This window comes from Phormidesmis sp. 146-20 (assembly GCF_052939475.1).
The window spans coordinates 1-57,671 of sequence record NZ_JBJPHT010000023.1; the positions used below are offsets into that span (position 1 = coordinate 1).

Sequence of the window (57,671 nt, forward strand, 5' to 3'; positions counted from 1 at the left end):
CTAATCACCCGAATCAGGGAGGTTATCTAGACGAGATCAGTCTAAACATAAGTTAGACTGCTTGACTATAGAGGAGGCGGACCCACAAATTATGTGAAGGTAGTTTCTAGAGGCTAATTGATGTTCAGCTATGAGACATTTAGAGGCAAACAGCATGAAGGTACTAATAGCAACATTGTTTGGTTTGACTTTGACAACTCCTGTGCTAGCTACAAACTAGCAGTTCGTCTGTGAATCAAGAACTGCAACGAACTGGAGATTTGATTCGGGAAGGAGGTCAGTGGGTTGACTATAATCGTAAAGCAGGAGCACAGTACGAATACTATGTTTATACACACCTACAAAAAGCCTGTAACGCAGGAGATAGGTCAGCTTGTCAAGAACAGCAATGTCGTGTTCGTGAGCTACGAGTTCGAGCTAGCATAATGGCTGCATCCTCCAGATCTAGATACCCTAGAATTCCACAAACAGGTATTAATTGTGGTTCGGCTCGTTATCGTTGGTAAACAACAAGATCCAGAATGGCGAGCAACATTCGTCCTTTTTCAACAGGATTGTCATTACTGACTAGCTTGCTCGCCATTCTGTTAATTAAAAAGGCGATCAAGGATGCGCCGGATTTCAGTCTGCATTCCATTGATTTCAGTTTGCAAACCATTGAAACGAGCATCACTATCAATCTTCATCTGCCTGAGTTCAGCTAACATCACTTCAAATCGCTGGTCACTCTCAAGTTGGCGCTGGCGAAGGATTTGAAATTCAGCCGTCACTGTCTCAAAATTCTGCTGGTGAATTTGTGTGACTTGCGAAAGTGCTTCTGCTGCTGCTCGTATGTCAACCATATTGCGCTCCAGATCGGTTAAATGGACTCTTACAAAAATAACTTGAGTAACTTCAAATCTAGATCCACCTTCCCGCACGGATCGCAATGATATTGATTATGCAAATTAATTTTGTAAGGCTCCATTACTCTGCTTTCTAAAGGGTCAGGTTGTTGCGGGGTTTGAGTCATTGAATTTCTTTTTGCTACCTGTCTATGCTCTATTTTAAGCGGTAGCAGTAGCGGAGGTGCGGTCTAACAACGCCCATGCACCCAACCGTTTAGAGTCTCTTCGTTGAGCTCAATAGGATATCTGCGGCGGGTGATGGGCAACGTTAGCTGGCTTCGTTTCTGGGTGATGGCAGTCCTTTGAAGCTATCGGTTAATCGCTTAGAATTGGCTTGCAGGGTTTTTAGTAATTGACATGGAAGAATACTTGAGAGCGAGTGAAGTTATTAATTGGCAACATCCCGAAATCGTCGAGCTTGCCAATCAAATTGCATCAGGTCATAAAACATCAACGGCGATCGCAAAAGCGTGCTTTGAATGGGTGCGAGATGAGATTTTCCATAGTTATGACTATCAGATGAATCCTGTGACTTGCCGAGCATCAGATGTGCTTCAACACAAAACAGGTTACTGCTTTGCTAAGAGCCATTTGCTGGCTGCACTATTACGGGCAAATCAGATTCCAGCCGGGTTTTGTTATCAGCGATTAAGTGTTGATGATAAAGGCGCGCCTTACAGTTTGCACGGGTTTAATGCTATCTATTTGCCCGAAATGGGTTGGTACCGGGTTGATGCAAGAGGTAATAAAGAAGGAGTCGATGCCCAGTTCATGCCACCTCAAGAGCAGTTGGCATTTAAGATTCAGCTTCCTGCGGAGGCAGATTTTCCAGTGATCCTTACTGAACCACTTCAGATGATCGTGGAGGCATTGCAATCACAGAGTACGTGGGATGAGATGCTTTGTCATCTTCCAGACATTTCGCTAGAGTCGGCGAAGAGTTATAGTTTGGTATAGCCAATATTGAGTCCGTGCCAGCCAGCTAACAATCCCGTTGCACGCCGACCGTATCAAGTTGGTCGATGAGTCCGAGAGGTTACTAGCGGCGGGTGAACGGGGTCGTTAGACCGCATTTAGGTTGTTTATCAGAGCGCATTTAACAAGTTATCGGCTAGGGTAGAAACACCAAGTGATCATATTCTTGGCAAAGGGGCGATCTAAGAATCTTGAGATGCATCTAACTTTTTCCTGACTTTTTTCCGACTACTTGCAAGTGACATTGCAACTATGTGCCAGTTAGACTTAGTTCAAATCTGTGAGTACTTAGGGTTACTTTATTTTCAGTTCAGGTATTTTGTAGATAGCTAAGGTTCGAGAACTATGGCTGAAGAAGTAGAAATTGTTAGACCAGAATCAGAAGCTTGTAAGCGCCTCAAATGGTTGCTAAGTGTCCTATTTTTGCTAGGCTTAATTTCTTTGCCTGCCTATTACTTGGGCAGGTTCCACAGCACAACCCAGGGTAATCCCAAAAAAAATCCTGCCGATGGAACAATAAGTTATGAAGGAACGTATGTCGGTACCTACTCTTCAAAACAAGGTCAAACTACAGGTCTTAAAATCAGAATCGAACGTGACGGTTCTGTTGCAGGACGCGACCAAGGTCCAGCTCTAGGTACTACCGCTTATGGAGGATGTACTGGTCACGTCATCCCATCTGCTAATCAAATCGCATGTGTAGGTTCTGCAAGTCATACCCGAGGTTCCCAACCTGCTAAACAAACATTCATTGGAGAATTGCGCAGGCAGGACAATACGTTCGTTGGAACAGGAAACTTTCAAGTGTCAAATGGTGATTACGGAACTTGGACTGTCACAAAGGTTCCAGAGTAACTGCTTTGGCACGGTCTAACGAGGCGCTGCACCGGAATTCCTCATTTGATTAGCTGAGTTGCAAACATTATCCGCATCCGGTGAGCTTGGTCATTAGACCGCAATCAAGGAGACGGTATGAAGCAAAAATTTGCCCGTTCAGTTCCTATAAGTGCGATGGTTGTAGCCTTAGCTGGCGTAACGCAGTGTTTGAATGTGAATAATGGTCAAGTTGCTAATGCTCAATCTACTCGCCTTCGTCCTGACCTTAATGGTCTACAACTTCGGAATCCGGGCAATGGCATGATCTTTTGGGTTGATGAGGGTTGCATCAGACACATTCTTAATCCAAGCGTTTACCAGAATCTGTTTGTTCCTAAATCCCTCAATGCTATAGATACTGTGTCAATTACTGCTGGGACTCCTGTCACTAACGACAATCGGCTTGTACGCTGCGGAGAGAGCAATCATCCTTTAAGGAATCGAATCTATTTGCTGGATCAAGGACAGAAGAGACACATCCTTTCTCCATCGGTAATGAACAAGAATAACCTCAATTGGGATAAAGTTCGTACGATTGATTGTCCAGCATTAGCAGGTATTCCAGACGGCCTACAATTAGATAGTGGTTAGGTGGGCAATGCCCACCTTTATTTTTATGCACTGACAGAGTAGTTTGCCCTCTAACTTCTATAGCTAAAAAGCTAAAAGGGTAATCACCCAACTTAAAATAGAATGAAGAGGTGAAGTTAGCATGAGATAAGACCCATGACAGTTCGACAACCCCGCTACAGCAAAGAAGAATTCGCTCGACGTGGCGATGAGGTTTATGAATCTCAAGTGCGATCGCAAGTCGAGGAAGGCAACTACGGCAAAATTGTGGCGATCGACATCGAAACCAGAGCTTTTGAGGTCGCTGATGATCTGCTGGCAGCCTCGAAACAACTCTCAGCACGAGTACCAGATCCTCAGACCTGGTTCGTCCGCATTGGGTATCCAGCAGTGGATCACTTTGGAGCACGGAGCTTGAGAACAAAGCAATGATGCGAGGGCGTGTGAATGAGAGTTGTGAGGCAACGTTGCCGCTTGTGATCAAAAATAATGCGATAACGCAGCTAGTAGATGCCGTAATTGATACAGAATTTTCTGGTTTTTTAACCTTGCCAACCGATATTATCTCGACCTTGGGATTCAGTTGGGAGGGGCGGGATGTCGCAACCTTGGGCGATGGAACTTCTTGCACTTTTGAGGTCTACATTGGGCTTGTGATTTGGGATGGGCAATATCGCGAGATTTATATTAATGAGTCGGAAACAGTTCCTCTGATTGGAATGCGACTGTTGCGCGGCTACGAGCGAATTCAGACTATTGACGGCGGCTCTGTTGAGATCGAACCCTTGTCGATCGTAAATTAGAGGTTACTCGTGAGGCACGGTCTAACAACACAATGGAGCGGACGGTAGAGAGTCTTCGCGCTACGTTCTAGGTCACTCGCCGCCGCTCACTTTAACCGTTAGACCTCTGATTTTGTAATCGTACGGTTGTCAAGAATTGATCTTGATACATTGCTTTTGCTGAGTTATTACTATGCGTAAATCTCGGTATTTCTGTTGGCTTGCTAAAGGTTAAAGTCTGGCAGCAATTGATGCAAGAGCCTCCGACATGAAGTCTATGAATACTTGAAGTTTTCCAGAGTGTTGGCGATGTTTTGGGTAAATCGCATACAGGGTCAAAGGTTCCGTAGACCATTCTTTCAAGACAGTTTTCAGCATCCCACGTTCCAATCCATCTAAGACTGTGAACATAGGCAAAAAAATCAAACCGAGTCCCGCAACAGCCGCTTGACTTGCAGCAAGGCTATTGTTCACTTTTAAAGATCCATCAACATGCACTGACACTGTTTCATGACCTCGCCAAAAACTCCACTCATGGGGCGATCGCGCCAGCGTGTAAATCACACAATGGTGCTTCTTCAGATCCTCCGGCGATTTGGGTTCGCCATACTGCTTCAGATATGTCGGTGATGCGCAAACGACTCGTTGAATATCGCCGATTCGATGCGTGACCAGACTATTATCGTTGACCAATCCGCCCCCTCTGATCCCCACATCAAATCCCTCCTCAATGAGATCCACATAGCGATCATTGAGGATGAGTTCGATCCGTATATCTGGATAAATTGATTGAAATTGATAAATCGCTGTTGCTACATGGGTTAAACCCAGAGACATTGGTGCTGTCACGCGAAGCAGTCCGTGAGGTTTGACCGAGAGATCGGAAACAAATTCTTCAACACTTTCCAGTTCATCCAGAATAGAGGAAACTCGCTGAAAATAGAGTCGTCCTGCTTCAGTCAAGTTCAAACGTCTGGTTGTCCGATGGATCAACTGGGTTCCTAGTTCTTTTTCCAGTTCCTGGACATTTTTACTGACAGATGCATTTGATAAGTTCAGAGCGTCTGCTGCACGGCTAAAACTCTCAAACTCAACGACTCGTCTAAAGACGTTCAGAGCAATTAATTTGTCCATAGAAAATCACTTACAAAATGACCCATCTCGCCACCTCTATTATTCACTATAGGTGGAAAGTTATTCAACTAAATCGATCTTTATCTTTTTTGAGTGAAGAGTTATGGTCAAAGTATGAGCTTCAAGCTGTGATAACCCGAAGCGTGGAGGAACTATGAATCAAGCACAGGTCTATGCGGTGGATAAACAGGTTTACGGCATTGAATATTTCGCGATCGTTGATCTGCTCAAGCGATATTATGACGCTTTATATCGTTGTGATACAGCTCTTTTGGCAACCGTGTTTCATGCCAGTGCTCAATACTTCACTGCATCTAGCGGAGAACTATTGCATCTTGATATGCATTCCTATTTCCCAATCGTTGAGCAACGAATTCCCCCAGAATCTTCCGGTGAACCCTATACATTTTCGATCGATTCGATCGAGTTCGCAGGGGCTGTAACCGCGATCGCCCGAATGCGTTGTTCCATGCTAGCCAAAGATTTTATTGATCTACTCACCCTCATTCAGCTTGAGGGCGAATGGAAAATTATTGCCAAAGTCTTTCACTACACGATCCATGCAGACACGGCAATATTGCCAACAAGCCGGAATTAGCGGGAGGTCAAACCATGCCCTATATAAACATCAAAATCACTCGTGAAGGTGCAACATCACAGCAAAAAGCTGAACTCATCAAAGGTGTAACAGAACTTTTGGTGCGTGTTCTAAATAAAACACCAGCAACGACATTCGTTGTCATTGATGAAGTTGCGACTGAAGACTGGGGTGTTGCTGGAGTGCCTGTGAAAGAATTTCGGCAAGGCATTCAGCGGAGAAAAGTCATGAGACAAGCAACCCTCGAAACCCAAACTACAAACAGCAGACAAGAGCATCAGCTTGGAATTAAAAGGCAACAAGTAAGGCTCACCTCTCGCTGGTTATCTGACGAGCACGGCAAACTTTATTGTAAATGGGATATTGTCCAGGATTAACTTCCTAATGAAAAAAGTCATCTAGACAGTCAAATCTTGGAACTAAATTGGAGGTAGATAGTATGACAACTCAGACTGTAATTATCACGGGCGCTGCAACTGGTTTGGGCTATGCCATTGCTGAAGCATTTTTGCACAATCAGGCGAATGTGGTACTGAATGGGAGAACATTCTCAAAACTTGAAATGGCGGCTCAAAAACTCGATCGCCCCGATCGCATCCATCTTGTAGCAGGTGACATTACCGATCCGACATTTGCGCCAAAACTAGTTGACGAAGCTGTTTCCAAGTTTGGCCGCGTGAATGTGCTGATTAATAATGCTGGTATCTTTGCGGTCAAACCGTTTACTGAATATAGCATTGGTGAATTAGATCAATATCTAAACTATGTTCGCGGAACCTTTGCGCTCACCCAGGAAGCCGTCAAGCAAATGCGCGTGCAAGGAGATGGCGGCGCAATTATCAACATTGGGACGATTCTCACATTCCACGCTAGTCAGTCAATTCCTTCTTCAGCGCCGATTATGGCGAAAGCCGCAATTACAGCTATGGCGAAAAACCTATCCTTTGAGTTAGCCGAGGATAGGATTCGGATCAACACGATTGCGCCTGGGATTGTACCAACATCACTTCATGGTGAACTGACCCAAGAAACATTAGATTATTTAGGTCGGCAGCATCCTCTGGGTCGGGTTGGCACGCCCAAAGATATCGCCGATGCCGTTCTATATTTGGCAAATGCAAGCTGGGTAACGGGGGTGATCCTCTCGGTTGATGGTGGTATTGCGGCTGGAGGAGATGGCTTTAACAATCGCCAGCAAGCAGCTTAAGTCGCTGTCCAGAAGCCGTCTCATGCATTTTCTACACTAACCCCTTCGGTGCAGAAAATGCATGAGATCAGACAGTCCAACAGCTAAAGGCGTAAATCTGTCTAACAACGCCCATGCACACCGACCGCCACAATGTAATCGGTTATGATGCAGAGGTAGTCTGCGGCGGGTGATGGGCAACGTTAGGTTGCTTAAGCTATCGGTTGAAGCATAGCGGAAAATTTATCGATAAGAGATTCTAAGGATGGCAATCTCTGAATTATGCGAAGGGAGACAATATGCGAGAACTCACGTATTATGTGGCTTGCAGTGTTGATGGGTTTATTGCTCATGCTGATGGCTCACACGATGGTTTTTCCCAAGATGGCGAATATTTTGCCGATTTATTTTCCTCTTTTCCTGAGACTGTTTCATCCCACCTTCGTGATGTAATGGGAGTTCACTCAGAGAACAAGTTGTTTGATATTGTTCTCATGGGAAGGAAAACATATGAGATAGGTTTGAAAGAGGGTGTGACAAGCCCTTATTCACATATGAAACAGTATCTCTTTTCACGCACTATACGAGACAGTTCAGACGAGAGAGTTCAACTTGTTTCAGAAAACGCTGTTGAATTGGTTGAAACTCTCAAGAAGCAGACTGGCAGAGGTATCTGGCTCTGTGGCGGGGCGAATTTAGCTGCAACACTTTTCGAGAATAGCCTAGTTGATCAGCTAATCATAAAGATCAATCCATTTTTAATGGGTTCGGGTATTCCACTATTTTCTGGAGTGATTCAGCAAGCTGCCTTAGAACTGACCAATAGCAAGATTTATGAAAACGGAGTTGTGATGCTCTACTACAAAGTAAAATAAAAAAATCACGCACAACCTAACAATCCGGCTGGAGCGGACTGTTGGGAGATCTGGGTGGTGTTGCAAAGTTACTTGCAGCCGCTCAGCCGGAACGTTATGCCGCTTGAGATACTTGTGAGGACATTACTTCAAATTTAGCTCTCTATTGTTTATCACTGATCACTTTTTGAGATGGATGATTCATTGGAGCCACCGCTGCGATTGCCGCCTAAACTGCCTGCTGGACAACTAGTTTGGGTCGCAGGTGGCTCAGTCGATGCTTGTTCTGTGACGTTACGATTTTTTGGCAAAGATTTAGATCCGGATGAAATCACTCAGCTACTAGGAGTCGTTCCGACTGCGGCGTATCGGAAAGGGGACATATTTCGGGGTAAGAAGTACGATCGTATTCAGAAAACTGGTTTATGGCGGCTTTCTGTTGAAAAATGCGCTGATGTCGAGCTTGAAGATCAGATCAATGCATTGCTCGATCGCTTGCCGTCTGATTTGCACATTTGGCAAAGATTGACGGATAGATTCGAGGCTGATCTATTTTGTGGATTATGGTTGGAATGATGTAATCGCTGTCTTGGTTTCTTCCCTGAAACTCTACGGCGAATCGGAGAAAGAAAACTAGTATTACAGTTCGATATCTACGCGGACGGTCTTGACATGGAAGAAATCTCAACGTGACAGTGAAGCATCCTGTAGGACAATTTTTAACTAAGCTGTGTGGCAGCCTGAAAGATTGTCAAATCTCTTCTGACTCGCTATCCTGCAAACATCAGAAACAGATTTGGAGAGACTTCAAATGTCAACCAACACCTCTTTGGAAGAACGACTTGCGGCAGTAGAAGCTGCGATCGCTGAGTTGCAGAAACAAGTTCCGACTTCCTCATCTCCCAATTGGCTGCAACAAATTACAGGCTCTTTCAAGGATGAGCCTGCTTTTGAGGAAGTGCTTGCCTACGGTCGAGCCATTCGCCAAGGCGACGAATCACTCCTTGAAGCGCAAGACGAGCCATGAAATATCTGCTAGATACAGATCATCTGAGCATTCTTCAGCGACAGGCAGGGCAGGACTACACCAACTTTTCGACTCGTATGGCTCACTACCCACTCTCAGATTTTGCGATTTCAACCGTAACCTTTCACGAACAAATGCTGGGTAGCCACACCTACATCAATCGCGCCCGTAATTTGGACGATATGGTGAGAGGGTATGCCATGATGAAAAGACTCATTCTCGACTTCAAGGTATTACCCCTCGTCAATCTGCTGCCGCTGATTTGAGTCGTTAGTCAGCAGGGTGTCTCTAAGTTTAAACTTGTATCAATTGCTAATTTGTATCTTGAAAGAGATCATTTGAGAGATGAGTATTGATTATTTCCTTTTTCGGGCTTCTCCTAATAAAGACAAGCAAACAGCGATTCAAGAGCTACCATCCTTCGGTAATCAAGAAGAAGTGGTTCAACGCCTCTGTTCTTCTCCAGGATTTAAACTCTCGACCCAGAAACGAATCAATAACGATAAATCCTGGGCTTTTGTGAATTATTTCTATTCTCATGTAGATGGACAAGGCAGGGGGATTGAGTTTGCTTTGCAAGGAGATCCTGTAGATTGTATTTCAGTGAAACAAGCTTACAAAGAAGATTTCTTGCCAGTTACTCATGTTTTAACTGATCTTGCTCCATTTGAGATTATGGATATTGAGGGTGTGCTTGTTAGTCCTGATGAACTTTCTTGCTCTTTTAATGATTGGATTCAGGAAAATTACAAAACCAATAATCTTTGAAGTGATGAGAGCAATAGCTGCATAAACAACCGAATAGAGTAACCAGGTTAACAAGCGCCATGCAACGGACGAGCAATAGTTGCTGGTGTAGATGCAAAGATTATGGGTCGCCGCGGCGGTCTTTAGGCGGCTGGAACTGTAGTGATGCAGTCGTTGAAGTTGTTTACAGGCAGCGTATTGCAAGCGATGAAATGAGCAGAAAACGCCACCAATCCCTCAACCAGATTCAAAGCCAAGATGAAGTAACAATCAAACCACCACAGTGCTGATTCGGGACTTGCCGGTCTTTGGCAAGCCGGTCTATCTTCAAGTTCCCCGACGGCAGTTTCAGTGTGAACACTGTCAACAATTTCATAGCGAAGTCTTGGAGTTTATGAGTGGGCGACATGCCTATACGCCTCGTTATGCCCAAGCGATTTACGAACAAGTGAAGCAATCCAGTTTGGAGGAGGTGAGCCGCCGAGAAGGGCTGGGCATTGCCACCGTGCGCCAGATTTTTGATGCCCAGGCGGTTCATACCATAAAAAAGTTGAGCCATTGCCGGAACGTTTAAGCTTGGATGAATTTAGTCAGCACAAGGGGCATCAAGATTTTGTCACAACCGTCGTGGACATCGACCAACATACCCTACTGGATGTACTGGACAGCCACAAACAAGAGGAGGTGAAAGCCATGCTGGAAGCCTATCCTCTCGAAGTCAGAGCAGGGGTGAAAGAAGTGAGTGTGGATAGGTGGGGCGGCTACACCGCAGTCATTGAGGCGGTGTTTCCCAACGCCAAGATTGTCTATGACCGCTTTCATGTGATGCAACATATCAATCGGGAGTTAAATCATTTAAGACGACAGATGAAGGTGAAATTCAAAGGATTACCGCATTTACTGTGGAAGAATCGACAAGAGTTGAGCGATGAGCAAAGACAACGCTTAGATGAAGGGTTGAAAGCATTTCCTTGTTTAACGATTGCGTATGAGTTGAAAGAAGACCTCAGCCAGATTTATGAAAAGTCAAGAACGATCCACGCAGCCAAAATAAAATTTCAGCGATGGCGCCGACTGGTTCAGCTTTTTTATCAAGATTCCGCGGACATGATTCGTGAGCACCTGAATGGTATTTGCAATTACTTTGAGCATCGAACCACCAGTGGAGTGACCGAGGGGATCAACACGAAAATTAAGCTCATTAAACGGAAGGGTTACGGTTTTCATAATTTCAAACATTTCCGTTTGAGGCTATTATCTTGCTTTGGTGCTTCACAAAACTCTACACACGAGGTCTAGGAGAGCCCAAGTTCGTCAGTCACGGGTATCTCGGAGGTGTTTTGCTACTGTGGAGTAGCTTTGTGGCAAAAATTACTGAGACGAAGCCGAAAAGCTTTGAGTTTACTGGTTTTTTGTTGTCAAGAACCTGTAAATTTTTGCTATAACTGCTAAGAGTTTGAGTGATTTTACCCATCCTCCCTGGGAGAGATCCATGCTGAAGAAACGGAAAACTTGGATTTGGTTGGCAGCAGGTACAGGCGGACTGGCATTGTTGGCTGGGACGTTTTTGCCGATCGAGAAGCTCAAAGATGTGTCACAACAGGCATTGAGCGGATTTGGCACGTTCAATTCTAACCAGAAGCCAGGAAGTATTGGGTCGCCGGGTACGATCGTCAGTCCGCTGATTGCTCAATCTCCCAAACAGCGCGCCGCCACGCTCAAGACAACGGCCCAAAAATCTGCCCCTTCTTTAGAACGCAATCGCGCCCGCTATTTGTTGGCGACCGATCTGGTGGCTCAAGGTCAGGGTGAGAAGGCGTTAGAGCCGTTGAAAGGTTTGGAGAAAGACTACCCGGTGATGGCAGCTCAGGTCTTGCTCAAACGGGCGCAGGCTTACGAAGCAGCAGGCAAGCAATCTGAGACGACTAAAACTTGGCAAGAATTAGTCAAACAGCATCCCGACGATCCGGCTTCCGTAGAAGGTTTGTTCTTTTTGGGACGATCGAATCCAAAATATTGGAATCAGGCGATCGCAAAGTTTCCGTCGCATCCGCACTCGATCGAGATTGCCAAACTTCAGCTTAAAAAAAATCCCAGTCTGCCGCTGTTGATGGTGATTGCTAAATACGATTTGACTGCTGAAGGCTACACGGGCGTTTTGGATCGGATTGTTGAGAAATTTGCGCCTCAGCTACAGCCCAAAGACTGGGAAGCGATCGCCTTTGGCTACTGGGAAAATCAAATGTATGGCAAGGGCGCGATCGCTTATTCTCGATCTCCCCAAACTCCGCTCACAGCTTACCGTTCAGCAAGAGGGCTACATCTGGGCGGCAAACCTGGCGGTGTAGAACGCTATCGGCAGGTCGTCCAAACCTATCCCACTTCCCCCGAAGCTGGACTTGCCCTGACGCGACTCGCAGCCCTGGCGGAACAGCCTCAAACCGCGATCGCTTACCTCGATCAGGTGATTGCAAACTTTCCCGATCGTGCGCCTCAAGCATTGCTCGAAAAGTCCAAATTAATGGACAAAATGCAGAGTGCCAAAACTGCGACTCAACTTCGTCAAACCGTTCTCACGCAATACGCTAATTCTGACGCGGCGGCCGAGATGCGCTGGCTCTACGCTCAAGAACGCGCCAAAGCGGGAGACTTTCAACTCGCCAAACAGTGGGCAGAACCCATTCTCACCAACAATCCCACCAGCGAAATTGCTGCACAAGCCGGATTTTGGGTCGGCAAATGGAACGAGCGTCTGGGCAAAAACAACGACGCAGAAGCCATCTACAAGCGAGTCCTGACCGAACATCCCGAAACCTACTATGCATGGCGATCGGCGAGTATGCTCGGCTGGAATGTGGGCGACTTTAACACGGTGCGATCGCTCAATCCCCAGGTCAACAAGCCTGCTCAACGTCCCGAATTGACGGCTGGATCGCCCGTTCTCAAAGAGCTTTACCAACTGGGACAAGACCGAGATGCCTGGACACACTGGCAAGTTGAGTTTCAAAATCGCGTGACTCCGACCGTTGCAGAACAGTTTACCGATGGTGTGATGCGGTTAGGCGTGGGCGACAATCTGGACGGGATTTTTATGGTGTCGAATTTGCGCGATCGCGACAAGCCCGAAGACAAAGCCCAATATCAGCAACTCAAACAACAGTCTGCCTACTGGCAAGCGCTCTATCCGTTCCCCTACGTTCAAGAGATTGAAACCTGGTCACAGCAGCGTCAGTTAAACCCAATGTTAGTGACGGCTTTGATTCGTCAAGAGTCGCGCTTTGAGTCAAAAATCAAATCTTCGGTGGGCGCATCTGGTCTGATGCAAGTCATGCCCGAAACAGCCGTCTTCATTGCCAAAAACATCAAACTCAAGGAATACAAACTCGACAATCCCCAGGACAACATCAACTTGGGAACGTGGTATCTCGACCACACGCACGAGGAATACAACAACAACTCAATGTTGGCGGTGGCCAGTTATAACGCGGGCCCTAGTGCAGTCGGCGGCTGGCTGGCAAAGGCGAAAACTCAAGATCAAGACGAGTTTGTAGAAATGATTCCTTACGACGAAACGCGAGGCTATGTCAAATCAGTATTTGGCAACTACTGGAATTATCTGCGCCTCTACAATCCTGAGATCTCCCAAAAAATCGCCCAAGTTGCACCTGGTGCGATCGCTAATTAGATGCTTGAATTACACATTGAGGCAGTGCTTATAGGTTGCTAGTTAGCATCTTGAGTTCAACAAGCTCATTCAGGAGCAGATGTTTCTGAACATTTCACAGCTCATTTTCAAGTAAAGCAACAAATTGATATTGTTCTCCCGTTGGAATTACTGCAAAGTATCGATGCAGCGTGCCAACTGCAAAAGATTAGTCGTCAGGACTGGATCAAGAGGGTGTGTGCCGAGAAAATTCGTGAGGCTCAATCTAGCAAAATGTCAGCATAGTGTGAGACTTTATGGTGTAAGACTTTCTCGTACAGTAGGTTGCCTTACAGTGGAGACTGACCCTTGAAATTGCAAAGCGGTTCCTTCTTGATTCAGATTCGATCTGACTTACATGGGAATAAAGCAGCCTTTGCACTTAATATGTATTACCTTATATGTATTACCTTTATCCCACACTAGCAATAATCTGCTCAATGTCTTGAGGGGTTGCACCTGTGGCTAACATTGCCCGGATCAACAACTCAATTGAGACCGAAGCATCGCCATTTTCAGCTTTAGCAATTCGAGGTTGGCTAGAGCCAATTTTAGAAGCCAGTTCGTTTTGGGTCATTAGGTCTTGCCGACGAGTTTTTAAGCTGCGACTAAGAGCCAGCTTGACCTCAACAAAGACCGTTTCTTCGGGGGCTAGCTCTAAAAAATCTGAGGCTGTTCCAACTTTCCAGCCCTTAGATTCCAAACGGTCTCTCTTGGATTGATCCATTACATTACTTCTGCTGATCAGTATCGTATTTGCTCAAGCGCTTTTTGCAGACTGCAATCACATTTTTTGGGTGTTACTCTCGATGTTTTATTGAAAACCTCAACAATTCAGATCGCATTATCATCAATTCGATAAATAATTCTCCAGTTTCTATCAATGTCTCAATCCGTAGCTCATGACAGCGAGTTCTGATACTTGGCATAGGGCGCGAATGAGGTAATCCAACTTCACCTTCCTGGAGTTGTCTAAGCAGAACGCCTGCTTCTATTCACGCTTCTTGACTGAAAAGTGGAGTCTTCACCTCACCATGCAGCCAAATCAAAGGGTTACTCTGATCGCTCATGCCGTGTTTATATCTTCACTGTCTGATAATTAGATGCACGCGATCGCCCAGTACAGGTCTATGATGCACTTAAGATTATTTGCGAGCAGGGGGTTGAAAGCATTTGATCACCTAGCGCAAAGTTGTTTTGTTATCGATCGCCCACCAATGGACAACTACCTAACCATCTTAAAGAAAGAGTTTGAGGCTGAAGAAGGCTCCTTTTTGATTCAACTTCGGCCTGACTTAACTTGGAATAAAGCAGCCTTTGCACGACTGACCCTGGTTATGCAAGCTTGCTGCGAAGAGTATAGTCAAACAGCAACCCTCGATCGCTGGATTGCTCAAGGTTTCTGGTATATTCCATCGTTTGTTCGGGATTGGACGACTCACCCAAACTTTCCACAGGTTCATACACCAGAGTATTATGAGCAGTCTTATCAGGAGTTGGATGATTTAGCGTATTGGTTTTTTATGGGAGAAAGTTTATATAACAATGACATTTGAAGTTGTCCTGAAGTCTCCCAGTGGGGGATTTACTACGGTGTATACACAAGTCTATACTCACTTCGTTCTAGTCGGCTTCAGCCCCCTAAATCCCCCATTCTGGGGGACTTTAAGCAAAAAAGGCTTCCAGAATTTAGAACCCTGATCAGCGTTCAAAGTCCCCCAAATTTGGGGGATTTAGGGGGCGAAGGATTACGGCAAGTACAGATCAATCGACTTATGTATACACGGTAGGTGGGGGATTTAGGGGGCTGCCCGGATGAATCACCGTAGCGAAAGTTCCATCGAATTCACGTTAGAATCGGTAGTCTGGGGGCAAAAAGACAGTCCAACGAAACGAAAAAACTTCATAGAATTCAAGTTCAATCAAGTTCATTAAGCAAGATTTCTAATGCCGCTTTCATTTCAGTCGGGTTAGTGGTGGTAGTGCCAAACTGACGAACGACAATACTGGCCGCAAGATTGCCTAATACACAGGCTTCCCATAAAGTGGCTCCGGCAGTGAGTCCGAGGGTTAAGGCAGCGACGACGGTATCTCCTGCGCCCGTTACGTCAAAGACTTTGGTGCGATTAAAGGCAGGAATGTGCTGTTCGCAGGCTTGATCGAATAGCGTCATTCCCTGTTCTCCTCGCGTGATCAGAATCTGGTCGGCTTGTGTTAGCGCTAGTAAATCCCTTCCCGCTCGTGACAGTGTTTCAGAATCGGTAATCGAGTATCCAACTGCGAGTTCTGCTTCGGGTAAATTGGGGGTATGAAGGGTGGCTTTTTGGTAGCGATCGAGTCCCTTCTGAGCATCCACAATCACCCGCGAATGGTTTAACACTGCCTCGATCACCGGAGCCGTCAACGTGCCATCGCCGTAATCTGAACAGACGATCGCATCCACCGTTCTCATTTGCTGTTGAATGTAATCTGCAAGTTGGTGCTGTAAATCCAGGTGAGGAAGACTGTCGGATTTGCGATCGATTCTCACAATCTGCTGAGTGACCGACTGGCGGGCGTGACCTGAGATGCGGGTTTTGGTGATGGTGGGGCGATCGGGGTCGAGAAAAATTCCCTGGTCGTCGATGCCTGCTTGAGCAAAAATGCGCTGAATTGCCCGTCCTTGCTCATCTTTACCCAACAGCCCGACCGCTTTGACCGTAGCTCCCAATTGAGCAAAGTTATACACCGCATTCGCCCCACCTCCCGGCACCTGCTGCGTCTCTTCATGGCGCAAAATCAACACCGGAGCCTCGCGAGATACCCGTTCGACCGCGCCTGTGAGAAACTCATCCAAAGTCAAATCTCCCACAATCAAAATAGTGGACTGCGAAAAGCGATCGATTAATTCAAACAAGCGATCGGCAGATTGGCGCAGTCGAGCCGTAAAAGCAGTGTCTAAAGGCATACTGATGAAGGGAAAAGGAAAAGGGATTGCAAATGAAGAAAGGAATTATAAGGGGTTTTGTTTCACGTCTCATCCTTCTGACTCTGTGTTTTTCCTGTTTTCTGTTTCCGACTGCTGCGCTCTCTGCGAGTTACCCGCAAGGGGTCGCCCAACCCAGTTTGACTCCCCTCACCCTAGAACTGCTACAAGAACGATTGCGATCGCCCCTTCCCAGTGAAGGCACTCGGATTTTGGATTTGAGACGAATGGCGATCGACCTGCGTCCCGAAAATGCCGCCTTTCGCGATCAGTTTTATAGTCTGGTGCAGTCTCAGTTACAAAAGCCAGGATTGCCTCTGGGACTCGATTTGAGCTATTCGCAGATCGAGGGAGACTTTGTGGTTAGCAAATTGGGGCTACGGGCACCGCTGTATGGAGATGCGCTATCGCCGATCTTTACGTCCGCCGAAAAAACTCAGTTGCAGCGCGATCGTCGTCGGCTGTCTCGGCTCAGTACGCTGTCTCAGTCGCTGTTGTTGACTCCTAGAGGAAATTTGCAGGTGCCTCCCGCTCAGATTTCGGTGTTTCGCGGGCCGATCAAGTTGGTGCAGTCTCGACTAAATGGATTCGCAGATTTCACCAACACCTTCTTTCTCAATCGGCTAGAGGCGCAAGGGATTCAGCTTCCGGCGGGGGCAGATTGGTCACAGGGGCGGTTTAGTTTGCCCGTGAGTTTTGCGAGTGGCAATTTTGGGCGAGAAACCCAGTTTCGCAACAGCATCTTTTTTGGCAAAGCAGAATTTAGTCAAGTGCAGTTTCGCGGCGATGTGAACTTTCAAAGCAGCGAATTTTTGACGACCGCCAACTTCAATCGATCGACCTTCTATCAACCTGCAAACTTCACTCGTGTCCAGTGGCAAGGCAACGTCGATTTTGCTCAGACACGCTGGCGAGAACAGACTTTGTTTAGTAAAGATAAGTTTAATCAATCGCTATTTTTGACCGATGCTACTTTTGAGAAAGCCGCTTTTTTTCGAGAAGTTCAGTTCAATCGACCCGTCAATTTGCGGGGAGCTTCGATTCTCGATCGTGCCGATTTTAGCTATTCTAGTTTCTCCAAAAGCGCCTATTTAAATGTTCCGGGACTGCGGTTTGATTCAGATAAAGCTAAAATTCTCGGCGATCCAGGGCAAATTGGGCGAGTGCTATCTGTTCCGACGCTGCAAAGTAACGAGAATCTACTGCGAGAACTGGTGAGAAACTTTCGGCGATTAGAACAAATTTCTGACGCAAATCAGATCGACTACACGACGCAAGTCTTACGATCGCGCCAGCTTCGACAGCGACTTTTGGGCACCAATCTCAACACCGCTACGCTCACCGATTTAACTAACATTGGCTTTCGTAAAAATCAGGCCACTGCTATTCTCGATCGCCGCGCCACCCAGCTTTTTCGCAATCCCTCCGAGCTTCTCAGCGTCAACGAAGTCGATTTAGCCACTTACATTAATGTGCGCGATCGTGTCATCGCCGCCGAACCGCTTCCTCCCTTATTAGCGTTCGCAAATCGATTTGTGATTGCATTCAACTGGCTATCTCTCACACTGTTACTATTACTGTGTCGAGACGGGACGAGTTTTTGGTTAATCTTTGGCGTTGGATTGGTTACGGTTGCCTACTTTAGTTTGTTGTTTTGGTTTCTCGATCGCTGGCGTAGACGTTACCCAAAACCAATTTTGCCCACCTGGGGAGAATTTTTGTGTGTGATCGCGCTGGCAACTTTGCTCAATCTAGGGGGCCTGACGGCCATCTTTCGGACTGCCGATCGCCCCTGGATGACGTTGGGCTGTTGGGCGATCGTCACCTTACCGATACCGCTGTTTTTGCTAATTTTGCTGCTGCGTCAGGGTCGCTATCACGCGCTCATGGAAACCAGCTACTTTGTTGAAGAAGGCACCTTGCGACAACTGCGCGTCTTGATTGGCAGACTCCCCATCATTCCTCGTGAACAACTGTTTCGCGATCGCTACCTGCCCATCTTGTGGCAGAGCCGCTGGAACTGGCTCAATTATTTTGATTTTAGCTTCAACAATTTTTTGCGATTTGGGTTCAATGACATCCGATTACGCGATGAATCTTTGCCCAGTTTGGTCACTGCGATCGTCTGGTATCAATGGAGTTTAGGAACGCTCTACATCGCCCTACTGCTATGGACGCTCTCTCGCACCATTCCAGGTCTAAACTTATTAATCTACTTCAAATAAATCCCTGACTCCTGATAGATGACAAATGACTGTAATTTTTTGCTAATAAAATAATCAGTTGTCCGCTGCCAACGTTTTCTCAAAGTTGAACTGCAATGACTCAAAAGCTTCAAATTTCTCAAGATCATCCAGTTTTCTCGGACAACTTAGGGAAAGATTGTTAACATCTGCGTTGATCAGCCAGGTTTAACCTGATCAAAAGAGTGCAGAATTTGTTTTATTGCCTACAATTAAATTCCGAATTATTACAGAGTTATTTTCCGTCGATCGTCTCCATTGGTGTGTGTTGAGGAAGCCCGTGAAAAGCCCGAATAAACGTCCTGTTTCGTCTAAAAAAGCCCCGTCAAAGCCCCAAAAATCTGCCAAACCTGGAAGCGTCAAGCTGATTTGGCTTCTGCTTTGTCTGACGGGTGTAGCCATGCTTTCTGCGACCGCAGGCGCTTTACTCGCCGTCTCGCTTGCCAGTACACCCTTGATGCAGCGACAACTGAGTCCTTCTGAAGCGTCCATTTTTGGCAAGGGCGATCGCTTTTCTAGCCGCTCCAATCTCAAACTCCCAGAACTGACTCGCCCGGTCAATATTCTCATTCTCGGCGCAAAAGTCCTGACCACAGATGTCAACAATCCGCCACCAGAAACTCAAAAGCTCCGCTATCAAGCCCTGGTCAACTCCTTTGATGGCTTGACGGATGTGATGCTGTTGTTGAGGTTTGACCCAGAAACCAAAAAATTTGTTGTATTGTCCATTCCTAGAGACACGCGCACCTACATTCCTGATCACGGAGTTCGCAAAATCAACGAAGCCAACGCCGATGGTGGCCCCGCCCTAGCAGCCCGATCGGTCAGCGAATTGATGGGAGGCGTGGGCATCGATCGCTATGTGACGATCAACGTGCAGGGGGTGCAAGCCCTGATTGATGCCTTGGGTGGGGTGACGGTCTACGTGCCCAAAGACATGAAATATAAGGACGATAGTCAGCATCTTTATGTCAACCTCAAAGCCGGAAGACAACACCTCAATGGCGATCAGACCCTACAACTGCTGCGATTCCGCTATGACGAAAATGGCGATATTGGTCGCATCCAACGTCAGCAAATGGTGATGCGGGCCCTGATGGAGCAAGCCCTTAACCCGACCACTGTCGCCCGTGTTCCCAAGCTGCTTTCGGTGATTCAAACTCACATCGACACCAACCTGACCGTCGAAGAACTCGTTGCCCTGAGTGGCTTTGCATCCCAGGTAAACCGCTCCAACACCAAAATGCTAATGGTGCCCGGAGAGTTTAGTGCACCTGGAGAATATGATGCCAGCTATTGGCTGCCGCACCCCGCTAAGATTCAATCCCTCGTTTCACAGCATTTTGACTTTGGCGCACCCAGCCTCACCGAAGACACGCCTGCGTCGCTCAGAGTCGCCATTCAAGACAGTACCAAGCAAGAAAAAGGGGTGCAGAAGGTGCGAACTGCGCTCCGGGCAGACGGGTTTGACAACGTGTATCTAGGCAACCCCTGGACAGAGCCGCTCAGTGTGACGCGCATTGTGGCGCAGCAGGGAGATGTGATCGGGGCGGAGGCGGTACGACGTTCTCTCGGCTTTGGTGAAGTTCGGATTGAGAATACGGGCGACATCGAATCAGATGTAACGATTCAATTAGGGAAAGATGCCCTCCAACCCCTTAAAAAGGTGCCACCCAAAGCCACCTCCGTTAAGGAGTAATTGTCTACCCTTTCCCTGGGTGCTTTCTACCACACGCTCGAATTTACTTAAGAGGGCGATCGCAATCTCAAGTCATCAATCCCCTCTCTAACGTAAGCTCGATAGCGTTTCGCTGTTCTGTCTCGACCCCAATTTTAGAAGACTGTTAAACGAGATTTTCGGTTCAAAATCCTCCACGTCATGTCAGTTTGACAAAATTTTTTCGCTTTGGTGCTGAAATCTTTTGCCCCCCCATTTTGCTGCCGTGTACACACACGTCGATCGATCTGTCATTGCTGAGATCCTTCGCCCCCTAAATCCCCCAAAAATGGGGGACTTTGAGCCGTCGTCATGGCTTTGAACTTTGGAAATCTTTCCTTGGTCAAAGTCCCCCAGACTGGGGGATTTAGGGGGCTGAAGCCGCCTGAAACGAAGCGACAACGACTTGTGTGTACACGGTAGCCAATTTTGGGGGACTTTCGGAGAAAAGCTTTAGTGCAAAGTCCCTTACGGGTGAAGGATTTAAGAAGCAACCCGATCTACCACCAAAGCGAACACTTTCATCGAATTCACGATCGCTCAGGAGAATTTAGGGCGCATTTCCGGATTGGCAGTCTCTTGTCGGTATCTCGAAGCGCACGAAGTGAAAAGTTTTATCGAATTTGCAGTCCCATAGACCTTGAACAATTACACCTGCTAAGGAGTCCCTTTTATGGTTTGGCACACGTTTAACAAGGCTTCCTCAGCCGTCTCTCGATCGCCGCTCACAAAAATTCGTTCTCACCAGCTTCACGGCGTGTGGGTAGGTTTGGCGGCTTCGATGCTTTGTATGATTGGAGGCTGTACCGCTTCTAAACCACAGGCATCCGCTCCAGTTCCCTCTGCGACGGCATCTCCTACAACACCCGCAGTTGAGCCATCTGTGTCGCCGTCTGAGCCTCCAGCAGTTCCGTCTGCGTCACCTTTGACAACTCCCCTGCCTGAAGGCGAGGGGATTCTTGGTTCGTCGGGATAGCTCATGCTACTTGCCCTCCCCAAAATTCACTGCGATGTGCCCCACCGCTGTATATCCACGTTGCAGCACTACTTGTGCGGCTGCGACATCTCGATTTGTTTCATACCCGCACTCAGGGCATTTATGAACACGCTCAGATAGCTCCTTCTTGCCTGTATGCGTCTGGCATCTAGGGCAAGTTTGGCTCGTTCCATTTGGATCTACTTTGGCGAAGTATGCTCCTCTCTTGAAGCAAACATGATTCAAGATGTTGAGAAACTGCCCAAAACCAGCATCCAATGTGTGTTTGCACAGCATTCCTGCTGACATTGCCTTGAGGTTTAAGTCCTCAGCAAATACGGTTTGCCCCTGGTCGCATAAATGATGAGCGGTTTTGAAATGAAAGTCTTTGCGACTATTCGAGACGTATTCGTGGTGTTTAGCAATTTGATGTTGCAGTTGACGAGACTTTCTAGAACCCTTTTTCTTGCGCTTCAGTTGACGTTGCAGCGATTTCAGCTTGCTTTGTCCATCCACAAAGAATCGAGGTCTATCGATCAACTCGCCGTCAGACGTTGCTAGAAAATGTTCCAGACCTAAATCAATTCCCAATCCATGACCTGATGGCGAGGCTTGAGGGACTTCGACATCGCACTGCAAAGTAAGCATGGCATAGTAGCCAGATGCTCGTTTCACAACGCGAATTTGCTTGACCTCAAAACCATCAGGAATAGGGCGCGACAGGTGCATTTTGACGGGGCCAATCTTTGGTAGATTGACCCAATCAACACCATCAAACCGTTTTACAGACTCTAGATTCAATTGCGGAAACACAAAGGAGCGCATCCGTTTTTTGAATCTAGGGAAACCGTGACCCCGATCCCACATCGCCACAAATGCAGCCTCTAATTGCCGCAACACTTGTTGCAAAACATGAGTATGAGGTAGTTTCAATCCAGGAATTGATTTCTTTGCGTCTGCCAGTGTTTTGCACTGACGGGCAAAGGTCGGACGTGGCGCATCGGCAGGGATGATGTACTCCTGCTTGATGCTGCACGAGTTGATATCACACTTGCGAGAATTAATCCTTGCGTTCTCGCAGTGCAAAGTTGTAGACCTTGCGACAAATTTCTAGCCAGTGGTCGAAGGCTTCGCGCTGCGCGTCGGTCGGAATGAGCTTGTATTCGTAAGTGAGATTCAGCATACAGCCATTATACTCATTGTCTGAATAAACGTATACCTGTTTATTCAAAATCCTCGATGACGCTTTTGATCCTGTTTGGCTAAGGCTTGAAAGCCGCCCTAAAAGTGCGGGGCTTGAGTCCCATTTATTTGGTCAGCACGCCAAACCCTACTTCCCAAGCCTCGATTAAGCCAGATGCGACTGGTAATGTGGCTTTAGCAGATGGACGAGTTACCTTTGCATTGCCACCTGGATTTACCCAGTTGACCGCCCAAGAAATTGCCACCAAGTTTCCCAAAACCGGAAGCCCACCCAAATATGCCTATGGCAACGATCGCCGCACCGTTACAGTCGCCGTCACCTTTTCAGAGGCTAATGTAAAACCCCAGCAGCTACCTGAGTTAAAAACCGCACTGCGTCAAGCGATCGGAAAATCGCTCCCCAACCTGCAATGGATTAGTGATGAAATGACCACGATCAACAACACGCCCTGGGTGCATTTTGAGTTTATCAATCAAGCGATCGATACCAAAGTTCACAACGACACTTATTTCACGTCATTTGATGGCAAGATGATGGGCTTTAACTTTAATTCAGTCGTCGCTGAACAGGATGCAGTGCGCGCAGAGTTGCGTAAGACACGGGACTCGATCGTGATTCGTTAGGCTCAAGCTGGTTTCAGTCGATCGTAAATGATGGTTTTAGTTGGCTAGCAATCAACAAAATAATCAGAAAACTTTGCGATCGACTGAGTTTTTCTACTTTGTCTTTCTACTTCACACTCAATAAAGCTCATTTTTTGACAGTTTCTCTAGCCAATTCATTGCATAATTGAGGGCGGATCAGACCACGCTTGAGGAGTTGCCCATGAGTTATCGCATGAATCGCCGCGCCTATGCTGAGACCTATGGCCCGACGGTGGGCGATCGCATCCGATTAGCCGATACTGACCTGATTATTGAAGTCGAACAAGATCACACTACCTACGGCGATGAGGTAAAGTTTGGCGGTGGAAAGGTGATCCGCGATGGCATGGGGCAGTCTCCGATCACGAACGAAGCGGGTGCCGTTGATGCGGTGATTACCAATGCGCTAATTCTCGACTGGTGGGGCATCGTCAAAGCAGATGTGGGCATCAAAGATGGAAAAATTGCCGCGATCGGAAAAGCTGGCAACCCCTATATTCAAGACAATGTGACGATCGTAATTGGCCCCGGCACCGAAGCGATCGCCGGAGAAGGACTGATCCTGACGGCAGGCGGCGTAGACACTCACATTCACTTTATTTGCCCGCAACAGATCGAGGTCGCGATCGCGTCTGGAATCACAACCATGATCGGAGGCGGAACTGGCCCGGCAGCAGGAACAAGCGCCACAACTTGCACCCCCGGCCCGTGGAATCTTTACCGCATGTTGCAGGCTGCTGAAGCTTTTCCGATGAACCTGGGATTCTTAGGCAAAGGCAACACCAGCCAACCCGCCGCCCTCGAAGAACAAGTAAAAGCGGGAGCGATGGGCTTAAAGCTGCACGAAGATTGGGGAACCACACCTGCGGCGATCGATACCTGTTTGAGCGTTGCCGACGAATACGATGTTCAGGTGGCCATCCACACCGACACGTTGAATGAAGCGGGATTTGTCGAAGATACGATCGCTGCCTTCAAAAATCGCGTCATTCACACCTATCACACCGAAGGCGCAGGCGGAGGACATGCCCCTGACATCATCAAAGTTTGTGGTGAAGCGAATGTGTTGCCGTCTTCGACCAATCCGACGCGACCTTATACTTTAAACACGCTAGACGAACATTTGGATATGCTGATGGTCTGTCACCACCTCGATCCCAGCATTCCAGAAGACGTCGCGTTTGCAGAATCGCGAATCCGAAGAGAAACGATCGCCGCCGAAGATATTCTTCACGATTTGGGCGCGTTTAGTATGCTGTCGTCTGACTCACAGGCCATGGGACGAATCGGAGAAGTCATCATTCGCACCTGGCAAACGGGACACAAAATGAAAGTGCAACGGGGCGCACTGGCCGAGGATTCGTCACGCAACGATAATCACCGAGCCAAACGCTACATTGCAAAATATACGATCAATCCGGCGATCACTCATGGGATTGCTGCCCACGTCGGATCGATCGAGGTTGGAAAGCTGGCAGACCTTTGCTTGTGGCGACCAGCGATGTTTGGAGTCAAGCCAGAAATGGTGATCAAAGGCGGCTTGATTGCCTGGTCACAGATGGGAGATGCTAACGCCAGTATTCCCACACCGCAACCTGTTCATATGCGTCCGATGTTTGGCAGTTTTGGGGGAGCGATCGCCGCCACATCTCTCACATTCCTGTCTCAGGCAGCGATCAAAAAAGGGGTTCCTGAAAAGCTAGGTCTGCAAAAGCAAGCCGTAGCGGTGTCAGGCATTCGCAAACTCACCAAGCGAGACATGAAGCTTAACGATGCACTCCCTCATATGGAAGTTGATCCTGAAACTTATGAAGTTCGGGCTGACGGTGAACTATTAACTTGTGAGCCTGCCACTGTGTTACCGATGGCGCAGCGATATTTTCTGTTTTGAGGCAGCTTCGATCGGAGCGGGCGGCTATATCAGTCCTAAATCAGTTGCAAGAATCTTCAAGGGCGGGTTGTTAGTCATTACTTCTTAGCCATCGATTTACTAATCATTGCATCCGGCTACCTGAATCATTACCAAACGGAGATTTACCATGTCTAAACCTGTTTCTAAATCTGTTCATCAAGCTGTGCAAAACTTCTTGACTATCATGGCAAAACAGGGCGACAAACGGGCGATCGCGGCTCTCCAAACTATAGATGATATTGACGTGATCGACACGGGCGAAACGGTGGATGTGCAGATGATTGTCGATCAGCCCGATGGCGAATTTGTTGTCACAGAACATGGAGCTAGTTTTTTGCCAAAGTCGGATGAGGGATGAGGGATGAGGGATGAGGGATGAGGGATGAGGGATGAAACTTCCTGGGCATTGACTCTGGTGACCGAACGACTGATTCTTCGTCCTCAGCAGGCGAGTGATTATCAGGATTGGTATGCTGATTTTGCTGGTCGATCGCCGAGTCAACACCCGTATGATGAGGGGTTAGTGAGCTTGGAGCATTGCGATGGAGCATGGTTTGCAAAGCTGTGTCAGCACCATCAACAGGAAGCGACCTGACATAGCAGTTGTAAATCAGTTGTGAAAATACTTGAAACAGCCGTTTCAAAGTCCCCCAAAATGGGGGATTTAGGGGGCGAGGATCTGTATCAGTAACTAGTGGATTTGGTATTAGCCATTCATTGACGACCAACCACTAACCACTTATGACTAACCACTCATGACCAACTACCGAATTCTCACAACCTAAATAGGATATCTACCGCAAAATCCTTTGTCAGTCCGATCGCTAGAAATTTGGTAGTATGGGCGAACTATGAAAAAGTCTGCCGCCTTACTTCCACTACCGATCCTGGATCTACGAGGAAAGATTATTTTGGGGATTGATCCCGCGATCGCCACGATCGGGTATGGGGCAATTCGAGATGAAACGGTTCTCGATTATGGGGTGATTGTGACTCCTGCCAACACGCCCACTTACAAACGATTGCAGCAGATTCATGACGACGTGCGAGAACTCTGTCAGATGCTCAAACCTGATGTGGTAGCGATGGAGATGCCGTTCTTTGCGCGAGAAAATACCAATGCGGGTAAAGTGCTGCGTGCCCTGGGCGTGATCGAGCTTGCGCTGGCAGAAAGTGGCTTAGAAGAACCCGTCTTTCTCCATCAGTCCCAGGTCAAATCAGCCGTGGCTAAATATGGAGCAGATAAGTCAGAAATTCAACAAGCTGTGATGATGATTTTTAACTTGTCAGAGATTCCTAAACCTGACGATGCCGCCGATGGATTAGCGATCGCTTATGCCGCTCAAACCGGGGCACGGGCAAACGTTCGATAAAAGAATGTGACTCTCCTAGAACGTCAAACCGAAGTTCGTTAAAGTCCCTCAGAATGGGCAGCTTGGGGGCAAAAGCCCTCAAAATCGAAGCGAAAAAACTCCATCGAATCCACGTCAGTCAAAGTTTCTAAGGACGGATCAGGTTTGAGCGATCTCTTTGAGCTACCCGTGAGGAGTCGCGCTTCTTAAGTGATTCATGTAGCATTGTATGATCCGTTGCTTGCAGCATTTCTTTTAAGACAACGCTGCGGTTTCTACCTTTTCTTTTGGCCTGGTAGAGTGCTTTGTCTGCCGCAGCAATTAGCATTGACGAATTGGTTTCGAGAGCGGGAATGAGACTGGTCACGCCAACGCTGATCGTCACATGCTCACAAACTTGAGAATTGACATTGACAAGCTGCAACGCTTTTACCTGAGCGCAAATTTTTGCTGCCACTTTTGCCGCTCCTGCTGCATGGGTATTGGGCAATATCACTGCAAATTCTTCTCCACCGTAGCGGGCCGTCAAATCTCCTGATCGCTTCACCGCCGATCGAATCGCCTGAGCAACTTGATGGAGACAGCGATCGCCCGCCGGGTGCCCATAGGTGTCGTTGTAGGCTTTGAAGTAATCGATATCGCACAATATCAAAGATAGAGGCTGTTTTTCTCGCCTCATGCGCTGCCATTCTTGACTGAGATAGTCATCAAACCAGCGACGATTGGCTACTTGAGTGAGATCATCGATCCAGGCCAGTCGCTTTAATACCTGATTGGTTTCTTCAAGGTGCTGACACAAAAGCGCTTGCTGTTGTTGAAGCTGAAATTGCCCGATCAGACGCTGCATACGCTGCCGCAAAACCGCCCAGTGAATCGGCTTGGTAATAAAATCAGTGGCTCCAACCTCAAAGGCGCGATCGACCGAGGCGCGATCTTCGAGTCCTGTAATCATCAGCACAGGGGCCGCATGATTGCCAGGAAGGGCACGTAGAGCCGCACAACAGGTAAATCCATCCATGACGGGCATGAGCGCATCCATCAACACGATGTCAGGCTTTAGGCGAGTATAAAGATCGAGACATTGCATTCCATCAGTGACTTCGACGACTTGATACTGTTCTTGCTCTAAAGCATGTCTTAGTTGAAATCGAGTCAGTCGATCGTCATCGACAATTAGCACAAGAGGGGCTTCTTGATTAAACTTGATCACGTTCGGGTTTAGCCTCTAGAACGTTAGGTGAATAGGAGATGAGTTCAATTGACAGAGATTAAGCGACTATAGCTATCCGTTTGAGTTGTCAGAATTCGGTGGTTAGCGGTCAATCAAAGGTTGAGAACTAAGAACCTACCCTTTGAAGACTTTCACAAACAATTCAGGATTGCTATAGATCAGTAGACCTACATTCATCAGTAAGTGTTACAGAGATATCTAAGGTTATTGAGTATCTCATCGCACCTAATTCTAAATCATAATACGGAGGGAATCATGAATAAAATCTGTACTTCTGAAGAGAATCCACTGAGAAGACTGCGAATTAGTTCGTCTTGTTTATACCATCAGAATGAAAGATAACGACCATAATACTGAGTATCTCGCTGATAGAGAATAATAAGTAAGCTGACCGTTATAACCCTTAATTTAAGAGAACAATGGTACATATTTCATTACACAGGCAACAGGCGATTTCTCCATTTCCAGCTTTTTGCTAAACTAATGAGAATATTTGCTAAAAGCTAATAGAAGACTTATGCTGCTAAAGGTTATCTGACTGCAATTTATCGATTGACTTTCGGTTGCAAAAAACGTCGTACGCGATCGCCCATGTCGAACTCTAAATTGGAAAAACTAAATCGCCGTCAGCTATTGCAGTGGGGATTGTTGGGAGGTGTCGGACTTGCAGGGTCAGCGATCGCCCTTCAGCAGTGGCAGCGCCAAACCCCAAACAAAACAGTCACCATCCCGCCGCTCCCGCATTCTTCTACCGAAACGACTCCGCTCACCGTACTGCGCGACTTTGACTATGGCACCGTCACTCAAGAAAATGGGCGCACCGTGCGAGAGTTTCGGGTCGAAGCGCAGACCTCCCCGATCAAACTGGACAACGCTCACACCTTCATCACCTGGAATTTGAATGGACGAGTTCCCGGCCCGACGTTTCGAGCGACTGAGGGCGATCTGATTCGGGTGATTTTTTACAACAAAGCGGGGCATTCTCACTCGCTGCATTTTCATGGCTATCACGCGGCCGACATGGATGGCATCAAGCCGATTCGCAACAATGGCGTGATGATTTATGAGTTTGACGCTGCGCCATTTGGAGTGCATCTCTATCACTGTCACGTTGCCCCGGTGACTCGACACATCGGTAAAGGGCTGTATGGCATGTTTATTATCGATCCGCCTCAGCCTCGTCCACCTGCGGATGAAATGGTGCTGATTATGGCGGGCTATGACGTGAACAACGATCAAAAAAACGAACTGTATGCCTTCAATGGGTTGCCTCACTACTACATGCATCATCCGATTCCGATTCAGCAAGATCAGCTGATTCGCCTCTATGTGCTGAATATGATTGAGTTTGACCCTGTGGCCACGTTTCACCTTCACGCCAATTTGTTTCGCATCAATCGGACTGGGCGATCGCTTGAAGCCACCGAGGAAACCGACGTAATCACAATGGGAACCGCAGAACGACACATTCTAGAATTTAGCTTTGCTAAACCAGGCAAATTTATGTTTCACCCCCATCAAGACGCGATCGCCGAAGCGGGCTGTATGGGCTTGTTTGACGTGATCGCAACCAAAACTTGAATCGTTAAGCTTTTGGGAAACTTTCGCAGAAAGGTACAAAAACCAATTGACAAGAGCGATCGCAAGCCGTCAGAATAAGCCTCACCCGCTAACAAAAATAATTCGCATTAAGTCTGCCTGATGTGGAGCCATCCGCTTCCCAGCTTTTCTCGCGTCCCAAAAATCATTTGGAAATGACCTATGCCTGTTCTTCGCTTTCTGGCGCTTTTCTTCTCAGCCACCTTTTTATCAGTGTTGATTTCCTGTAGTACTCAGGCTCCTCCGACCGCTGTGGCCCCGTCGAGTCCTGCCCAGACGAGTAGTTCATCCTCGATGAGCGGCATGTCTCACAGCAACAAGCAAATCAATATCAACAGCGCGATTTTGTCTGAGTTAGACAAACTTGAAGCAAAGTTGGCCGTTCCGGGATTGTCTAATAAAATTCAGGCCAGTCGCCCCTACGGAAAAGTCGAAGAACTGGTGTCGAAGAATGTCATCAATCAAGCGCAATTTGATCAAGTTAAAGATTTGGTGACGATCGAAGATATTCAACTCACCGGAGAAGCGAAAGATGTCGATTACATGATCAAGTTGGGCTTGATGAAAGGGCACCTGATGGTTGCTAAAGAACTGCTTGATCTGCAAAAACCAGACCAGGCCGAACCTCATATTGGCCATCCAGTCGAAGAGATTTATGCAGATGTCGAAGATCAACTCAACGAACGCAACATCAAAGAGTTTAAAACGACATTAATTGCCCTTCAGGATTATGTAAAAGCTGGAGCCAAAGACGCAAATAAAGTCAGTAGTGAATTCAAAACTTCGATGCAGTCGGTAGAAGGGGCGATCGCGGCCCTGCCCGATACTCAGCGCAATTCTCCTAACTTTGTTTTGCAGGTGATCACTGGGTTGTTGGATGCAGCAAACTCTGAATACGGAGCGGCGATCGCGGATGGCAAAATTACTCAGGAGATTGAATATCAAGATTCTCGTGGGTTCGTGGTCTATGCCAATGAGCTTCACAAAGGGATTGCTTCTCAAATGACCAAAGACAATCCTGAAGCCGAGAAAGCGATCGCGACCACAATGACAGAACTGAGTCAAGCCTGGCCCGCCCCCCTGCCGCCTGCTGCCCCAGTCAAATCACCCGATGAAGTCTCTAAGCTCGTCAAAACGATCGAAATGAACGCACAGAAGTCGATCAAGTCCTGATTGGGGATAGCTTTCTGATTGACTAATCTGATTGACTAAACTTTCTGCTTCACGAAATTTGCCCCTCGACCGTCAAACCTCACCTCACCTCACCTCATGGACTTCAGTTCGGCTTTACCCACGTTTGTGATTACCCTGCGCGAAGGTGTTGAAGCGGCCCTCGTCGTTGGCATTGTGTTGGCTTACTTAAAAAAAGCGAAACAGCGACATTTGAATTCCTGGGTTTACGGTGGGGTGGCTGCGGGACTGGTGGCAAGCGCGATCGTCGGCGTTTTGTTTGGTTGGATGCTACAAAGTTTGGGATCGTCTGATCAAAAATATGCTCCCGTTTTGGAACCGTTGCTCGAAGGGGGGTTTAGCCTGCTGGCGATCGCCCTTTTGAGTTGGATGCTGATCTGGATGACGCAAAACGCCCGACACATGAAACAAACTGTGGAAGGGGCGATCGGCTCTGTTTTGACCACAGATGCGAGAGCGGGATGGGGCGTGTTTTCGCTGATTTTTTTTGCGGTGCTGCGAGAAGGGTTTGAGACGGTGTTGTTTATTGCCGCCAAATTTCAGCAGGGACTTGTGCCCGCTTTGGGAGCGATCGCCGGAATCATCGCCTCCGTGGGCATTGGCGCTTTACTTTTTAAGTGGGGCGTTAAGCTGAATCTCAGAAAGTTCTTTATGGTCATGGGTGCCCTACTGCTGCTGATCGTTTCAGGCTTGGTGGTGACGGCTCTAGGACACTTCGACACAGCGTTTAATACCCTGGCGCAACTCGATCGCAAATCACAATCGCTCTGCTTTTTTTACGAACGCTTCGCCAAACCGCTGGATCGAAACTGCATTCTAGGCCCGATGGTCTGGAATATGAGTAAAATATTACCGGACGATCGCTTTCCTGGCATTATCTTAAGTGCATTGTTCGGGTACACTCAACGGTTGTATTTTGTTCAAGCCCTGGGTTATGGAATTTTTCTAATTACCGTAGGTGGAATCTATTTCCAAAGCTTGTCCGGACGTGTCATCTTTCCATTCCAAAAAAATCGCGAGTCTGCTACAAAATAATTCACTCAAGCTAATAATTCCCATGCGAGAACTTGATGTCAAAGCCGCAACCAATTTGCTCAATTCCATAATGGAATCTGAACTATCTGGCGTGGTTCGCTATACTCACTACTCATTGATGGTCACAGGGCCGAATCGAATTCCGATCGTGCAGTTTCTCAAAGCCCAGGCCACAGAATCGCTGCTTCATGCTCAACAAGCTGGAGAAATTTTGACGGGATTAGAAGGACATCCGAGTTTGCGAATTGCACCGATCGAGGAAACTCACAAGCATTCAATCTACGACATTTTACTCGAAAGCTTGCACCACGAATCGAGCGCCCTGAGCTTATACAAAAATTTGCTCGAAGTCGTTGAAGATGCCAGCATTTATCTAGAAGAGTTTGCTCGAACGATGATCGGTCAAGAAGAACTACACGGCATGGAATTGAAGAAAATGCTGCGAGACTTCAGCCCGACTGGAAAGTAGAATTTGAGTTTGAGAAATTTTACTGATTGCTAATCTGTCTATTTAGCGATCTAGCTACCGTTGTAAAAACAAAACCTACAGCGTTTTCGGATCTGTGATCTGGCTTGTCATTCTCTACAAGGTCAAAGGCATCTCCATTCGCGTTATCATAAATGGAATTTGCGCCCCTTTATAGAGTCGATTATGCACCGTCTTGCGACCATTCCCGGAGGTTGGAACCCATCAGCAGAGGGTGTGATCTTTGTCGAACAGCAACCCGCCCCGATCGTCTTCATTACCGCCGCTGACACCGACATTCAAACCCTTGCGGCCGCTGTCACTCAGTTACCTGAAGGCTTCCCCGCCCTGCGCGTGGTCAATTTACTTCAGCTACAACAACAACTGACGATCGACACCTACGCCGAAGAGGTGTTGAGTCAGGCTCAGGTGATGATTGTGCGGGTGATTGGGGGGCGATCGTACTGGAGCTATGGGTTAGAAGTGGTTGAGGAAACGGCACAGCAGACGGGTGCAAAATTAATTATTCTGCCGGGTGATGAGCGTCCTGATCCCAATCTCACCAGTCATTCAACGGTTTCTCTAAGCGAAAGTAATCAAGTTTGGCAATACCTCTTAGAGGGCGGCCCTGACAACTATTGCAATCTTTTGAAATTCATTTCAACTAACTATTTACAACAAAAATATTCGTTTTCTCTCCCTAAATCGGTTCCTCGAATTGGCGTTCGTCAGTGGCAAAAACGAACCAAAAAATCAGAAGTCGGAATCTTATTTTATCGCGCTCATTATCTTGCGGGAAACACAGCCGTTATTGATGCCTTATGTGAATCTTTAGCCCAAAGAAACCTATCGCCAATTCCCATCTTTGTTTCGTCATTGCGCGAACCCGCCGTTCAGAGAGCGCTGCTTAAATATGGTCGGCACCTTGATTTATTGCTGAATACAACCAGCTTTTCACTCGCTCGATTAGACACCGAAACACCTCAAGTCGAATTGTGGGAGCAGTTGAATGTTCCGGTGCTGCAAGTGATTTTGAGCGGCGGAACTCAAGAACAGTGGGCAGCCGGATTTCAAGGATTGGCACCCAAAGATATGGCGATGAATGTCGCACTCCCCGAAGTGGACGGAAGAATCATCACAAGAGCCGTTTCCTTTAAGTCAGTCGAAACTCAGAACGCTCGCCTACAGACCGATGTAGTGGTTTATGAACCGATCGCCGATCGCATTCAATTTGTGTCTGACCTGGCAGCGAATTGGGTAAAACTGCGACAAACTTCGCCTAAAAATCGAAAAATTGCGCTGATTTTAGCTAACTATCCCAATCGAGATGGGCGGTTAGCCAATGGGGTCGGTTTGGATACTCCAAATAGCTGTCTCGAAATTCTCAAAGCCCTCAAACTTGCCGGATATTCAGTCGAAAATATTCCCAAAAACGATCAAGAATTGATTCAATTACTAACAGTAGGCGTAACGAATGATCCCGAAGGTCGATCGCTGAGAAAAGTGCGGCAGTCTCTCTCATTAAAACAGTATCAATCTTATTTTGAGCAGTTACCGATCGCCATTCAAACAGGTGTCAATACTCGCTGGGGAAACCCTTCAGAACCAACCTTTCCGATTTCAGGAATTCAGTTAGGAAATGTGTTTGTCGGTATACAACCTGCGCGAGGCTACGATCGCGATCCTGCTCTCAATTACCACGCGCCTGATCTCGAACCTACCCATGATTATTTTGCGTTTTATCACTGGGTGAGATCCGAATTTGGAGCAGGGGCGATCGTGCATGTCGGCAAACACGGCAATCTAGAATGGCTCCCCGGAAAAAGCGTGGCACTTTCTGAGAACTGCTATCCCGAAGCGGTTTTTGGGGCAACTCCTCATCTCTATCCGTTCATCGTCAACGATCCCGGCGAAGGATCTCAAGCCAAACGACGCGCCCAGGCTGTGATTCTCGACCATCTAACGCCTCCCATGACTCGTGCCGAACTCTATGGAAATTTGCACCAGCTAGAAGGGCTAATCGACGAATATTACGAAGCGCAAACGCTCGATCCGGCTCGACTGGGACTGGTTCGCGATCGCCTTACTCAATTAATTTTACAAGAAAATCTCGACCAGGATTTAGGCATCGATCGTTCAACTTTAGATGACTCCACTTTGGCAGCCTTTCTCAAAACCGCAGACGGCTATCTCTGTGAATTGAAAGAAGCCCAAATTAGAGATGGTTTACACATTTTTGGTCAGTGTCCCCAGGGTAGACAACTCTGCGATTTGACGGTGGCGATCGCTCGCAATCCCAATGCCAATCGATTAGGACTGACTCGTGCGATCGCTCAAGACTGGCAGCTAGACCTAGATCCCCTCACGGCTGACCTGGGTGAATCAGTGATCACGTCTCATCCCAAACTTGATCACTGTCAGATTGTCGGTGATGTTGTAGAAGTGATTGAACTTTATGCCGCAGAACTAATCACCCAACTGATTCAAAAATCTGAAATTTCTGTTATTGGAACTGCTACAGATCAAGAATTGAATTGGATTCGCGATCGCTTGCTTCCAGCATTACAGAAAACCGATCAAGAAATCATCAATCTGTTACGAGGATTAGACGGGAAGTATATTCCTAGCGGTGCTTCGGGTGCTCCCACTCGCGGTAGACCAGATGTTTTACCGACGGGACGAAACTTTTACTCAGTTGACATTCGAGCCATTCCCACAGAGACGGCCTGGGAGATTGGCAGAAAAGCCGCTGAGACGTTGGTAGAGCGATACACCCAGGAAAATGGTGAATATCCCAAAACATTAGGATTGTCCGTTTGGGGCACGTCTACCATGCGAACGGGCGGCGACGACCTTGCAGAAGCCCTCGCATTACTGGGAGTCAAACCAATTTGGGATGGCGTTTCCCGACGGGTGATTGACTTTGAGATTTTGCCGCTTTCTAGTCTCGATCGTCCCCGTGTCGATGTAACGCTCAGAATTTCTGGCTTCTTTCGCGATGCCTTTCCCAATTTGATCGATTTATTTGACAGTGCGGTGATTGCAGTCGCTCAACTAAAAGAATCCGCCGAACAAAATCCGCTATCACAAAAAGCAACACAAGAACGAATCTACTGGGAATCACAAGGAATACCCGCAAAAGAAGCAGAGGAGCGATCGCTGTATCGAATTTTTGGATCAAAGCCAAGTGCCTATGGTGCTGGACTACAGGGACTCATCGAGGGACAAAATTGGACAGACGACTCAGATCTCGCCCGCGCCTACATTGACTGGAGCGCCTACGCCTACACCCGCAAATCCCAAGGAACATCAGCCCCCGAAGCCTTCCATCAGCGCTTGAATAATATGCAAATTGTGTTGCAAAATCAGGACAATCGAGAGCATGATCTCTTAGATTCTGACGATTATTACCAGTTTCAGGGCGGCTTGACGGCTGCGGTACGATCGCTTTCTGGCACCTCACCCCAAACCTATTTTGGAGACAATTCTCGCCCAGAGCAGCCAAAAGTTCGCAAATTAGCCGAAGAAATTACCCGTGTTTATCGGACTAGAGTGGTCAATCCCAAGTGGATCGAGGGGGCAATGCGGCATGGCTACAAAGGTGCGTTTGAGATGGCAGCTACATTGGATTATTTGTTTGCCTACGATGCAACAACCAACTGCGTTCAAGATTTCATGTATCAAGGGGTTGCAGAGGCTTACTTATTTGATCGTCCCGTTCAAGAGTTCATTCAACAAAACAATCCCTGGGCATTGCGAGACATTGCAGAACGACTACTCGAAGCGCACCAGCGAGGATTATGGGAAAACGTCCCCGACGCGACGATCGACCAACTACGCGCCTTAGCCCTAGAAGCAGAGGGAGCGATCGAGACTCAAATATCCTGATGCATCAAAACGCTGTGGAAGGGGCGTTGCTAAATCAACGTGGATTCGATGAGAGTTTTTCCGCTTCGTTGTTCACGGCTCCTGCCCCCCAATCCCCAATTTTGGAGGACTTTCAGAGAGGAATTCTGGTTCAAAGTCCCTCACTCGTGGGGGATTTAGGGGGCGTTTCTGAATCTAAAAGCGAAGCGAAGCGTTCATCGAACTGACGTTATACCAAATCCACTAGTTACTGATACAGATCCTCGCCCCCTAAATCCCCCATTTTGGGGGACTTTGAAACGGCTTCCCTGATAGGTTCTTTTCAAATCTAAGAGATGGAAATCGGTTAATTAACTGATTTTTTGTGAGTATCATTTGTTGGTTGATTTGGTATTAAATCAGAGGATGAATTGCCCCAAAGCGGAGGGAACCCCAATGTTCTTGGAATATAAAATGTTATTGGAATATAAAAAAGACAAACTGGAGTAAAACAACATGTCGAATTCATATCAACTCAGCCGATACTTTAACCAAAATGCCAGCAGCGGTAATGCAATTCGATAACGATATTCTGGGCCGTAGACCAGACCTTTTTGTTCTAGACTGGCCAACGCTCCTTGCAGCCCGCCCCCCCTCGAAAGATGATGCTTTTGAATGTATTCTCTCGCATGAGGGCTATCCGTCGGATCGAGCGCCAAACTTTCTAACACCCTGACCTGACTGGGCGGCAACAACAAAATTAACGACTCAAACGTGACAGACAGATCTTCAACCAGCGCTAAAGTACTGCGATGAATATGGTGGGATTGGATGAGGAGGGGTGTGGGGTGTGGGGTGTGCCATTCGTGACTTCCGGTTTTGATGTCTAGCCAGACTCGCTGGAGAAGCGCGATCGTATCTCTAAAATGCCCCTGCACATGGCTGAGAAAAAGCGCCAAAGCCTCTGGCTCAAACTTCAGATCTTCGGGAGCGATCGCCGTTTCTAACCAGGGTGCCAGATCTTCATCAGACAGCGGGCCGAGCGAAACGACTTGCAGATCGCTCTGCTCAACCCAGCGCTCGGCAACCGTTGCAATTAGCGCATAGCTGACACGACTCTGCTGCTGAATTTCTTGGCGAAGATAATGCTCCCATTTGCTGTGACGATCCCACGATCGCATATGAGGAAAATTCTGAAACACCAGCACCACCCGACAGTCGAGCCACTCGGCCAACACCTGCGGCAATGTCAGTAAAGCTTGAAACAACGCCCATTCTTTGCCAGACGAAAACTGCCAGACTAGACAAGTTCTGCCGTTGGGCAACTTTTGCAAAATCAGCGGTTGAGTCTGGCTCCAGCGTTGAATTAGCGCAAGCTCTTTAGAAGACTCAAAGGCGGCAATCAAGCCCTCAGCCAACAGTTCGAGAAAGCGGCGGTAGTCTGTGGCTCTCAGGCAGTCAATTTCGATCACTCTGGCTCCACAGTTTCTCGCGGCCCAGCGCACCAGCGTTCGTCGCCCAATGCCCGGAACGCCCGCCAGCACCAGATCCCCGTCGGCTGCCAAAATCTTGCTGACCTGTCGCAGTTCAGTTTGCCGACCTACCAAATTTTGCGGAACAAAGGGATTGCCAACCATCGCGAGTCAGAAAAAATTTGTGACGATCTCAGACTTTGGACTCTAGACTATGAAGAGTTAAACGTCAGAGTCTATCTGCAAATGGCTTTTGGCCTTTGGCTTGATCACCAACGGTCTGGACTCTACAGTCTATCCTGCAAATCAGAGGTTTCACACTATTTAATAGTGCTATCTCTCTTATTTAAGCACTATCATTGAGTGCTGTAGGCATCCATTTTTTGTTCGTTTCAATTAAATTCTATGGCTTCTAACTCATTGCCCACGATCGACGCAGCTTGGCACACGCTAGATGTTCAGCAAACGATCGACTCACTGCAAACTGACAGCAAAACCGGACTCGACTCTCAACAGGTTTCCGATCGCCGGGTCAAGTTTGGCCCAAATGAATTGGAAGAAGCAGGAGGGCGCAGTACGCTGACGATTTTGCTCGATCAGTTCAAAAACATCATGCTGCTGATGCTGATTGGGGTAGCGCTGGTTTCGGGCATTTTGGATTTGCTAGATCTGTTGCAGGGGACGGGCAAGCCAGGAGACATTCCCTTTAAGGATACCATCGCAATTTTGGCGATCGTGGTTCTCAATGGGGCACTGGGCTACGTTCAAGAAAGTCGGGCTGAGAAGGCATTGGCGGCGCTCAAACAGTTGGCCTCTCCGCGCGTCAGAGTCATCCGAGATGGCAAAGTTAGTGAAATCGATTCGCCCGATCTGGTGCCCGGAGATTTAATGCAAGTCGAAGCGGGCGTACAAATTGCCGCCGATGGGCGTTTGCTCGAAGCTGCCAATTTACAGATCCGCGAATCGGCCCTCACCGGGGAAGCACACGCGGTCAGCAAACAGGCTACCCTACAGCTACCCGAAGAAACCTCCCTGGGCGATCGCCTCAACATTGTCTATCAGGGCACTGAAGTCGTGCAGGGTCGCGGGACGGTGATGGTGACCGGAACGGGAATGCGGACGGAACTGGGCAAAATCGCCACCATGCTGCAAGCCGTTGAGTCTGAGCCGACCCCATTACAACAGAGAATGGATCAACTCAGTCAAGTTTTGGTGACGGGGGCGCTGGCGCTGGTGGCGATCGTCGTCGTCGTGGGCATTGTTTCGGCTCGCAGCTTTGCGCCGTTGAGAGAGCTACTGCAAGTGTCATTGAGTATGGCGGTGGCGGTGGTGCCAGAAGGTTTGCCTGCGGTGATTACGGTGACACTGGCGATCGGGACTCAGCGCATGGTGCGGCGGAATGCCCTGATTCGTAAGCTTCCGGCGGTTGAAACACTCGGCTCTGTCACGAATATTTGCTCTGATAAAACGGGAACGCTAACGCAAAACAAAATGGTGGTGCAATCTCTGCATACCGCAAGTGCATCGCTGGCCGTCACCGGAGAAGGATACAACCCCAAAGGAGAATTCACGCTACAGAAGCGCAAAATTAATCCGTCAGATAGTCCTGAAGTCCGCGCTCTGATGCTGGCCTGTACACTGTGTAACGACTCAATTTTGCAAGAAGACAAGGGTCAGTGGACGATTTTGGGCGATCCAACCGAAGGGGCGCTGCTAACCGTGGCGGCCAAAGCTGGGTTAGAAGCCGATCAATGGAACAGCAAGCTACCGCGAGTCCAAGAGTTTCCCTTTTCGTCTGAGCGCAAGCGGATGAGTGTGATTGTCAAAGATACGGCAGACTTGCTCAAATCAGAAACAGGCTTTTTGGCGACTCCGTTTCTCATGTTTACCAAAGGCTCTCCCGAATTGATTTTGGAGCGTTGCCAACAGATTCAGATTGGCGATTCGGTACAGTCGATCACACCAGAACAGCGTCGGCAGATTCTCGCCAAAAATAACGAACTCGCCGGAAAAGGCCTGCGCGTCCTAGGCTTCTCTTACAAACCACTAACCGAATTGCCCCCCGAAGGTTCAGATGAGGTGAGTGAAAAAGCTTTGGTCTGGTTGGGACTAGTGGATATGTTGGATGCGCCGCGCCCTGAAGTCAGAGATGCCGTCGCTCGCTGTCGATCGGCTGGCATTCGCCCCATCATGATCACCGGAGATCACCAACTCACCGCCAAAGCGATCGCTGAAAACCTCGGTATTGCCAAACCCAGTGACGAAGTTCTTGTGGGTCGTGACCTCGAAAAAATGGATGCGCGCGAGTTAGAACGGCAGGTCGATCGGGTCAGTGTCTATGCGCGAGTGGCTCCCGAACACAAGCTGAGAATTGTCCAGGCGCTGCAAAAAAACGGCAAAATCGTAGCCATGACCGGAGACGGCGTAAACGATGCGCCTGCCCTCAAACAAGCCGATATCGGGATCGCAATGGGCATCACCGGAACGGACGTGAGCAAAGAAGCCAGCGATATGGTGTTGTTGGACGATAACTTTGCTACGATCGTCGCCGCCACCGAAGAAGGCCGCACCGTCTACACCAACATTCGTCGCTTTATCAAATACATTCTCGGCTCCAACATTGGGGAAGTGATTACGATCGCCGTTTCACCCCTACTGACCACGGGAGGCGTTCCCCTTTCACCCTTGCAGATTCTCTGGATGAACCTCGTCACCGACGGATTACCCGCTCTAGCGCTGGCTGTTGAACCTGCGGAACCCAATGTCATGAACCGTCCGCCCAACAATCCAAGTGAGAGCATCTTTGCCAGAGGCTTGGGTGCTTACATGCTGCGGGTGGGAATTGTGTTGGCAATCATCACAATTATTCTCATGGTCGGATCGTACCAATACACCCAACAAGTGAATGGGAACGGACTCGATGCCGATCGCTGGAAAACAATGGTTTTTACAACGCTGTGTATTGCCCAAATGGGACACGCGATCGCCATTCGATCGAATACCAAATTGACGATCGAGCTAGACCCCAGAACCAACCCTTACATCTGGGCTGCGGTGGTTGTGACGACGCTGCTACAACTCGCTTTGGTCTACGTTCCACCGTTGAGAGCCTTCTTTGGCACCCACTATCTCACCTTCAATGAACTAGCCGTCTGCTTTGGCTTCAGCGCCATCATGTTTGTCTGGATCGAGCTAGAAAAACTATTTGTGCGCTGGTACTTTAGCCGCAAACAAAAGTAGGACAACCCAACCGGATCGAGGGTTGAAATTACAGTGCAAACAATATTTCCTCCCTCCTCCCTCCTCCTTCCTCCCTCCTCCTTTCTCCTTCCTAATTCTTAAAGCCTGTGTAAATTCCTGATTTTTGCTGAACAATTCTCCGCGATCGCAGTGAAATCTTTTGAGTAATGAAGTGTGTTATGGAACACGCCGGATTACCCAAACCGAGGAGCGCTGCACATGAAACGATTAGCCTGGAAATTCTGTCTGATCAGCCTAATCGTTTTGCCTCTGGGCATCAGCGCGATCGCCTTTCAAGTGCTCAAAACGCCCGATTCTTCTAGCTGTGAAACGATCAACGATCAAGCCAATGCGTCTCAGCGATTGTATTGTGCCAAAGCAAGCGTGCAGCAAAAAACGCCTGGTAATCTGGCGGCCGCGATTCGTTTGTTGGGCAATCTGCCTTCGGACCTTCAACCAGAAGGAAAACAACTGGTTCTGCAATGGTCAAATGAGTTGATGGGGCAGGCAGAAATTGCCTTTCAAGCCGGGGAGTTTGAGAACGCGATCGACCTGGCTAACTCAATTTCCCGAACTTCTCCAACCTATGACGCAGCCCAGCGCCGCATTTCTGATTGGAAGCAGTCCTCAGAAAAGGCGGACGAGATTGTGGAAGCGGCGATCGATCAGATGGCGCAAAGAGAGTGGAGTCAAGCACTCAAAACGGCTGGTCGGCTAAAGTTGATCGTTCGGGCTGCCTGGGTAACCGATCGCCATATTGCATTGGTGCAGCAAATCAAAGCCGATCGTGAATTTCGAGATCCCAATCGGGCGATCGAGCCACCTCGCAAAAGTGCCCCACTGAACTTTAAGTCCGATATCGCCAAGGCTGTAGCTCAGAAACCCACTGCAAAGCCAACTGTAAAAGCGCCTGTGTTACCCGTTGAGCCAGTTTCCTTAGTAGAAGCCACTCCACCCAAAGCGTTGCTGACTCCCGTCGTCAGCCAAAACGAAGCTATGATGAAGCATTTGGTCGAGGAGACGAGTTCATCAAGTGGTCTCAAAGAGATGTCTGCTGAAACAGATCTCAAAGAGATATCTGCTGAAGCAGATCGCGTCATTCCCGCGTTTCCTCAAGTTCCTGCGCCTGTGAAGGAGGGCGATCGCAAAAATTAGCCATTTACTCAATTGAAGATCATAGCGAAAGAACTTCACCCCAAATTCCACTTCGTAGCAGATCGATCGTGACGTGACCATTGTTTGCTCTAAGTTTGGTAATCTCTTTTGTCGAAATAGCCCGATCGCTTCACCTGGACAAAAAAGGCAACCCCATCTGCGGGATCGCCTGATCAAGTCTGGAAAGGTGAATAGATAAAACTTGGTTTCAAACCAGATTTAGAGAAGAAATCAAACCGCTTCTAGATTCTTTTCTCCAGTGCGAATCCGAACCACCTGGTCAACAGGCGTGATGAAAATTTTGCCATCACCGATTTCGCCCGTTCTAGCAGCCACAATGATCTTGTCAACCACCATGTCCACCTGATCATCTTCGATCACAATTTCAACCTTGAGCTTTTGCAAAAACTCGACCGTGTATTCTGAGCCACGATACCGCTCAGTTTGACCCTTCTGCCGCCCAAAGCCTCGGACTTCAGAAACTGTCATGCCCACAATCCCCGCATTCACTAGCGCGATCTTGACTTCATCAAGTTTGAAGGGGCGAATGATTGCCTCAACCTTTTTCAAGCTCCTACACTCCTTGTCACATATCGATATCTATCAGCATGACACTATGTATCACCGTTACGAGGGAAGTAATTGTAACGAATCGTACATTTCCCCAGGTCATCTTTCCTAAGTCACCGTTATTTCTAAAGTCTCTCACGATCGCATCCCAATTTTTTTGACGAACTGTTGCGTTCCTACGCTATCGGCTCTGACCTTTATCAAGATTTGTTGCTGTTTGAGAAAATCAAGCAAATTTTTCGATCGCGCTGCATTCAATCGCGCCTCACTTATTAGAAGACGGCAACAACGGACGCACGATCAAAAATCCCGTTCCAAAAGCGGAGACCACAATGAGAACAATCACTAGACCCAACCACCAACCGCCCAACTCGCCTGGCTTTTTCTCAGACTGAATTTTGCGACGGGGCTGGCTTTCTTGCTCATAGACGATCGTCTCAGGGGCAAACACAGATTCGGTGCGAGCAGGCTTGGGAGCCACAGGCGGACGGCTCGGCATTGTCGGAACACTGGGTGACTCGATCGGCATCTCTATCCGAGGAGTGGGAATCTCGGCAGACGAAACGGGGGGCAAATTAGTCACAATCTGCCGGAGGTGAATCGCAGACTGAGCAGCCCGTTCGATCTCTTGGCGAAGCTGCTGATTTTGCTTGGCTAACTGCTGATTTTGCTGGGTGAGAGCCTCCATTGTCGTCCTGGCCGCCTGAAGCTCTGCGGTGACTTCTCGGTAGAGCGAGATCGGAACAGAGGGCGAATAAGCACTTGCAGACGGTGGAATCTGCCCAGAAGGAGGAATATTTCGCATGGACGGCGAGGGGTTTTTGGATGTCATCTCTTTGGTATCAAACAAATAGCAGGCGGTTGGTTAAAAACGTATGCCCCAGAATAGCTGCAATTAGACCAACGGACGCAAAAATCGTCAAAAATTTGAGCAAAAATCGTCAATAGTTGACCTGGAGCGATCGCTAATTTTCTATCTAGGTAATTGCTCAAGAATGATAGCGCTGTTTCTGTCAAAGCGATCACCTGGAGACTTGTTAAAATCAACAGGTTTTAGAATTTCAATTTACTACTCACACGACCCGCCTACTATGAATTCTTCTCAAACGCAAGAAACTCCCTCCGAATCGGTGAAGTATGGTGAACGGCTGATAGAGGAAGGCAATCTAATCACGTTCCCTAATCCGCGTCCTGGTCGCCGCTACCACATTTATATTACGTTACCGGAGTTTACCTGCAAGTGTCCGTTTTCGGGCTATCCAGACTTTGGCACCATCTACGTAACCTATGTGCCCAATCAGCGCGTGGTCGAGCTAAAAGCGATCAAGCTGTATATCAATAGCTACCGTGATCGCTACATTTCTCACGAGGAGTCCGCAAACCAAATTTTGGATGACCTAGTAGCCGCCTGCGACCCGCTAGAAATCACGGTAAAAGCCGACTACACGCCACGAGGAAATGTGCATACCGTTGTTGAGGTGACGCATCGGAAGGAGGGATGAGGGATGAGAAGAGGTGAGGGATGAAAAGAGGTGAGGAGGTCAATAGTCGAAAGTGACGATCGAGGATGATTCAATTAGTCCCGCGTCAAGCTCTCCCGAAACGCGAACAGTTGCTTTCATCCCTCATCCCTCATCCCTCATCCCTCATCCCTCATCCCTCATCCCTCTTTCTAACTCGCCGCAGCCACATCACCCAGACCCAGCCCAAAAAGCTGCCGACAAAGTAAGGCGGAAAGTCTGACCAACCAAACGTGTTGCCCAAGACCAGTCTGCCAGGGAGCGTGGCGCGAATCGCTTGCAAAAACGGCGGTTGCCACAGTTGCAGAAACTCGATCGCACAGGTCACCAGACAAACCGCGATCGCTACCTTTTTCGGCGAAAATTTGGGAAATCCGGTCAGCACCAGCGTAATCCAAAACATCTCATAAGCGACACTGCCCAAAGCATCATCTAGCCACGGAAAACCACTCTGAGAAAATCGGATCAGATAGCCGATCGGCACGAGCAAAACGGTACTGATCAACAGAGCAACGCGATAAAACATGGGGAAAGGAAGAGGCGCGATCGGGGTATTTTGATCAAACTAAAAAAACGTGAATTCGATGAAATCCTTGGCTGCGGTTATTACGCCGGGCAGCCCCCTAAATCTCCCAAGTTTGGGGGACTTTGAACAAAAAATCCTATCCGAAAGTTCTCCAGAATTGGGGGGTGGGGGGCAAAGTGCTGAATCACGAAGCGAAAAAACTCCATCGAATTCACGTTAAAAAAGACTTGGCTCTTGATCTGACCAGCCACAAGGAGACAGCGATGAATGTAACTGAGATTTGCCGCCAGCGCACTGATGCAGGCATGGTCGCGCTACAAGGGTTTTATAACGGCACGACTGGACTCTGGAACACAACGGGCTGGTGGAATGCGGCCAACGCTTTGGAGACGACGATTGACTACTGCACCCTGACGCAGAGCCAAACTTATCGCACCAATCTAGCAAACACCTTTGAGAAAAATCGCAGCAAAAATTTCTTAAATGAGTTTTATGACGACGAGGGCTGGTGGGCGCTCACCTGGATCAAAGCCTTTGATCTGACTGGAGAACCGCGCTACCTCAACATGGCAAAGACGATCTTTAATGATATGAAAGGCGGCTGGGATGCGATCTGTGGCGGCGGAATCTGGTGGAGCAAACAGCGCAAATATAAAAATGCGATCGCTAATGAGTTGTTTCTTGCGATCGCGGCTCGGCTGCACTTGAGAACACCAGGCGACAAGGGAGCGGGTAGCTATCTCGATTGGGCGGTTCGCGAATGGAACTGGTTCAAAAACTCAGGCATGATCAATCGCGACAATCTCATCAACGATGGACTGACCAGCAATTGTCAAAACAACAGACAGACCACCTGGACTTACAATCAGGGCGTAATTCTAGGCGGACTGGTAGATCTGTATCGAATCACGAACGATCGGGCACTGTTGACCCAGGCGGGAGCGATCGCCGATGCTGCCATTCGCGCACTGGCTCCTAACGGAATCTTGCGAGAGCCTTGTGAACCAGATTGTGGAGCAGACGGGCCCCAGTTCAAAGGCATCTTTGTGCGAAATTTGCTGGCGCTCTATCAGGTGACCAACAAGCCCGCCTACAAAACGTTTATCACTCGCAATGCTGACTCGATTTGGGCGCAGTGTCGCAATGATGCCAATCAGTTTGGGCTGTCGTGGGCGGGGCAATTTGACCGATCGGATGCAGCCCGACACAGTGCGGCAATGGATGCCCTGAATGCGGCGCTCGCCCTCAATTTTGAAAGCAGTACGCCAGACACCTACCAGGCTGAAAGGGGCATTCTCCATCAGTTGTTGACGGAGGCGATCTATCCGGGCTATCACGGCGGCGGCTACGTAGCAGGCTGGAATCGCGACGGACAGTGGATTGATTTTAAGGTGACGGTGCGATCGTCCGGTCGATACGCGCTGACCTTTCGGTATGCGGCGGCAGGGGGAGAGTCGAGTCGCTATCTGTTTGTCAACGGCAAGGGCATTGTCGCCAATCTCATCTTTCCTGGAACAGGCAACTGGAGCCGTTGGAGTCAGGTCACAGTTCCCCCAGTCTTGCTCAATGCTGGAGAAAATACAGTTTCTTTGATCTTCGATCGCTCCAAAGGCAGCCGCAATTGGCTCAATCTGGATGAGTTGATTGTGCAGTGATTGTCCAAATAAAAAAGAGGTGAAAAAGTGTTCGACTGAACGCTCTCACCCCTTAATTCTTACTTTAAATCTTGGCAGTGTAGAGTGATGAAGTGCAACCAGAACTAACTGATCGCTACAGCGCCATCACTCCACACTCAACAACGCTACTTAGCAGCTTGACGCTCTTTGGCTTCCTTGATCACTTCTTCGGCAATGTTGCTGGGGCAAGGCGAATAGTGAGAAAACGACATTGAGAACTGTCCGCGTCCAGAAGTCATGGTTCGCAGGTCGCCAATGTAGCCAAACATCTCGCTCAACGGCACATCAGCCTTGATGCGGGCCCCGGTTTGTCCGGTTTCCTGAGACTTCATCATGCCGCGCCGACGGTTGAGATCCCCGATCACGTCGCCCATGTAGTCATCAGGTGTGAACACATCGACATTCATAATCGGCTCAAGCAACTGAGGGCCGGCTTGGGGAATGGTTTGCCGATAAGCAGATTTAGCTGCGATTTCAAAGGCGATCGCTGACGAGTCAACCGGGTGGAAACCGCCTTCTGTCAGCGTGAACTTCAAGTCCATGCAGGGGAAACCCGCCAGCACACCTTTATCAATACAGCTTTCAAAGCCTTTTTGTACGGCTGGCCAATACTCTCTCGGCACCGTCCCGCCTGTCACCGTGGACTCAAACTGGAAGCCGCTTCCTGGCTCACCGGGTTCAACAATGTAGTTGATCTTGGCATATTGACCCGATCCACCCGACTGTTTCTTGTGAATGTAGCCATCTTCGACACGCTTGGTGATCGACTCGCGGTAAGCGACTTGAGGTTCGCCCACTTCGACTTCAACGCCGTGAGTGCGCTTGAGAATGTCTACCTTAATGTCAAGGTGAAGTTCACCCATACCTTTGAGAATCGTTTCGCCACTTTCCTCATCGGTCATCATGTGGAACGAGGGATCTTCCTGCACCATTTTGGTGAGAGCGGCTCCCATCTTTTCTTCCCCACCTTTGAGCTTGGGTTTGACCGAGATCGAAATCACAGGCTCCGGGAAAACCATCGGTTCCAACGTCGCCGGATTCTTGGGATCGCAGATGGTGTGACCCGTCCGCACGTTTTTCATGCCGACGATCGCAATGATATCGCCCGCTTGAGCCGATTCGATTTCTTCGCGAGAGTTAGCGTGCATCTCAACTAGACGGCTGACCCGCTCAGTTTTGCCCGTCGCTGTATTGAGAACGGTGTCACCCTTAGACAAAGTACCAGAGTAGAGGCGCGTGAAAGTCAGGGCACCAAAGCGATCGTCCATGATCTTAAAGGCCAACGCCCGTAGCGGTTTAGCCGGATCGACGATGGCAAAATTGCCCGTTTCTTCCCCGTCCAGATCGACTTCGGGCTGCGGATTGACTTCCATCGGGTTGGGCAAATAGTCCACGACCGCATCCAGCACCAACTGAACGCCCTTATTCTTGAAGGACGAACCGCAGTAGGTCGGGAAAAACGCCATGTCGCGAGTGCCCTTCCGAATGCAGCGCTTCAGGTCTTCGATGCTTGGCTCTTCGCCTTCCAGGTATTGCTCCATCAGGTTGTCGTCTTGCTCGACCGCTAATTCAATCAATTGTTCGCGGTAAGACTCGACGATTTCGGTCATATCCGCAGGCACTTCGTTAATCTGGTAGCTCATCGGATCGCCAGAATCGTCCCAAGTCCAGGCTTTGCGAGTTAGCAGATCGACCACGCCAGAAAACTTTTCTTCGACCCCGATCGGCAGCACCATCACCATCGGCTTGGCCGCCAACACTTTATCGACTTGTTTGACGACGCGATAGAAATCGGCACCCGTACGATCGAGCTTGTTGATATAGACAATCCGAGCGACTTTAGAGTCGTTGGCATAGCGCCAGTTGGTTTCAGATTGCGGTTCGACCCCACCTGATCCACAAAACACCCCAATGCCACCATCCAGCACTTTGAGCGATCGATAGACTTCGATCGTAAAATCGACGTGTCCGGGAGTATCGATAATGTTGAGTTGGTGGTCATTCCAAAAACAAGTCGTCGCAGCGGATTGAATCGTGATCCCGCGCTCTTGCTCCTGGGCCATAAAATCGGTTGTCGCTGCGCCTTCGTGAACCTCACCAATTTTATGGATTTTGCCAGTCAGCTTCAGGATTCTTTCGGTTGTGGTGGTTTTGCCAGCATCGACGTGGGCGAAGATGCCGATGTTTCGATAACGAGTGAGGTCTTTCATAGTTGCTCTGTAGATTGAATGCGACAAACCGTGGGCGACTTCCTGCAAGCGCTACTCAGAGACAGGTGCCTCTTGTGTAGTCAGTACAGGTGGATTTCAATCACTCGGAATATCAAGAAATCCTGTTCCCTGGCTCTGGCAGTATTACTGATTGTAAAGTGTCGGGGGCAAAGGTTGGAGAGGTCTCAAAAATTGAACCCCGTTGACACAGAGAAAGACCGCCTAACGTCAACAGTCCGCAGGAGAAGGCTAAATGCTTCGATCCGTTTTCTCTAGTCGTGAAGAGGGTCGTGAATCGAGTTCCCTATCTAAGGGCTGCCTGACAGACTGTGTTTTCTGCCGCCCGACTGCGCTCAACGGTGCGCTCAACGGCTCTTCTACACCCCTACCCGATCAAACTTTGTGCCCGTAGTGAATCGCTCCTCAATTCTAGCAAACTCTCTGAAATAACCTTTCGATCGAAGAAGTTCGGAGAACCGTGCCTTAAGGTAAATTCCATGAAACCGCTCGCTGCGGTCAGTTCAGTCCGTTCCCAAATTCCCTACCAGTGCGGAGCCTTTCACCGCAAATCCCTTAAAGTCTCTCAGAATTGGCAGCTTGGGAGGCAGACGTGCCAGGCAACGAAGCGAAAAAATTGCCGAACTGGCCCTCTAGCCAGGAATTTTGATGCCAAAGGAGAAACATGACCCGCGATCGCGCGTACTTTCTACACAAATCTCACCGCCCAGTAATTTGACAAACTGCTGGCTGATGGCCAATCCTAGCCCCGTGCCCCGCTTAGATTTTCGTCCTGCCTCAGTCTGCACAAACGCCTCAAACAGTTTGTCCATTTCTGCTGGAGAAATTCCATATCCAGTGTCTTCTACCTCAAACTGAAGCGTGTAAGGCGTGGGAAACTTGGAGTCAATTGAGTCGTCTGATCCGACGCTTTCCGGCTCGCTCTCCATAGGTCGAGACCAGCACCCTACCTTTACTCGCAAACTGACACTGCCGCGATCGGTAAATTTAAACGCATTACTCAGCAGATTGATCAACACCTGAGACAACTTATTGGCATCGGTTTCGATCCGGTGGGGCAGATCGGGCGCGAGGTCAAAGGTCAGCGTCAACCCCTTGAGTGTGGCTTGCGGACGAAACATTTCTTCTAGCGTTTTGAGCAACTCCCAGAGGTCAACCTGTTCCACTTCTAGGGCGACGACTCCCGCCTCGATTTTGGAGACTTCTAAGACATCGTTGATCAGTTTGAGAAGATGCTGCACGCTGTGGTCGATCGTCACCAGTCGTTCTTTTTGGCGAGTATTGAGCGATTGGTCGTAGCCCAAAATCTCACTACAACCGAGAATAATCGCTAAAGGCGTTCGCAATTCATGGTTCATGTTGGCTAGAAAGGCACTCTTGGCGCGATTAGCCGCTTCTGCCTGCTGTTTGGCGTTTTCTAGAGCCAGATTTTTCTCTCGCAGTTCTTGAGTCCGCTCTTGGACTTTGATTTCCAGGGTTCTAGAATACTCTGCTAAAGATTGGTGCGAAACCTTCAAATCAGTCCACATCAAGAGTCCGCGACTGAGCAACGCCGACCCAACCAGCGCCAGCCCCGGCGACACCACCACGACCCACCACCCCAGCCAAAAGCACAGATAAGCGCTGCCTCCCAAACTGATGCCAATCAGGCCAATGGCGCAGACCGTCCAGCGCAGCGAAAACAGCCGTGAACCCAAGGCCGCCCCCACGCCCGACCAAACCAAAATCCAGCCCCACTCTAGTAACTCAGGAACGCCCCGCAGCAGTGGCCGACCCTCTAACGCCGCACTCAAAAGCTGGTTGGCTACATTCGCGTGAATCTCGACCCCAGACCAGGCAGACTGAGAATCTGTTGTAAAAGGGGTATAGAAGCGATCGCTCACACTTTCGGCGATTGACCCCACGACGATGAGACGATCGCGCATCAGATTAGCTGGCACCTGATCATTCAAGACCTGAGTCAGCGAAACGGTTGGTGTCCCGGCTTGATAGCGATAAAAGTTAGACAAGATCTGAAAGCCGCCCGCATCGGCTCGCACGTAGCCCCCCTCAGAAGCTTGTAGCGGCACTAAGTTAGCTTTTCCTAACCGGAGTTGACCATCGGGATTTTGCTGAGGCAAAACGTTTTCAGCCTTTAGGTAGGCGAGGGCTAACTTTGCGCCTAGAGTCAGCGTTGTTCGGGGTTTGGGCTGGTTGTCAGGAGATTTACGATTGACCCGCACAGAGAGCAGATTCCGCCGCACTTTGCCATCGCCGTCCTGTACCAAATCGCTGGCTGCTACCTGGTCTCGGCTCTTTAGTCCAACGGGGGCTTTGATTGCCGGGCCGTCTGCCCCACTGACCACTTTCTCAATCACAAATAAGTTAGGCGTTGAGACAAAGGCTTTGAGTAACGCTTGTCGTCCCGGCTCGACGGGCAGATCTCGGTATAGATCCAGTCCGATCGCTCTGGGCCGCTGATGATCAAGTTTTTGGATCAGGGTGGCCAGCGTCAGATCAGAGAGGGGCCAGGCTCCGAGATTACTAATATCCGTTTCGTCGATCGTCACCACGACTACACGAGACGCTCCGGCTTCTGGTGGGCGCAGCCGAAACCACTGATCGAGAATGGCCCACTCCAGTAGCTGCAAGCCTCCGGTGAGTTGCAAGGCGATCGCGGCACCCGCCACACCAAAAACAATCAGTCCGATGCGCTGTCCCTGGACGATGCGCTCTTTGAGCGGTTTCCACATAGGTCAGTCAATAGTCTCTAGAGAACAGGGCCTTCATTGAGGAAGATGCATCTACTAGCATTCAGCGGTGAATTTGGATATTTAGCCCCTGCTTTCACCATTGTGCATTCAGCACGTCCTCATTGGCTGTTCCTATTACCTATTAACGTGAATTCGATGAGGTTTTTTTGCTTCGTTCTTCAGCGCTTCTGCCCCCCAACCCCCCAAAATTGGGGGACTTTCAGACAAGATCTTGGGTTCAAAGTCCCTCACTCGTGGGGGATTTAGGGGGCTGCCTGGATTCACAACCGCAGCGAAAGATTTCATCGAATTCACGTCCTATTACCATTCCTTGAGTGGCTTTTTATTTTTTGAGACTATTTAGTTTGAGACACGATGACTTCGGTGAGCGCTTCTAGACCGACCGATCGCAATAGCTCTGTCCAGACGGTCGCAAGGTGAGCATTGTTGGGTTGGGTTTGACGAAGCTCAGTCAATAGGGAGAAGGCTTGAACCCACAGACCTTGTGATAGATAAAGGGACACGCGATCGCTGGCTTTGGCAGTCGCTAACCTTTCTTGGGCTGAGGGATCGAGTTGGATGCGTTTGATCCAGCCACCGACGACCCAATCTGAGGTGCGATCGTTCTGGTTGCACACGAGGGCGGCCGTCCAGTAGTAGGGCTGATCTGGCTTGAGTTGGGGCGCTTCTGAAGGCAACCGTAGACTCACTAGCCCCGCTTTTGTTGAAATCGGCACCAGCGTTTGATAAATGCCATTCATCTCCGCATCAAAAACGCTCAATTCCACCATTTGGGCCGTCGTCTTGGGAAGATAGATCCAAAAATCGGGTCGATCGCTGGACGTGAGTGCCATTTGCCCTTTGGGACTGAGAGCCATCATCCGGATGGTCGGATTGGGCGATCGTACACAGAAGGTCGAACTGGTGCGTGAACCACCGCCTGCTGTGCCGTTGGGAGAGCCTTGTCCAGGAGGGGGTTCGATTTGCGCGACAGCTTTAAGTTGGCTCCCTGAGTAGAAACCTAGAGCGACGGATAACGACAGGCAAGTAGCAATACGGCGAAGTGTAGTCATGATTTGCAAACAGAAGGTTATCGTCATTTAGCAGAGAAGCAGAGCTTGAGGAAAGAAAGACGAGCTTGCAGCGTTGGGCGACTTGAGCGACGGAGCGGGAAGCGTTGAGACCCTGCCAGCCCTCAATTTTTTGAGAGGCGCTTGGCGGGAGAAAGCGGATAATTTTACTGCCGTCGATTCAGGGGCGTGTGACTCAAAGCTACTCTGTACTTTATCAGTGTCTACTCAGTGTAATTGCTGAGGTTTTAGGCAATTATTCTATTAATTATCTAAAGCTTTGATGAAGAATCTTCAGATTCCTACGGAGCAATTTTCTTTAGTTCTGTGAACTCTGCCTCAAGGCTATCCTGAAGATTACGGCAGTCTTTTGTTACGCTCAGTGTTTATAACCAGTTGCCGATTAAAACAAACGGTGCCCAATAATACGGATGATTGAAGGCGGGCTGTTTGAGGAGGTGTAGCTGCGCCGATCGCACCGCTTCGCCCTTGACTCTAGACTTGGCAAACACTTGATAAAACTGCACCATAAATTCGGCCGTGGATTGATCGTTGACCTGCCAGAGGGTGGCCAGGGTGCTGCTGGCTCCCGATCGCACCGCCACGCCTGCCAATCCCAAAGCGGCCCGTCTGTCGCCCTTAGCTGTCTCACAAGCACTCAAGACGAGTAGGTCGATCGAGGGCAGATTGAGAGACTCCCGATTTGTGAGCAGGGCATCGAGGGCGTTGACGTTAAGCCGACCGTCCCAGGTAGCGATGTAGGTGTCTTCTGCTTTGGAGCTAAATTCGCCGTGAGTGGCTAAATGGACGACCGAAACAGGCTGTGTTTTGAGCTTGGACTTTAGAGTTTGGGTCGTAAAGGTTTGGTCAAGCAGCACGGTTGAGGCGATCAGGCGACCAATTCTTATGACTTCTTGTTTGACTCCGGGCAGGGGCGCAAAGGTGGTGTTTCCCTGGCTCAGTCCGCCGATCAGCGCTCGAATCTGGGGATGAGTTGTCTGTCTTCCAAATAGACGCAAACCGGGTGTCACGACAACTTGATATTGCTCAATTAGATACTGGTTGCCGTCGTAGAGCGCGGCCATAGGCAAATCTCGCAGCACCCCATCCAACACAAACACCAGGGTTTTGATTTGAGAATGAGCCAGATGTGTCAGGGCAGGTTTGACCAGCCAGGAATAGAGGTCTTGAGCGATCGGCAGTCGTTCTTGAGCAAAGGAGGTCGATCGTAGAGATTGCCGCATTCGTCGCCCGGTGTCTTCTACCTGGGTCTGGGAAGATTGGGTGGCATAGTGGCGCAGCGGCTGACCCGAAATTGCCAAAATCACCTCCAAGCGATCGACTAAAACAATGGGATAAATCACCGCCGCTTGGGGATCGATCTGATCGACTTGCTGAGGTTGGCTATCCACGCAGGCTTCTCGAAAAAAGTTGGCCAACTCGGCCAATTGGAGCGACTCGATCAGCGATCGGGCCTGTTTTAAATTGTCCTGCTCGATCTCAGCGCCAGCCGAATTGGACTGTTGTAGCAGCAGATCGACTAACTCTCGATACACAGGTTCGACTTTTTCTCGAAATGAAAACTGAGCATCTTCGCTGACAGTCACCAGATCGTTTCTCAACAGTTGCAGCGTGTTGACTGCTTGAGTGTAAGAGGCGATCGCTAAAGTGTAGTCGTCTTCATTCCCAATCTGACTTAAGCGGGCTTTTGCTTTGAGAATTCTTCCGAGTTGCCATTGCCATTGATAGGTGATATCTGAAGCGTGAATAATTTCTGATAACAGTAGTGCCTCTCGTGTGAGCGATTCTGCGTCTGACCATTGTTGAATCTGCTCATAAAGCTGTCCTAGTCGTCCTGTTGCGTAGGATTGCGCCCGGAGATTTCCCAGGCTTTTGGCTTGCTGAATGGCCTTTGCCAGCAGTTGAGCGACTGATTTGAGGTCAGAGGCGCGGGCTACTTCAGCGGAGGTTTCGTTGAGATTGATCCGTTTGATCAAGCTTTCTGCCAGATTGATTTGGGCGTAGATGGCGGTTTGGCTGGGCGGTAAGGGGTCGAGTTGCGATCGAATTTGCGTCAACAGTCGTTGGGTTTGAGTCGTCCGATCTTCCTGCAAGGTTTCTGACAAGGTTTTTGACTCGATCAACAGGTCAAGCTGGTTGAGTTGGGCCTGAAGTCGAACGGGACTGTCTGCTGCGGCCGCCTGTTCATAAAACATCAGAGCCGCTGTCTGCTGATTTTTTGCCTCTGCGGTATTGCCCAAATTTAACCAGGCAATTTGCATATCGGGGCGCGATCGAATGCGTTGAGCGATCGCCAGACTCTTCTGCAAGACTCTTTCTGACGCAGCCAAATCGCCCGACACCCGCAGCACATTGCCCAAATTTAACAAAGCCACCGCCTTGAGCGAAGACTCGGACTCGTTTTGCAACGCCGCTTCGATCTGCTCTAGTTGGGTGCGGGCGCGACGATAAAATCCCAGTGCTTGCAGCGCTTTGGCTTGATTGAGTTGGGTGCCGATCGTGCCCGTCGAATCTTTCACACGTCGATACTGGTTTTCTGCCTGTTGCCAGGTTTTGAGAGCCGCCTGGGGCTGGCCTTGCGTCAGATAGAGTTGGCCCTGAGTGTTGAGAATTTGGGCGCGAGTGAGTGGAGAAGCGGGCAACGCGATCGCTTGTTGTAGCGTCTGAGTCGCTTGCAGTTGGCGGCCAAGCTGCTGATAAGTGAGCGCCAGATAGCTAAAAATCAGGGCTTGATTGGAGGTGTCTCCCGATCGTTGCAGGCGATTTGCCTCAGTTTCCCAGACGTTGGCCGCATCCAAAAACCGACCTGTCTGATAGAGCGTTTGCCCCATCTGAATGAGCGGCTGGACTGAAACCGCAGGCACCGAGACCGGAATGCCGATCGCCATGTGCGCCGTTCCTGGAATTGTGCCGCCCACCAAAAAACAGAGAATTAGTCCCAGAGGCACCTTTCTAAGCAGCCTTTTGAAAAAAAGACACCTCGATCATATCCACATCCACATACTTCTCAATGACCTACTGACTGAGCAGACTGACAATTGATAGGGGACTGACTCACAGAAGTCTCGGTGGCGATCAAACTCACTGAACCATCGGGGGCGATCCTCCAGCCTGTGGCCTCGATCAAAGGGGTCGGAACGGGAGTCGCGATCGTCGAAGGGGTTGAGGTCGTCATTTGCTCAGTCCTCCAATCGATCCATCCGGCTCCCTGTATCCCTTCTCTCGGTGTCGGGGGCAAGCCGCCTCGTCCGGCCGTCACAAAGCTATTGAGTCGCGATCGCGGTGCACAAGTTTGAATCACGTCACGAGTCACATCAATAATCTCATTGGGCAGGGAATTAGTCCCTTGACTGGGATCAAGCGGAAAGGTGTCGATCGTCACAACGCCATTGATTCCGAGATCTGAACTGGCCGTAATGTCGCTGAAGGGCGTTAATTGCGATCGAGAGGTTAGCCCTAAAATCGATCGGGCGTTCAGACGAATCGTGCCGCCGCGTCCTTGAAAGCTGTTGGCGCTGATGTCGCTATTTTCGGACGGTTTTGCCACAATAAAGCCTGCTCGAATGTCGATATTGCCGCCGTTGCCCGCGTCGTAGCCCCGTGCTGTAATCTGACTGCCTCGCCGCATCAACAGCCAATCGCGAATCGAAAGCGTAACGTTTGCCCCGTCGAAACTATCGGTTGTCGCAATCATCAAGCTGTTGTCGAGGGTGAGATTGTTTGCGTTGACCGAGAGCCTTCCGCCTTTTCCTTGTAGCGTGCTGGCGAGTAATAAGCCCCGATTCAATTCTATGTTGTCTGAATTGATCACCAGCGTTCCGCCTTGTCCACTGCCCCAATTACTAATGGAGACGATCGCCTGATTGTTGACGGTGAGTTGAGGGGTTTCGATAAAGACGTTTCCCCCGGCTCCCGTCGCACTGGCTGACGTGCTGGCAAACAGTCCCGTTTGAGTCGTGCCAATCTCCGAAACCTGCTGGGCCGTGGTTTGTAGCAGACCGCTGGAAGTGGGAATCGTAATTCGTTCTCCGTCTTGAGGGGTGAGGGGCGGTTGGAAAGAAATTTTTCTGCCTCGCACGATCGCTGACGCAATGACCCCGGCTAGCGGTTCGACGACTCCATTGCCTTGAAGTTGAATGCGATCGCGGGCTGCGATGTAGATATCTCCGGCCTGTCCGCTTCCGGAAGTGTTGGTGCGAAATTGTGCGCCATTGGTTGCCTCAAAGGTGTTGGCTGTAACTCGAATATTTCCGGCGTTGCCCTGTCCGTCGCTCTGGGTGGTGACTAGCGCTTGATCGTGCATTGAGAGGGCATCCGTGGTCAGCATAATATTGCCGCCGTTGCCGATCGCTTGGCTGCCGGCTGCGCTGGCGATCGTGCCTCCGATGATGCCATTTGTTGGGGTTGGCAGGTCTCTCAACTTGATTTGGTCTGCGGCGATCGTGATGTTTCCGCCATCTCCCAATCCGGCCGTGCCTGCAATAATCGAACTTTTGTCGGCGACCGAGAGCAACGCACTGCTGATATTAATGTCGCCCCCCGCCCCCACCACACCCGGCCCGGTTTGACTCGCGATCGTGCTGCCTCCTGATAAAGCGAGTCGATCACCCAGGCGAAGATTAATATCTCCCGCATTGCCCTGTCCGGGTGAAATCGTCTGCAACAGAACTCCCTGATCGTTGATAATCGAGAACTGTCCCAAAACGCTGGTCGAGATCAGAGAACGATCGCTGAGTGAGAGCGATCGAGCAGATAGATCGATATTTCCCCCATCTGCTTGCCCTGCTGAAGTCACAAAATTGGTGATCAAACTGTTGTTGTCGAGTGCAATCGTGCCTGCAACTTGTACATTGACGTTTCCAGATTTTCTAACACCTGACGTTCCGGCGGTTAGCCCTGACTGCTCAGTGATCAAGAGCGATCCTGCCTGGACATTCAAATCGCCTCCGATGCCCGTTGAGCCGCGTCCTGTTGACGTTCCGACGACGGCAAATTTATCGAGTCTCAGGGCATCGATCGCGTTGAAAGTGACCGTGCCTGTATTCCCCGACCCACTGGTTACAGAAAATAGGATCACGTTGTCTTGCAGTGTGATCGAGTTAGCGCTGAGGGTGATGTCGCCACTATTACCTGTAGCGGTTAAATCTGTGCCTGTGAGTAATACACTGCCTTTAGCGATCGTGATTTCGTCGGTTGCGTTAATTTCAATCGCTCCAGCATTAGCCCCTTGGTTGGGGAGTGGACTGCTGATCCCATTTCCGATCGTGGTCGTTTGCAGTTCACTTTTTTCTAAAATTTCGACCGTTTTGGCGTTGATAGTAATTCCTGAAGTTGGAGTATTGGAGTTAGTCAACACGTTGGCGCTATCAGAACGAAGAATAGACTGCTGGCGTACTTGTAGACGATCGGCATCGATTTGAATTTTGCCTGCGGCTCCGATCGCGCTCTGGTTCACAGTGGTCAATAATTGTGAATCAGAAATGATGATTTCTCCTGCTTTGAGCCAGATATTTCCAGCATTTCTAACTTGATTGGCGAGAACCGTTGTAGACAGCGTAGAACCGTTGAGCAAGATGGCATCAGCGACGATCGCCAGATCCGAAAAAGCGCTCACCGTACTGTTATCAAAAGTTGCTTTGTCTAAAGCCGTGATCGTGAGTTGATTACCTGCCGATAAATTTCCTGTATTGGCGATCGTACCTCCAATCAAATCTAAATTCTGTCCCGTGGTTAAGTTTCCT

Annotated in this window: 50 protein-coding genes (1 of these 50 running past the window's edge); 33 read left to right on the forward strand and 17 right to left on the reverse strand. The window is 49.0% G+C overall.

Annotated elements, in window-relative coordinates; genetic code table 11:
* Positions 1-587 precede the first annotated feature (587 nt).
* Positions 588-920: a hypothetical protein gene (locus ACKFKH_RS18285; RefSeq protein ID WP_446859760.1), complete on the reverse strand. Its 333-nt coding sequence runs from the start codon at positions 918-920 to the stop codon at positions 588-590.
* 324 nt (positions 921-1,244) lie between these two features.
* Here ACKFKH_RS18285 and ACKFKH_RS18290 point away from each other — a divergent pair, with 324 nt between their 5' ends.
* The 5 genes from ACKFKH_RS18290 to ACKFKH_RS18310 all read left to right on the forward strand — a co-directional run bounded on the left by ACKFKH_RS18290 (position 1,245) and on the right by ACKFKH_RS18310 (position 4,111).
* A complete protein-coding gene (locus ACKFKH_RS18290; RefSeq protein ID WP_446859761.1) occupies positions 1,245-1,844 on the forward strand; it encodes a transglutaminase-like domain-containing protein in 600 nt (199 codons plus the stop codon).
* Positions 1,845-2,207: 363 nt separating this feature from the next.
* Positions 2,208-2,717 (forward strand): hypothetical protein, encoded by a 510-nt coding sequence (locus ACKFKH_RS18295; protein ID WP_446859762.1) that lies wholly within the window; start codon positions 2,208-2,210, stop codon positions 2,715-2,717.
* A gap of 117 nt (positions 2,718-2,834) precedes the next feature.
* The gene (locus ACKFKH_RS18300; RefSeq protein WP_446859763.1) at positions 2,835-3,329 is read left to right on the forward strand and encodes a hypothetical protein; all 495 of its coding nucleotides are present in this window, start codon (positions 2,835-2,837) and stop codon (positions 3,327-3,329) included.
* 135 nt (positions 3,330-3,464) lie between these two features.
* A complete protein-coding gene (locus ACKFKH_RS18305) occupies positions 3,465-3,740 on the forward strand; it encodes a hypothetical protein (protein WP_446859764.1) in 276 nt (91 codons plus the stop codon).
* Entirely contained in the window at positions 3,737-4,111 is a 375-nt protein-coding gene (locus ACKFKH_RS18310) for a clan AA aspartic protease (protein WP_446859765.1), read from the forward strand. Before ACKFKH_RS18305 ends, ACKFKH_RS18310 begins: the two co-directional genes overlap by 4 nt.
* Before the next feature lie 210 nt (positions 4,112-4,321).
* Here the strand turns inward: ACKFKH_RS18310 and ACKFKH_RS18315 are convergent, their stop codons facing one another.
* Complete coding sequence (locus tag ACKFKH_RS18315; protein ID WP_446859766.1) at positions 4,322-5,224, reverse strand: LysR family transcriptional regulator; 903 nt, start codon at positions 5,222-5,224, stop codon at positions 4,322-4,324.
* 154 nt (positions 5,225-5,378) lie between these two features.
* On the opposite strand from ACKFKH_RS18315, the gene ACKFKH_RS18320 reads away from it, so the two are divergent.
* The 11 genes from ACKFKH_RS18320 to ACKFKH_RS18370 all read left to right on the forward strand — a co-directional run bounded on the left by ACKFKH_RS18320 (position 5,379) and on the right by ACKFKH_RS18370 (position 13,321).
* Positions 5,379-5,822, forward strand: coding sequence for a nuclear transport factor 2 family protein (locus ACKFKH_RS18320; RefSeq protein WP_446859767.1), 444 nt, complete (start codon positions 5,379-5,381; stop codon positions 5,820-5,822).
* A gap of 14 nt (positions 5,823-5,836) precedes the next feature.
* Positions 5,837-6,199, forward strand: a complete 363-nt coding sequence (locus ACKFKH_RS18325; protein WP_446859768.1) for a tautomerase family protein — start codon at positions 5,837-5,839, stop codon at positions 6,197-6,199.
* 62 nt (positions 6,200-6,261) lie between these two features.
* A complete protein-coding gene (locus tag ACKFKH_RS18330; protein ID WP_446859769.1) occupies positions 6,262-7,029 on the forward strand; it encodes an SDR family NAD(P)-dependent oxidoreductase in 768 nt (255 codons plus the stop codon).
* 278 nt (positions 7,030-7,307) lie between these two features.
* Positions 7,308-7,883 (forward strand): dihydrofolate reductase family protein, encoded by a 576-nt coding sequence (locus ACKFKH_RS18335; protein ID WP_446859770.1) that lies wholly within the window; start codon positions 7,308-7,310, stop codon positions 7,881-7,883.
* 171 nt (positions 7,884-8,054) lie between these two features.
* Complete coding sequence (locus ACKFKH_RS18340) at positions 8,055-8,438, forward strand: DUF4279 domain-containing protein (RefSeq protein WP_446859771.1); 384 nt, start codon at positions 8,055-8,057, stop codon at positions 8,436-8,438.
* A 235-nt stretch (positions 8,439-8,673) separates the two neighbouring features.
* Complete coding sequence (locus tag ACKFKH_RS18345; RefSeq protein ID WP_446859772.1) at positions 8,674-8,889, forward strand: hypothetical protein; 216 nt, start codon at positions 8,674-8,676, stop codon at positions 8,887-8,889.
* On the forward strand, positions 8,886-9,155 hold the full coding sequence (locus tag ACKFKH_RS18350; RefSeq protein WP_446859773.1) for a hypothetical protein: 270 nt from the start codon (positions 8,886-8,888) through the stop codon (positions 9,153-9,155). Before ACKFKH_RS18345 ends, ACKFKH_RS18350 begins: the two co-directional genes overlap by 4 nt.
* A 79-nt stretch (positions 9,156-9,234) precedes the next feature.
* Positions 9,235-9,657: a hypothetical protein gene (locus ACKFKH_RS18355; protein WP_446859774.1), complete on the forward strand. Its 423-nt coding sequence runs from the start codon at positions 9,235-9,237 to the stop codon at positions 9,655-9,657.
* A gap of 262 nt (positions 9,658-9,919) precedes the next feature.
* Complete coding sequence (locus ACKFKH_RS18360) at positions 9,920-10,210, forward strand: transposase family protein (protein ID WP_446859775.1); 291 nt, start codon at positions 9,920-9,922, stop codon at positions 10,208-10,210.
* Positions 10,195-10,935 (forward strand): ISL3 family transposase, encoded by a 741-nt coding sequence (locus ACKFKH_RS18365; RefSeq protein WP_446859776.1) that lies wholly within the window; start codon positions 10,195-10,197, stop codon positions 10,933-10,935. Before ACKFKH_RS18360 ends, ACKFKH_RS18365 begins: the two co-directional genes overlap by 16 nt.
* Before the next feature lie 193 nt (positions 10,936-11,128).
* The gene (locus ACKFKH_RS18370) at positions 11,129-13,321 is read left to right on the forward strand and encodes a lytic transglycosylase domain-containing protein (protein WP_446859777.1); all 2,193 of its coding nucleotides are present in this window, start codon (positions 11,129-11,131) and stop codon (positions 13,319-13,321) included.
* 430 nt (positions 13,322-13,751) lie between these two features.
* On the opposite strand, the gene ACKFKH_RS18375 is transcribed toward ACKFKH_RS18370, so the two are convergent.
* Complete coding sequence (locus tag ACKFKH_RS18375) at positions 13,752-14,066, reverse strand: helix-turn-helix domain-containing protein (RefSeq protein WP_446859778.1); 315 nt, start codon at positions 14,064-14,066, stop codon at positions 13,752-13,754.
* 490 nt (positions 14,067-14,556) lie between these two features.
* Here ACKFKH_RS18375 and ACKFKH_RS18380 point away from each other — a divergent pair, with 490 nt between their 5' ends.
* Positions 14,557-14,895 carry a hypothetical protein gene (locus ACKFKH_RS18380; protein WP_446859779.1) on the forward strand — a complete coding sequence of 113 codons (339 nt, stop codon included), beginning with the start codon at positions 14,557-14,559 and terminating at the stop codon, positions 14,893-14,895.
* A gap of 362 nt (positions 14,896-15,257) precedes the next feature.
* Here the strand turns inward: ACKFKH_RS18380 and ACKFKH_RS18385 are convergent, their stop codons facing one another.
* On the reverse strand, positions 15,258-16,286 hold the full coding sequence (locus ACKFKH_RS18385) for a bifunctional heptose 7-phosphate kinase/heptose 1-phosphate adenyltransferase (protein WP_446859781.1): 1,029 nt from the start codon (positions 16,284-16,286) through the stop codon (positions 15,258-15,260).
* A gap of 32 nt (positions 16,287-16,318) precedes the next feature.
* Here ACKFKH_RS18385 and ACKFKH_RS18390 point away from each other — a divergent pair, with 32 nt between their 5' ends.
* Together ACKFKH_RS18390 and ACKFKH_RS18395 are read left to right on the forward strand one after the other, a co-directional pair.
* Positions 16,319-18,529 (forward strand): pentapeptide repeat-containing protein, encoded by a 2,211-nt coding sequence (locus ACKFKH_RS18390; RefSeq protein WP_446859782.1) that lies wholly within the window; start codon positions 16,319-16,321, stop codon positions 18,527-18,529.
* Between the two features lie 298 nt (positions 18,530-18,827).
* Complete coding sequence (locus tag ACKFKH_RS18395) at positions 18,828-20,246, forward strand: LCP family protein (RefSeq protein ID WP_446859783.1); 1,419 nt, start codon at positions 18,828-18,830, stop codon at positions 20,244-20,246.
* Positions 20,247-21,014: 768 nt separating this feature from the next.
* Here ACKFKH_RS18395 and ACKFKH_RS18400 read toward each other — a convergent pair.
* The 3 genes from ACKFKH_RS18400 to ACKFKH_RS18410 are packed head-to-tail and all read right to left on the reverse strand — an operon-like array spanning position 21,015 to position 22,423.
* A complete protein-coding gene (locus ACKFKH_RS18400) occupies positions 21,015-21,245 on the reverse strand; it encodes a hypothetical protein (RefSeq protein ID WP_446859784.1) in 231 nt (76 codons plus the stop codon).
* A gap of 1 nt (position 21,246) precedes the next feature.
* Positions 21,247-22,326, reverse strand: coding sequence for an RNA-guided endonuclease InsQ/TnpB family protein (locus ACKFKH_RS18405; RefSeq protein ID WP_446859785.1), 1,080 nt, complete (start codon positions 22,324-22,326; stop codon positions 21,247-21,249).
* Positions 22,301-22,423 (reverse strand): helix-turn-helix domain-containing protein, encoded by a 123-nt coding sequence (locus ACKFKH_RS18410; protein WP_446859786.1) that lies wholly within the window; start codon positions 22,421-22,423, stop codon positions 22,301-22,303. The genes ACKFKH_RS18405 and ACKFKH_RS18410 overlap by 26 nt, the downstream gene beginning before the upstream one ends.
* 86 nt (positions 22,424-22,509) lie before the next feature.
* On the opposite strand from ACKFKH_RS18410, the gene ACKFKH_RS18415 reads away from it, so the two are divergent.
* The 5 genes from ACKFKH_RS18415 to ACKFKH_RS18435 all read left to right on the forward strand — a co-directional run bounded on the left by ACKFKH_RS18415 (position 22,510) and on the right by ACKFKH_RS18435 (position 26,373).
* A complete protein-coding gene (locus ACKFKH_RS18415) occupies positions 22,510-23,067 on the forward strand; it encodes a hypothetical protein (protein ID WP_446859787.1) in 558 nt (185 codons plus the stop codon).
* A gap of 202 nt (positions 23,068-23,269) precedes the next feature.
* Positions 23,270-24,979, forward strand: a complete 1,710-nt coding sequence (gene ureC / locus ACKFKH_RS18420) for an urease subunit alpha (RefSeq protein ID WP_446859788.1) — start codon at positions 23,270-23,272, stop codon at positions 24,977-24,979.
* Positions 24,980-25,127: 148 nt separating this feature from the next.
* Positions 25,128-25,358 (forward strand): hypothetical protein, encoded by a 231-nt coding sequence (locus ACKFKH_RS18425; RefSeq protein WP_446859789.1) that lies wholly within the window; start codon positions 25,128-25,130, stop codon positions 25,356-25,358.
* 24 nt (positions 25,359-25,382) lie between these two features.
* Complete coding sequence (locus tag ACKFKH_RS18430) at positions 25,383-25,595, forward strand: hypothetical protein (RefSeq protein ID WP_446859790.1); 213 nt, start codon at positions 25,383-25,385, stop codon at positions 25,593-25,595.
* A 256-nt stretch (positions 25,596-25,851) separates the two neighbouring features.
* The gene (locus ACKFKH_RS18435) at positions 25,852-26,373 is read left to right on the forward strand and encodes a crossover junction endodeoxyribonuclease RuvC (RefSeq protein ID WP_446859791.1); all 522 of its coding nucleotides are present in this window, start codon (positions 25,852-25,854) and stop codon (positions 26,371-26,373) included.
* A gap of 127 nt (positions 26,374-26,500) precedes the next feature.
* Here ACKFKH_RS18435 and ACKFKH_RS18440 read toward each other — a convergent pair whose 3' ends face one another.
* Positions 26,501-27,532: a diguanylate cyclase domain-containing protein gene (locus tag ACKFKH_RS18440; RefSeq protein WP_446859792.1), complete on the reverse strand. Its 1,032-nt coding sequence runs from the start codon at positions 27,530-27,532 to the stop codon at positions 26,501-26,503.
* A 642-nt stretch (positions 27,533-28,174) separates the two neighbouring features.
* Between ACKFKH_RS18440 and ACKFKH_RS18445 the strand changes: the two genes are divergently transcribed.
* From ACKFKH_RS18445 to cobN, 5 genes are all read left to right on the forward strand, one after another.
* Positions 28,175-29,164 (forward strand): multicopper oxidase domain-containing protein, encoded by a 990-nt coding sequence (locus ACKFKH_RS18445; RefSeq protein ID WP_446859793.1) that lies wholly within the window; start codon positions 28,175-28,177, stop codon positions 29,162-29,164.
* A gap of 180 nt (positions 29,165-29,344) precedes the next feature.
* Positions 29,345-30,355 (forward strand): helix-hairpin-helix domain-containing protein, encoded by a 1,011-nt coding sequence (locus ACKFKH_RS18450; protein ID WP_446859794.1) that lies wholly within the window; start codon positions 29,345-29,347, stop codon positions 30,353-30,355.
* A 96-nt stretch (positions 30,356-30,451) separates the two neighbouring features.
* Positions 30,452-31,408 (forward strand): FTR1 family iron permease, encoded by a 957-nt coding sequence (locus ACKFKH_RS18455; RefSeq protein WP_446859795.1) that lies wholly within the window; start codon positions 30,452-30,454, stop codon positions 31,406-31,408.
* Between the two features lie 22 nt (positions 31,409-31,430).
* Complete coding sequence (locus ACKFKH_RS18460) at positions 31,431-31,877, forward strand: ferritin-like domain-containing protein (RefSeq protein WP_446859796.1); 447 nt, start codon at positions 31,431-31,433, stop codon at positions 31,875-31,877.
* Between the two features lie 183 nt (positions 31,878-32,060).
* Complete coding sequence (gene cobN, locus ACKFKH_RS18465; protein WP_446859797.1) at positions 32,061-35,762, forward strand: cobaltochelatase subunit CobN; 3,702 nt, start codon at positions 32,061-32,063, stop codon at positions 35,760-35,762.
* Between the two features lie 488 nt (positions 35,763-36,250).
* Here the strand turns inward: cobN and ACKFKH_RS18470 are convergent, their stop codons facing one another.
* Complete coding sequence (locus ACKFKH_RS18470; protein ID WP_446859798.1) at positions 36,251-37,357, reverse strand: AAA family ATPase; 1,107 nt, start codon at positions 37,355-37,357, stop codon at positions 36,251-36,253.
* A gap of 240 nt (positions 37,358-37,597) precedes the next feature.
* Between ACKFKH_RS18470 and ACKFKH_RS18475 the strand changes: the two genes are divergently transcribed.
* Together ACKFKH_RS18475 and ACKFKH_RS18480 are read left to right on the forward strand one after the other, a co-directional pair.
* Positions 37,598-40,432 carry a cation-translocating P-type ATPase gene (locus tag ACKFKH_RS18475; RefSeq protein ID WP_446859799.1) on the forward strand — a complete coding sequence of 945 codons (2,835 nt, stop codon included), beginning with the start codon at positions 37,598-37,600 and terminating at the stop codon, positions 40,430-40,432.
* A 219-nt stretch (positions 40,433-40,651) separates the two neighbouring features.
* The gene (locus ACKFKH_RS18480; RefSeq protein WP_446859800.1) at positions 40,652-41,587 is read left to right on the forward strand and encodes a hypothetical protein; all 936 of its coding nucleotides are present in this window, start codon (positions 40,652-40,654) and stop codon (positions 41,585-41,587) included.
* Positions 41,588-41,818: 231 nt separating this feature from the next.
* Here the strand turns inward: ACKFKH_RS18480 and ACKFKH_RS18485 are convergent, their stop codons facing one another.
* Positions 41,819-42,157, reverse strand: a complete 339-nt coding sequence (locus ACKFKH_RS18485; RefSeq protein WP_446859801.1) for a P-II family nitrogen regulator — start codon at positions 42,155-42,157, stop codon at positions 41,819-41,821.
* A 265-nt stretch (positions 42,158-42,422) separates the two neighbouring features.
* On the reverse strand, positions 42,423-42,962 hold the full coding sequence (locus ACKFKH_RS18490) for a hypothetical protein (RefSeq protein ID WP_446859802.1): 540 nt from the start codon (positions 42,960-42,962) through the stop codon (positions 42,423-42,425).
* A 286-nt stretch (positions 42,963-43,248) separates the two neighbouring features.
* Between ACKFKH_RS18490 and queF the strand changes: the two genes are divergently transcribed.
* Entirely contained in the window at positions 43,249-43,659 is a 411-nt protein-coding gene (gene queF / locus ACKFKH_RS18495; RefSeq protein ID WP_446859803.1) for a preQ(1) synthase, read from the forward strand.
* Between the two features lie 151 nt (positions 43,660-43,810).
* Here the strand turns inward: queF and ACKFKH_RS18500 are convergent, their stop codons facing one another.
* Positions 43,811-44,203, reverse strand: coding sequence for a ribosomal maturation YjgA family protein (locus tag ACKFKH_RS18500; RefSeq protein WP_446859804.1), 393 nt, complete (start codon positions 44,201-44,203; stop codon positions 43,811-43,813).
* A 263-nt stretch (positions 44,204-44,466) separates the two neighbouring features.
* Here ACKFKH_RS18500 and ACKFKH_RS18505 point away from each other — a divergent pair, with 263 nt between their 5' ends.
* Positions 44,467-45,858 carry a glycoside hydrolase family 76 protein gene (locus ACKFKH_RS18505; protein WP_446859805.1) on the forward strand — a complete coding sequence of 464 codons (1,392 nt, stop codon included), beginning with the start codon at positions 44,467-44,469 and terminating at the stop codon, positions 45,856-45,858.
* A gap of 146 nt (positions 45,859-46,004) precedes the next feature.
* Here the strand turns inward: ACKFKH_RS18505 and fusA are convergent, their stop codons facing one another.
* From fusA to ACKFKH_RS18530, 5 genes are all read right to left on the reverse strand, one after another.
* Entirely contained in the window at positions 46,005-48,089 is a 2,085-nt protein-coding gene (gene fusA / locus ACKFKH_RS18510; protein WP_446859806.1) for an elongation factor G, read from the reverse strand.
* 650 nt (positions 48,090-48,739) lie between these two features.
* The gene (locus ACKFKH_RS18515; protein WP_446859807.1) at positions 48,740-50,839 is read right to left on the reverse strand and encodes a CHASE2 domain-containing protein; all 2,100 of its coding nucleotides are present in this window, start codon (positions 50,837-50,839) and stop codon (positions 48,740-48,742) included.
* 356 nt (positions 50,840-51,195) lie between these two features.
* Complete coding sequence (locus tag ACKFKH_RS18520) at positions 51,196-51,912, reverse strand: DUF928 domain-containing protein (RefSeq protein ID WP_446859808.1); 717 nt, start codon at positions 51,910-51,912, stop codon at positions 51,196-51,198.
* Between the two features lie 383 nt (positions 51,913-52,295).
* Complete coding sequence (locus ACKFKH_RS18525; RefSeq protein ID WP_446859809.1) at positions 52,296-54,878, reverse strand: CHAT domain-containing protein; 2,583 nt, start codon at positions 54,876-54,878, stop codon at positions 52,296-52,298.
* A gap of 59 nt (positions 54,879-54,937) precedes the next feature.
* Positions 54,938-57,671 carry the 3' portion of a two-partner secretion domain-containing protein gene (locus ACKFKH_RS18530; RefSeq protein WP_446859810.1) on the reverse strand. Its footprint extends 491 nt past the window's final position, so 2,734 of the gene's 3,225 nt are visible here — the last part of the coding sequence; its start codon lies beyond the right edge, outside the window; it ends in the stop codon at positions 54,938-54,940.

Bases quoted from the DNA above. Each gene is read 5' to 3' on its own strand.
- ACKFKH_RS18290 (WP_446859761.1), top strand. From the start codon at position 1,245: ATGGAAGAATACTTGAGAGCGAGTGAAGTTATTAATTGGCAACATCCC.
- ACKFKH_RS18295 (WP_446859762.1), top strand. From the start codon at position 2,208: ATGGCTGAAGAAGTAGAAATTGTTAGACCAGAATCAGAAGCTTGTAAG.
- ACKFKH_RS18300 (WP_446859763.1), top strand. From the start codon at position 2,835: ATGAAGCAAAAATTTGCCCGTTCAGTTCCTATAAGTGCGATGGTTGTA.
- ACKFKH_RS18305 (WP_446859764.1), top strand. From the start codon at position 3,465: ATGACAGTTCGACAACCCCGCTACAGCAAAGAAGAATTCGCTCGACGT.
- ACKFKH_RS18310 (WP_446859765.1), top strand. From the start codon at position 3,737: ATGATGCGAGGGCGTGTGAATGAGAGTTGTGAGGCAACGTTGCCGCTT.
- ACKFKH_RS18315 (WP_446859766.1), bottom strand. From the start codon at position 5,224: ATGGACAAATTAATTGCTCTGAACGTCTTTAGACGAGTCGTTGAGTTT.
- ACKFKH_RS18320 (WP_446859767.1), top strand. From the start codon at position 5,379: ATGAATCAAGCACAGGTCTATGCGGTGGATAAACAGGTTTACGGCATT.
- ACKFKH_RS18325 (WP_446859768.1), top strand. From the start codon at position 5,837: ATGCCCTATATAAACATCAAAATCACTCGTGAAGGTGCAACATCACAG.
- ACKFKH_RS18330 (WP_446859769.1), top strand. From the start codon at position 6,262: ATGACAACTCAGACTGTAATTATCACGGGCGCTGCAACTGGTTTGGGC.
- ACKFKH_RS18335 (WP_446859770.1), top strand. From the start codon at position 7,308: ATGCGAGAACTCACGTATTATGTGGCTTGCAGTGTTGATGGGTTTATT.
- ACKFKH_RS18340 (WP_446859771.1), top strand. From the start codon at position 8,055: ATGGATGATTCATTGGAGCCACCGCTGCGATTGCCGCCTAAACTGCCT.
- ACKFKH_RS18345 (WP_446859772.1), top strand. From the start codon at position 8,674: ATGTCAACCAACACCTCTTTGGAAGAACGACTTGCGGCAGTAGAAGCT.
- ACKFKH_RS18350 (WP_446859773.1), top strand. From the start codon at position 8,886: ATGAAATATCTGCTAGATACAGATCATCTGAGCATTCTTCAGCGACAG.
- ACKFKH_RS18355 (WP_446859774.1), top strand. From the start codon at position 9,235: ATGAGTATTGATTATTTCCTTTTTCGGGCTTCTCCTAATAAAGACAAG.
- ACKFKH_RS18370 (WP_446859777.1), top strand. From the start codon at position 11,129: ATGCTGAAGAAACGGAAAACTTGGATTTGGTTGGCAGCAGGTACAGGC.
- ACKFKH_RS18375 (WP_446859778.1), bottom strand. From the start codon at position 14,066: ATGGATCAATCCAAGAGAGACCGTTTGGAATCTAAGGGCTGGAAAGTT.
- ACKFKH_RS18380 (WP_446859779.1), top strand. From the start codon at position 14,557: ATGGACAACTACCTAACCATCTTAAAGAAAGAGTTTGAGGCTGAAGAA.
- ACKFKH_RS18385 (WP_446859781.1), bottom strand. From the start codon at position 16,286: ATGCCTTTAGACACTGCTTTTACGGCTCGACTGCGCCAATCTGCCGAT.
- ACKFKH_RS18390 (WP_446859782.1), top strand. From the start codon at position 16,319: ATGAAGAAAGGAATTATAAGGGGTTTTGTTTCACGTCTCATCCTTCTG.
- ACKFKH_RS18400 (WP_446859784.1), bottom strand. From the start codon at position 21,245: ATGAGCTATCCCGACGAACCAAGAATCCCCTCGCCTTCAGGCAGGGGA.
- ACKFKH_RS18410 (WP_446859786.1), bottom strand. From the start codon at position 22,423: ATGCTGAATCTCACTTACGAATACAAGCTCATTCCGACCGACGCGCAG.
- ureC (WP_446859788.1), top strand. From the start codon at position 23,270: ATGAGTTATCGCATGAATCGCCGCGCCTATGCTGAGACCTATGGCCCG.
- ACKFKH_RS18425 (WP_446859789.1), top strand. From the start codon at position 25,128: ATGTCTAAACCTGTTTCTAAATCTGTTCATCAAGCTGTGCAAAACTTC.
- ACKFKH_RS18430 (WP_446859790.1), top strand. From the start codon at position 25,383: ATGAGGGATGAAACTTCCTGGGCATTGACTCTGGTGACCGAACGACTG.
- ACKFKH_RS18435 (WP_446859791.1), top strand. From the start codon at position 25,852: ATGAAAAAGTCTGCCGCCTTACTTCCACTACCGATCCTGGATCTACGA.
- ACKFKH_RS18445 (WP_446859793.1), top strand. From the start codon at position 28,175: ATGTCGAACTCTAAATTGGAAAAACTAAATCGCCGTCAGCTATTGCAG.
- ACKFKH_RS18450 (WP_446859794.1), top strand. From the start codon at position 29,345: ATGCCTGTTCTTCGCTTTCTGGCGCTTTTCTTCTCAGCCACCTTTTTA.
- ACKFKH_RS18455 (WP_446859795.1), top strand. From the start codon at position 30,452: ATGGACTTCAGTTCGGCTTTACCCACGTTTGTGATTACCCTGCGCGAA.
- ACKFKH_RS18460 (WP_446859796.1), top strand. From the start codon at position 31,431: ATGCGAGAACTTGATGTCAAAGCCGCAACCAATTTGCTCAATTCCATA.
- cobN (WP_446859797.1), top strand. From the start codon at position 32,061: ATGCACCGTCTTGCGACCATTCCCGGAGGTTGGAACCCATCAGCAGAG.
- ACKFKH_RS18470 (WP_446859798.1), bottom strand. From the start codon at position 37,357: ATGGTTGGCAATCCCTTTGTTCCGCAAAATTTGGTAGGTCGGCAAACT.
- ACKFKH_RS18475 (WP_446859799.1), top strand. From the start codon at position 37,598: ATGGCTTCTAACTCATTGCCCACGATCGACGCAGCTTGGCACACGCTA.
- ACKFKH_RS18480 (WP_446859800.1), top strand. From the start codon at position 40,652: ATGAAACGATTAGCCTGGAAATTCTGTCTGATCAGCCTAATCGTTTTG.
- ACKFKH_RS18490 (WP_446859802.1), bottom strand. From the start codon at position 42,962: ATGCGAAATATTCCTCCTTCTGGGCAGATTCCACCGTCTGCAAGTGCT.
- queF (WP_446859803.1), top strand. From the start codon at position 43,249: ATGAATTCTTCTCAAACGCAAGAAACTCCCTCCGAATCGGTGAAGTAT.
- ACKFKH_RS18500 (WP_446859804.1), bottom strand. From the start codon at position 44,203: ATGTTTTATCGCGTTGCTCTGTTGATCAGTACCGTTTTGCTCGTGCCG.
- ACKFKH_RS18505 (WP_446859805.1), top strand. From the start codon at position 44,467: ATGAATGTAACTGAGATTTGCCGCCAGCGCACTGATGCAGGCATGGTC.
- fusA (WP_446859806.1), bottom strand. From the start codon at position 48,089: ATGAAAGACCTCACTCGTTATCGAAACATCGGCATCTTCGCCCACGTC.
- ACKFKH_RS18515 (WP_446859807.1), bottom strand. From the start codon at position 50,839: ATGTGGAAACCGCTCAAAGAGCGCATCGTCCAGGGACAGCGCATCGGA.
- ACKFKH_RS18520 (WP_446859808.1), bottom strand. From the start codon at position 51,912: ATGACTACACTTCGCCGTATTGCTACTTGCCTGTCGTTATCCGTCGCT.